Raw genomic sequence first — 52,294 nt, forward strand, 5'->3', positions numbered from 1 at the left:
TGCGCCCGTGAGTCCGGATAACCAAGGCTTTGCCTTGGTTATCCAATAATCAGCGACTGAAAAGCGGGCTTTTCGGCATCCCTAAGCCGCCCATTTCCGACTGATGAGCAACTTGTTCGGAGTTTCCCTAGATGTTCCGAGCCAGACAGATTCTGCTTTGCTTCCAGCATTGCTATCTGCGTGCGGCATCCAGCGCCCATATACCCGCGCAATCATCGTCCAGTCGCTGTGTCCCATTTGCTTCGCAACCCACATCGGATGCTCGCCGGCCGAAAGCATCATCGACGCGTAGGTATGCCGGGTCTGGTATGGCCGCCTGTACCGAATACCGGCCTTCTTCATTGCAGGATGCCACATGGTTTTGCGGATCGGCTGGTCTCCGGCCCAGCGCTCAAGCGTCCGCGGGTTCTGGAACACCTCTGCATCAGCCAGGAACGTATGCACCTTCTGCGCTGTTAGCGCATCAAGAGCGGGGCGCAGCAGCTTCACCGATCGCCGGCCGGCAGCAGTCTTCGTCACCTCAGCCTCTCCACCTGCAGCCTGGGTCATTGCCCGGCTGATCATCACTTCCCCTCGGACCCAGTCCACATCTCCCCAATCCAGCGCGACCAGCTCACTTGTCCGGAGTCCTGTCCACAGCGCGAACTGGACCATATTCCTAGCCTGTCCGCTCAAGGCGGCCAGAATCGCCTGCTGTTCTTCAGGCGTGAACGGATCCACGTCATCCTCTTTCGGCGGTGCTTCCTTCCGGGCGTATGTCCAGCCTGCCAGCGGATTCGTATCCAGCAGCTCCTCGTCGACCGCATCGTTCAGGGCCGACCGCAGGCAACTCTGGATGTTGCTCAGCGTCTTGTTGCCGACCTGCACCTTGTCCAGCCACTCCTTTATCATCTTCCGCTTGAGATCTAGTACAAGATGGTGGCCCAGGGCAGGAACGAGTCGCAGCTCGACAATCTTTCGATAGCCTTCGAAGGTGCTGCTGGAAATATGCTTCTTCTTGGCATCCAGCCACCTGGTCAGGTAGCCGCCAACCGTCTCTTGGCTGGTTTCCGGTGCGAACTTGGCGGCCCGGGGAGAGCCAGGGAACGTGACGGCATAGTCGAACGTCCCCTGGGCTATGGCATGCTCAATCGCCGCCTTGTGCTGCTGGGCCTTTTTCAGATTAGTGGCGGTGGGCTTGAGCGAGACGCGCTCGCGGCACCTAACACCCCGGAACATGAACGTGATCTCGATGCTCGAGTCTGAGACTGCCCTGACCCCGCTCCCGCCTCTACCCATGATTCATATCCTTCCATGTCAATAAGCGTCCGGCCATCCGGCGCTTTTAGCCAAATTTCACCCAGCCGCCAGATCCCGTCGCGGATCTTTGAGCGGATCGCGTCCTCGGTGTAGCCAGACTCGCTGGCGAACTTTCTGACGGTCATGTAGCGCATTGTCTTACCCCGCCTGACGCGTCAGGTTTTGGTTTTCACGCTGATCTATCACGACAACCCCCGAAAGTGGTCGGCCAGCACGCGCCGCCCGTCCAGGCCGCAAGCGGCAGACAGGTCCAGCACTTGCCCGAAGGTGGTGTCGCGCTGCTGCAGGGCATCCCACAGCATCAGGAGCAGGCAGGCCTGGCTCATGGCTGCTGCTCCCGAGGCTTTTCCGTTTGCTCTGCCTGGTCGCGATCACGGAGCTTGTCGATGCGGGCAAGCAGTGTGTCGCGGTATTCGACGTTGACCAGGTCGTCGTTGATGTAGGCGATCGCTTCCCGCAACAGCGTATCGGCCTCTTGCAGCTGATCCTCCCGCTCGGCCAGCTTGGCCTGCAGATCGCCCTCGCTGATACTTACGATCATGGCCAGGCCGCGCCCAGCCGACGCCAGCTGTCCAGGCTTGGCGAAGGTTAGGATGCTCGACAGAGGCGCTACCTCGCTGGCGCCCAGCACGAGGGTGATGCGATCAGGCGACAGCATGCTGACCACCTTGCGCGGCTTTGAAACCGGCGAGAAACACCTTGTAATGGGCGCGGGTGCAGGCATCTTCGAAGCTGTCGCCGCACTTGATCAGGTGCTCCTCGGCCAGGCCGGACGGGTTCAGCTTGATGAACAAATCCACGGGGTCGGTGATGGCGTCGGGCATGGTCGCCGGCAACTTGCCTCCCTCGGCCTGGATCTTGTCGAAGATTTCCTGGCGGTGGACCGGTACGCCGGCCGGGGCCTCGACGCCGATTCGCGCCTGCATTCCTTGAATGCCTAGCAGGGTGACGGTGATGTCCGCGTTGATGCGGAGGGACTCGCTTACGCGACGGGTCAGGATCAACATGTGCACACTCCTTGTTGGGGCGGCTTCTGCCGCCCCTGGTCTGGTTACTTGACGCCGATGAATGGGAGAGGGGCCTGGCCGCCGGTGTAGGTCGGCAATTTGCCGTCCCACTTCTCTACGGCGTTCAGAGTCACAACGTCGGGGTTGGAGCGAAGGGCCTGGGCGCGAACCTCGATGGCCTTGGCGTCAGCTTGTGCGATCAGCAGCTTTGCGTCGGCTTCGCCCTGGGCACGGGCTCGCTCCTTGTCTGCTTCAGCCTTGGCCTGGGCAACCTCGTTGCGGCGCTGCTCGGCCATCTGGGTGGCCTGGATTTTGGCGTTGAGGCTGGCCGTCACTTGTGGGGGCAGGGACAGGTCGGAGGCGTAGTAAATGCGTTCGAGGTTGATGCCGATCTGTTCAACCTGGGCGCGGACACGCTGCTCTACTGCAACCAGCAAGTCGGCCTTGCCGGCGCCGTACACGCTCTCCACTGGAAGCTTCGAGGCCACATCGTTGAAGGCATCGCGGACCATGTTGCGCAAGAACTTGTTGGTGATTTCGTCGATGCCGGCGCGGTACTTCTGGAACAAGGTGGTCACCTTGTCCGGCGCAACCGAGTAAGTTATCCCGACATCGCCGCCGACCTTCATGCCCTCAACCGTCTGGAACGAGATGGTCTCCTCGCCGGACCAGGTCTCGGTCTGGGTGAAGGTGGGGAAGAGGTACAGCTCCTCGTTGAGGCCGACCCAGTAGCGCCCGGTACCGACTTCCTTCAGTTCAACGCCCTTGTCCGAGCCGTACAGGTTGACGATAACTCCTACGTTGCCGGCGGGAACCTTGGAGCAGCCGCCGAGGGCGGCGAGAAGGCACAGCGATGCAGCAGCGATTACACGCTTCATGGATTTTCCTCCTGGGTAGTTGCCGCAGGGGCGCGGCGCTTGGTGATCAGGTAATGAGCAATGGTGATGGACGCTATCAGCCAGACGGCAATCAGGATGAAACCGAGCGCAACCAGGGCGTCCGACTCGCTGCTGACCATCGCTGGCGCAATGATGCGCAGGACCAACACGCTGGCCGCCAGGTAGAGGGCGGCGCTGGTGAGGTAGATCAACAGCGTCAGGGTGCGCATAGGGTGTAGATTCATCACTTTCTCCAGGGCGAGCGGTGGCCCGCCGCGTTTGTTGGCTTTCGCAAAGGTCAGGGGTGGATCAGGTCAGGCTGGCAGCGTTATGCCACCGCCAAGGCGCACTCGGCACGCCGGGTTGCCATACGGGTTTCAATCTTGCGTTCTCCACCGTTTCCGCCTCGGCGTACCCGAAGAAGGTGTTCATCGTCCATTGCTGACTGCCCGACAAGGGCTACGCACATGATCATGGAGAGCTTTCGCGCGATCCCCCGATAGAAAAGCTCGGTCGGAACCGCAGAACGGCTGCTAATGCCGAGCTTGTAGAAGATTCGCTCGATTGATTTCTTGATTGTCGCGGGGGAGCAGTCAAGTTCCCTGGCGATTTCTTTATTGCCAAGTCCGCAGCAGATGCCAAGCGCCGCCTTCAGTTCTTGGGTGGCGAGAATGCCGACATTGCCTTCCATGCCCCTGAAGCTGATTACGTTCTGCATTTGGCACCTCCGTGTGTAAGCTGATGAATCAAAATATAAGCAGATTGATATTCGAGCGCAAGCGTTTCACTTATATTTTTTATCAGTACGTTGATTTTTCGGATCGGCGGGCACAAAAAAGCCCGGGATCACCGGGCTTCAGAGTGTGATTTGTAGGCTAGTAAAACGAAGCGCCCCAGAAGACGCGACCGATGATCTCGATGGACTTCTCGGCCATCTCCTCGGCAGTGTAGGTTTCGTCAGGGTGCTCGCTTTGGTTGAAGCTTCGGAAGCGCACCCCACCTCCAGGCACGCGATACAAGACCTTCACCCGCAGCTGACCATCATGTTTGATGGCGTACATTTTCCCGTCGACAATTTGCGTTTGCCCGACGTTCACGCCAACCGTACTCCCATCGGGCAGAACCGGCTCCATGGAGTTTCCCGACACGACCACGCAGACGGCCTGGTCGAACTGGACGTTGTGTGCGCGCAGCGATCGTTTCCCGAATCTGAGCTTTGCAGTGGAGCTTCTTTCAATCACTGTGCGACCGCTTCCTGCAGACAATTCGACTTCTCGAAGAAATGGGATCTCTACCTCGTCATCGTCGAGAGGAGTGTCATCATCCCACAAGCTGATCGGGTCAAGACCTGCGGCAACGCCCGCGGAATTCACCTCATTGAATCCCTCCTCGTAGCCCTCTTTGAACTGGCGCTCCATATCAGCGTCGTGGGGCTGCGCATCTGAAATCAGCATCCCTCCCATGCCAGTCACCAGCCAGGTGGCTGAAACGCCACACGCTTCTGCGATCTGGAAGAGGTAGGTGGAGCGCTGGGTCTTACCGGATTCAAGCTGGCTGATCGCGGTCTGGGCTATCCCCACCTTCTCGGCGAGCTGGCTCTGGGTGAGGTTCGCGTGGCTTCTTGCAGCCTTGATTCGTAGTGAGAGATTCATCCGCTGATCCTATAAAGATACTTATCTGCTTGCAAAGAAGTTTGCTTCTGTGCAGCATATAAATTGACTTATCAGAGACCCCTTCGATGGCTCGTTCAATCAGCAAGCTGATAAACCATTTCGGTACACAGGCATTGACTGCGAAGGCGCTGGGCGTGTCCCAGGCCACCGTTTCGTATTGGCTGTCTGGGGCCGTGAAGATCAGCGCTGAAAAGGCATTTCTTGCCGAACTCGCCACCGGAGGCGCTGTGAGCGCCGCTTCCCTGTGCCCTCTGATTGCTCAAGTCGAAGCTCGCCACAAGGTAGGTGAATCATCTGCCAAAAACTCCGCCGGTGCACCTGGGCCAGTTGGCTCTGTATGCCCATCCAGCATCACACGTGGTGCTGCATGAATTTGCAGGTGGGTTTAGCACTGTCCAGCAATGCGCTGAATTTCAGCTCATTGCCTAATGCCATCTGGGCACCCGATGGGGTGTTTCCGCATGCGGAATTTCCGCGCATGCGCGGAATCGCGTGGAGGTTTGCAGTTTTGCGACAAAAAAATACAAAAGGTCGTCAGTTCGGCCTGTTTCACACTTTGAACTGTCCGGTTAATCGTTATTGGGCGCACCCCGCGGACACTATTTAGGAAATGGTTACATTTTCAGGAGTCGTGATATGCGCGTGCGTTCGTTAATTCAAATGCCCCGCCCGGGGTAGATCAGAACGCCCCAGGAGCCTGGGGTTGCACTTCTGGGCTTTGTGCGATGGTGATGAAAACACCGGGCACAAAAAAGCCCAGCCTTAGCTGAGCCTTTGAGTCGCTACCAGTTCGCACCTGGTGGCATGGGTACCACTTTGTCTACAGAAGGGACAAAACGATGAAAATGGAAAATACCACTGGACCATCACCGGCGCAACTGCCAAGCCTCCGTGAATTGGAGTTCGGCAACGCCGCATCAGATGGAAGCCCCCTGTTCAAGATCGGTGAGGGCGTAAAGGTCACCGATGGACTCTATTTGGCGGCTGACCTTGCTGATGGCATCAAGCAGCTCTGTGACCGCCTCTACGACGACATCAATGACGGGGAGCTCACATACTGCGCCGAGGTGAGGGCCTTGAGCTTCCTGGCGGAAACTATCGGCGCAATTGTACGCGCCGGGGAGTACAGCATGCGCCTTGATAAGGTGCAGCCATGACTTCTTCGCCGACGGTTGCAGACGTGGCTGCCGAGGCAGAGTTCCAGCTGCAGGCTGCCCGCGATCATCTCGTCTGGCTCGCCGGTCTGGCGAGCGCCATCCGCTTGAGCCATTTGCATGACGGCGGTCGCAACGTAGAGGCGCTCGCGGGCCTGGCCAAGTTCCTTGATGACACTGGGTTCAGCGGTGTTGATAGCGCAATTGAGGACTTCAGGAAAATCGCCAACGATCACGCCGCGCCACAAAAAGCTGCTTCCCGAGATCGTGGCGCGGGAGGTGCAGCATGAATCTGCCCCCTACCGTCTTCACCACCATGGACACCACTGAGCTGCTGGCGCTGGTCAACGAGGCCCGAGCCGAGTTTGGCGAAGGATCGGTCCGTCACAACGATTTCGTCGCTCGATGCAAGGATGAGCTCGACGGGGAATTTTACGAAACTTTCGTAATAAAGCTGGATGGTCCGGGGCGCCCGAGCGAAGGGCTTCGACTCACGGCCGATCAGTGCAAGCTGGTCGCCATGCGTGAGTCGAAGGGTGTTCGACGGCGTGTACTCGCTCGCCTGAATGAACTGGAAGGGCAGCAAGCCCGCCCATTGACGCCAGCTGAGCAAGCGCTTGCCCACGCCCAGGTGATGGTGGATCTGGAGCGTCGCCAGTCCCAGCAGCAGGTTGCCATCGAGCGGGTCGAGCGCCAGGTCGCCGACCTGAGCCAGACCATGGTCTGGGACCACTGCCCGCAGAACTGCCTGTCGCTGACCGGCATCAAGGCCGCGATGCTGGCGCGTCATGGGCTATCGGGCGCCGTCGTGGACTACGTGCTCAAGGAGTGGCCGCATCAGCCCAACTCCGCTGGCATGGTCCGCAATGGCCACGAGGACGCCAAGGGTTCGCAGTACCTGGTCTGGACGAAGAGCCTCGTCACCGCGGCGTTCAAGCGCTTCGTCGACGAGTGCGAGATGGTCAACGCAAGCCAGGCCAGCCACCCCTACTTCAACGGCCGGTTCCGCCTGACTGGGAAGATGCGCCCATGACCAATGTAATTGATCTGCCGATGGCGCCAGGCGTCGTGGTTATCGACGAGGACTATTTCGATAAGTTCGGAGACGCGGCCTTGCTCCTGATGTGCTTCGAGCGCGCGGCCGATGCCGTCGAGGTCGTGGAGGAAGGCGGTGAGATCCACCTTCGGGACGATATCCATACCAACCTGATGGAGGCGTGCATGGCTCTGGCTGTGCTGTTTCGTCGTCGTACCGGGCACACCGCGCAGGAGGTATCCGCTGATCATCTGGAGGAGCAGCGGCGGTGCCTTCTATCCGGCGAGCAGCCGCGCCTACTCATTCCCGTGCACGCGTCCCCAGTAAAGCCACTACCGACCACTGCGTTCAGCGGCCTGTCCGACCTGGCGCTGGCGCAAGTCGCCTTCAACTACGCGACCAGGGTCAGCGACAACATCAAGGGCAACTCCCCTCAGTTGGTCCAGCTCGATCTTGCACAAGCCCATTCGCTGGATGCCATGAATGCGCTCCGTACGCTCATCAGCCGGCTTTCCAGCCTTGCTGGATCGGAGCTGCAGGACAAGCTGGTAAGTGAGGTCATGATCAACGCCCCGAGTTCGGAGACGCTGCAATGACGACCACGCCAAGCCCAAACCGGGCACCGACACAGCGCGCAGGCGCGACGATCATCAACGGGCCATGGCCAAGCTATTCCGGCTTTCGGGGCCTTCCAGAGCGTGAGCGCTGGGTGCTTTATGGGAGCGCGAAGGCCTACCGGGCCGCACTGGAAGATCAGGGGCTGGTGATGAGCGAGAGCTACGACGAATTCATCAAGCGGGTAACCGCTGAGCTGGAGATCTGAACCCATGAGCATGGAATTGATGGTCAGGGCCATGAAGACCAAGGTCGGCAACCCGCTGCGCAAGCTGGTGCTGATCAAGCTGGCTGACAACGCCAGCGACCAAGGCGAGTGCTGGCCGTCGTATCAGCACATTGCCGATCAATGCGAGATCGCGCGCTCGACCGTGAAAACGCACATTCGTGAGCTGGAGAAAGTCGGCCTGGTACGCCGGGAGTTTCGACGCAATGGAGAGCTGAACCAGTCAAACCTGTTTCACCTGAATCTTTGGGGTGGGGCGGCAGCTGCCCTAGGGGGTGGGGCGGCAGAAAACCTAGGTGGGGCGGCAGAAAACCCAGGGGGTGGGGCGGCAGCTGCCCCCAGAACCAGTCACCTTTCTGAACCAGTCAAGGAACCTAAACCTTCGTGCACTTCGGTGGCGGAAGGATTCGAGCAGTTCTGGAAGCTGTTCCCGAAGAAGAAGAGTCGCAAGGACGCCCTCAAGGCCTGGAACAAGCTCAATCCGGACGCTGAACTGCAGGCTGTGATGATCGCCGCGCTGGGCCGCCATTGCGTTTCGCGTGACTGGACCAAGGACGCTGGCCAGTACATCCCGATGGCCTCCACCTGGATTAACGGCGAGCGCTGGCACGACGTTCTTCAGCCAGCCGGCGGTCCCGTACAGGGCGGCGCTTTCAACAACCTCCCGCACCACACCGATGACATGTACCAGGAGAGCCACGATGGCCGTTCGAATTTCTAGTCTGTTCCACCGTCGCCCCTTCATGCGCATCTTCTCCGGCGAGTGCGCCGTGCATGGCCAGGTCGACATGAGCGAAGTCGAGCAGCTGGACGGCTCGATGCTGGCGCGCGGCTGCAAGCGCTGCGCATGGGAGGCCATGCACATGGCTCCGCGCGAATCGGAGGCCAGCATTCTGGCCAATGCCCAGCACAAGGCCGAAAAGACCATGGCCGCGCTGATCGGTGCCGGTATCACGCCGCGATTCGCCGAGGCTACCTTCGACAGCTACCGCGCCGACAGCGACCCGCAGCGCAAGGCGCTGGCCAAATGCCAGGCCTATGCCGACCAATTCCCCGCCAACTTTCGAGTCGGCCGGTGCCTGCTGCTGACCGGCAATGTCGGTTGCGGCAAAACGCACCTGGGCAGCGCGATCGTCCGCACGGTTGTTGCTGACCGTGGCGAGGCGCTGATCATCCCAGCCGGGGACATCGTAAGCATTGCCCGTGCATCGATGACGCCGGGCTCCGGCTATACCGACCACGACGTGGTGTTGCACCTTGCTGGCCTCGACCTGCTGGTGATCGACGAGATCGGTTGCCAGAAGGGCAGCGAGTATGAGCTGGGGCTGCTGCACAACATCATCGACCGCCGGTACCAGGCCGTGCGACCTACCGTGCTGATCTCGAACCTCGGCCCAGACGGCCTGAAGACCTACATCGGCGACCGCGCGCTTGATCGTCTGCGGCAGAACGGCGGTGAGATGGTCGGCTTCACCTGGCCCTCGATGAGGGCTGTGGCATGAGGGAGCTCTTCAGCATCGAGGCGGAGCACGCGCTGCTGGGCGCGTTGCTGCTGGATGCCAGCCTCTTCGACGAGATCACCAGCAAGTTGACCACCGAAGACTTCAGCGATCTGGAAAACGCCGCCCTGTACCAGGCGATCCGCAACACGCATGACGCCGGCCACGCCGTCGACGCCGTAACCGTAGGCACGCGCTACCCGACGCTGCCGAGCGGCGAAGGCACGATCTTCTACGCCGGCACGATCGCCAAGAATACGCCTAGCACGGCGAACTGGAAGTCGTACCTCAATACCGTGCTTGAGCGCTCGACGCTCCGGCGGGTGGTGGAGGTGGCCGAGGTCATCCGTGGCAGCGCCCACGAGGACAAGCCCGTTGAGGAAATCATTGCGTTGGCCCAGCAGGCCACCGCCGACCTCCGCAACCTCGACAGCGGCGAACCGGAGTATTACCGCATCAGCGAGGTGCTACCGGCGGTAATTGACGGGATCGACGCTCGGTTCAACGGTGCTGTCTCCCGTGGGCTTACGACTGGCTTGGAGGATCTGGATGCAATCCTCTGTGGCCTGCGGCCTGGGCACATGATCGTGGTCGCCGGGTTACCAGGGTCCGGTAAAACCATTCTCGGCCTGCAGATCGCCCAGCATGTCACCACCCGCCACGGCCATTCTGGGCTGGTGTTTTCGATGGAGATGACCAAGGAAGAACTGACCGCCCGGGGCATTGCCTCCTTGGGCGGTGTCAGCCTTTCGCGCCTTGATGTCGGCACGACCCTGAAGGATGACGACTGGCCGAGGATCACCAGCGCAGTCGGCCTGCTTGGCAAGGCCAGGCTGTTCGTCAACGACCAGGCGGGGATGACCATGACGCGTATCCGGTCGATTGCCAGGCAGTGCCAGAAGCGCGAGGGCTTGGATGTGCTGGTGGTGGATTACCTGACCCTGATCGCTTCCGAAGGTGGCCAGAACCGCGCGCTGGAAGTCGGCAGGATCAGTACGGCACTGAAGAACCTGGCAAAGGAGCTCGGCGTGCCGGTTATCGTGCTGGCGCAGCTGAACCGCGGCCCAGCCAATCGACCCGGTAAGCGCCCGCGTCCGAGCGACCTGCGTGACTCGGGGCAGATTGAGCAAGACGCCGACGCCGTGATCCTGGTGCACCGCGACCCGGACAGCGAAGAGGGCCAGAACGGCGTCACCGAGCTGATCGTGGGCAAATGCCGCCACGGAAAGCCGGGCACCTGCCTGGTGCAGGCCATGGGCGAATACGTGCGTTTTGCGCCGTTCCAAGGCCGCCCACCAAGCGATGAGGAGGTAGAGATGGGGCGTGGCACCTATGCCCAGCGCTACAAGGGGGCTGACCTGTGACCGAGCCAATCAAGATGGCGCCCTGCCCATTCTGTGAAGGTCCGCCCTGCATCACCGCCAAGGACGAAGCCGGTACCGAGATTGCCGAGGGGCACACCTTCGACCCGGCTGACGAGTTCCCGATGGTCTCGGCGCACGTCTGGTGCCACGACTGCGGCGCACAGGGGCCGAATATCGACACGCTGACCCTGGGCACGTTCGAGCACCTGTACGACCTGCAGGTGGTGGATGTAATGCGGATCGCCGTGGAGAGCTGGAACAACCGGCACGCGAAGGCACGCGCCTGCTACGACGCTGGCGATCAGAAAGGCCTGAACCTGTGGCCAAGGAGGGATGCATGATCGGCACCAAGACCCTCACTGTCACCCTCAGTGATGCTGAGATCCGCCGGCACGCCGCCGGCGAAGTCTTCCAGCTGCGCGACACCCGGCACCGAGAGCTGCGGTTTCGTTTCTCGACTGTGGACCGATCCCGCGGCGCCTGGCACGTTGTGGTGCGCGGTCGCTGGGGCAAGGCTGGCGATTACCCCGGTATCAACACCAAGACCATGCTGGCCACGCTGCCGGCGATCCTGGCGCGCCGGGCCACCGATGCCGACGCCAAGTCCACGACCACCAGCTGGGCCACGGTGGGCGATGTGCTGGCGTGGTACCGCGACCGGATGAACCGTGACCGGGGCCTGTCTGCCAAGCGTAAGGCCAGTGCCAAGTCGGCGCTGGACCGCCACCTGGTGCCGCGCCTTGGTGACCTGCTGCTGACTGAGACCAACAAGCAGGCGATCGACCAGCGCCTGATGTGGCCGCTGCAGGAGCGCTATGCCCTGTCGTTCGTGCGCTCGGTCTACGGGGTGCTCTCGGCAGCGTTTCGCCAGGCCCTGCGTCTGGATCTGCTGCCGACCAATCCGATGGCCTCGCTGAAGTTCACGGACTTCGTGCGGACGCGGATAAGGCCCAAGCCGGCGCGCCTTCGCGGTGACGATGTGCCCGACCTGCTGGCGGCGGTGGCCGAGCGCTTCGAGGTGGAGCCGGCGGGGTGCATGCTGGCCCTGATGATGCTGTGCCATGGCTCGCGGCTGGGCGAAACCCGGCTGGCACGTTGGCGCAACGTCAACCTCGACGCGCGGCGCTGGTTCATCCCGGCCGCCGACACGAAGACGAAGGCCGAGCACACGCTGCCGTTGACCGACCAGGCCTGCGCCCTGCTGCGCCGCTACCAGAGCATACAGGCAGCCCAAGGCTACACCGGCCCGCTGCTGTTCCCGGGTAGCCACGGCGCCCCGCTGGGGCCGAGCAAGGCCAACACCCTGTTCATCGACCTGGCCCGGGGCGACTGGTCGAGCCACGACCTGCGCAAGGTGGCCCGCACAGCTTGGACCGACCTCGGTGTGGACTACATGGTGGGCGAGCTGCTGCTGAACCACGCCATGAAGGATCTGGATGCCACCTACATCCACACCACGGCCGAGGGCCTGAAGCGCCGCGCCCTGGAGGCCTGGCATCAGCAGCTCGATCAGCAGGGTTTCAGCGCGATCCACAGCGGGACATATGCGGGACAGGAAACCGGGTCTGTTACCCATGAGGCCAGTGATGGCGCGGGTTGCAGAACCTCTCAGCATCCATCCCAAGGGAGGATGCGCAATCAAGAATTCACGCCAGGAGATGGCCATGAGTAACGTCACAGCGGCCGTGCCGCGCAAAAGCCTGACCCCCGTTGAGCGGCAGTTTCTGAAGCAGGGCAACCGCATGTTGCTGGACCAAACCAACGGCCGGATCGCCTCGGCAGCCCTGATGGACATCGTGGCCGACTGGCACGGCTCCCGGGCCGCCCAGGGCTTCGAGCAGTTCGCCAAGGCCTGGATAATCCAGGGCGGCGCCAAGAACAAACACGCCTACAAGCTGCTGTGCGAGCTGTTCGGCCTAGATACCGACCCAACGCCCCGGAGGGCTGCATGAAGAAACGCACTTACGTGGACAAAGCATTGGGCGATACCGAGTACCTGCTGGAGCAGTGGGGCTGGTGGCGAATGAGTGAGATGGGTGTGCCCCGGTACGTGTCGCCGCTCTACGCCCTCATGCGTGACAACGTGCCCAGTGAAGGGGGGGCTCGGCAGCATGTGATCACTGACGACCTGGCCCTGATCATCGACGGCGCGGTTGCCAGGCTGACGAAGCGCAACCAGCAGATGGGTGATTTCGTATGGGCCTACTACGGGTCAAAGCACCCGGCCATGCGCGTAGGAAGGGACGCGGGTATGTCTGAGCGCAAGGCGCGGGAGATCATCAAAGCAGGCGTTGCCTGGATCGACTGCGCACTTGAGGAAATCCGAGAGGCTGCGTAAAAACCCCTATGCGGGCGGATAAACACCTGTTTTCATAGCAGCGTGTCCAGCTTGCAAGCAACGCGACACAGACGAACCCCGGCCATTGCGTCGGGGTTTTTTGTTTGCGTAGTTCCCCTTACTATTGGACCAATGATGGCGCTTTGCCTTCGTTCGTTGATTCAGTGGAGGAACACGTGAAAAGAAACATCGAATTCGCTGTGCGTTTGCTTGGGTTCATTGAGCGCAATGATCACGAAGGCATCGGGCTCTATCGTGAGGAACTGCGCCAACTGTTCGAAAACGATCCAATCAGCGAAGAGGTGCCAGAAGACCAAACTTGGGTTGTGGTTGACTACCATCTGCGTTTGCTTGAGACCGCTGGGTTTGTAGCGCGGGAAGCCGACATTGACGGCAAGATCGGTGAGGACAATTTCGAATTGACCTGGGCGGGTCATGAGTATTTCGAAAACAATGCTCCCTCAGGCCCTGTAGGTGACCTTAAGGTCAGGTTCCTCTGACCTTTCCAGCCCCTACATTTGATAGCCTCGGTCTTGCGCGTCAACTCTGTGTCGCCACTATATTGACATCGCGCAGTTGATCGGCAAGATTGAAGTCGATGACATTCTAGAGAGCTTCCGATGCGCAAGATTGTAGCTGTAGCCGCGTTTTTCCTGTCCACCACCGCAAGCGCTGACTGGCGAGTGGAAGTGTCTGACCTTCACACAGGGAAGGCGCCCGCTGGCTACCCTGCTGTCATGGGGCTTGCTCGAAACACCACGAATGGCACGCTTCCCCATGTTTTTGTGAAATTCAAGCTGTACGACGAAGCGGGTAATGTGGTGGGGAACACTATGGCCGCCGCGGAAGATATCGGCCCTGGTGAGACATGGAAGTTTGCAGCGCCAACAACAGTGCCGTTCAACGAGGCAAAGCTCGGTGAAGTGGAAGTTAAGTAGCCTGAGAATGTGATAGCCCCGCCAAGCGCGGGGCTTTCTGCTTCTAGCGCCCTAGCTTTTCCATGGCAGCATCAGCAAGGAAAGACGAGCGGCTTTTCACGTTGTGGTCTCGCACATACCGGTCGATCTGCTGGATCACGAACCCCGGCAGAGTGACGTTGACCTTTTCGGTCTTGCCCAGGTACGGAGTGATGTCGATCTCCAGCATGCCCCAGCCCATGTCAGCGAAGTCCGGATTGTTCCGATGTGCTGCCGCGCTGGTCGGCATGGGAATGGCCTGGCCGCTGCCGGCGATCTCTTCCAGCATGATGTGAGCCACTTCGACAGCCGCCGCGTAGGCCTCCTCGAAGGTGTCGCCAGCGGTTACAGCGCCTGGGATATCGGGGATCTGAATGCCGGTAGCAGTGTTCTCGTCTCCCCACTCGATGCAGATTGGGTATTGCATGGTTCTCTCCTACAGAGGTGCAAAGGGTGAAGCCGAGTTATTTCAACCCGGCTCGTTCCTTGATGCTCTTTACCGTACCGATCGGTAGGTCTTTCTTCGGGTGTGGCACTGGTATCGAGTTTGGGTTGTTAGGGTGTTTGAAGATGTGGTGGCTTCCGGTGACACGTTTTAGAACCCATCCAGCTGCTTCAAGCTCCTTGATCAACTGCCTGCTTTGCACCTCCGTCTCCTTGTGTGGTTGATGTGATAATTATACCTCTAGGCGCATAACTCGTACAGAGAAAAGATGCGCCTAGGGTTATCTTTTGTGTGTGCGGTTCGCATGCTTTCCAAGGCTCGCTATAACGGCGGGCCTTTTCATTTGCGCTCCCCGTAACGGGAGGAATCGAGATGGCCCATATGCCAGAGAAAGATCCCGGCCTGTGGGCCGCCCTGATTGCTTGGGTGCTTGCCCACCAACCGCAGCTGTATGCCGCTGGCCTGTCCGTTGCCATCGCCGTCCTTCGGGTGGTGTATGGCGGCGGCACCCGCCGACAGATGTTCTTGGAGGGAGCCCTGTGCGGCCTCATCACCCTGGCCCTGGTGCCGCTGCTCGAATGGATGGGCCTGCCCCAGGGCATGGCCACCTTCGCCGGCGGCATGGTCGGCTTCATGGGTGTGGAGAAGCTTCGCAACTACTCCGACCTGTTCCTGTCTCGCAAGGCGCAGGGCTGATGAGCTGCACCGGATGCGCCGCCCGGCGCGAATGGTTCAACAAATGGACAAAGGTGGCGTATGAGCGAGCCAAATCCCTCTTCGATGGTGACTCTGGCCGAGTGCAAGGTGACGCCAGAGCAGATGGCGATGATCCAGAAGAACGAGCAGGCGTTCCTGTCAATCTTCAAGCAGATCCTGGCCGAGCAGGCCAAGACGAATGAGCTGCTGGCCAGCTTCCTCCAGGCGCTGGCAGAAGACCAGGGCCTGGATCCTGATGCTGCGCCTCAAGCCTACCTGAGCGGCGCGCCCATTCGCGGTGGCAGCTGATGGCCAGGCTCACATCCCTCAAGCCACCGATGCAGGCGAAGCCATCAAGGCTGGCGACGGTCAACCCGGAGTCATGGCGAACGGCGAAGGAGACAGCTGCCCAGCGTGGCTATGGGTACAAATGGCAAGTGGCGCGGGCCGAATGGCTTCAGGCCAACCCGCTGTGCGTGTACTGCCAGCATGAAGAGCGGGTGACCGCAGGCACTGTCGTCGACCACATCGTCCCGCACAGGGGCGACATGAAGCTGTTCTGGAGCCGAGGCAACTGGCAGACCCTGTGCCGGCATTGTCACGACGTGGTGAAGGCCGCCGAGGAGGCCGCCGGCCAGATCGGTTGATGCACGTCAGTGGCGTGCTTCATTGGGTTGAGGCACGTCTTTACCCCGATCCCAAGGGGAGGGGTGTGTCGAGAGTTCATGGCTTTTCGCTTCCAGACCACCCGTCCCCGCACGCGTGAATTTTTTTCCCGTTTCAGAGGTTATTGTTAATGGCGTTAACATCGAAAAAGCGCCGTTTTGTCGAGTCAAAGGCTGCTGGTGCCTCGAATCGCGAAGCGGCGGAAGCCGCAGGCTATGCGGCGGGCAGCGCTTCGGCAGCAGGTTCTCGACTCGCCAAAGACCCTGACGTTGTTGCCGCCCTGGAAAAGTTAAAGGCGCCCCGAAATGTTAAGCCGGAGCCAGAGCGAGAGGCTTTCGAGCCCGACCCAGCGGGTGACGAGTCGGGCGACCTGGTCGACCTGCCCAACACCGACGATCCGCTCGTTTGGCTGCTGGCGCTGATGAACGATCCCCAGGCCAAGATCTTTGATCGGCGCAATGCTGCCCAGTCGGCGCTCCCGTACTTTCACGGCAAGAAGTCCGGCATGGGCAAAAAAGAACAGAAGCTCGAAGAAGCGGCGAAGGTGGGAGCCAGCGGCAACCGCTTCGGGCTGCGTGAGCGCCACTTGAAGGCCGTCAAATGAAGAAGTGGACTACCGCGTGCCCCGATTGGGAGAGCAGGATCGTTCGTGGCCAGGCACTCGTGCCGGTGGAGCCCATCTTCCCCGAGCAGGCAGAAGATGCTCTCGATGTGTTCTGCAACCTTCGAATGGTTGATGCCGACGGCAGCCCCCTGATGGGGGATACCTGCCGCAGCTGGGTGCTCGACGTTGTGGCCGCGCTCTTCGGCGCGTATGACGCCGACGCCGGCCGCAGGCTGATCACCAACTACTTCCTGATGGTCAGCAAGAAGAACGGCAAGTCGACGATCGCCGCGGGCATCATGCTCACGGCCCTGATCCTGAACACCCGACCCTCTGGCGAGTTCCTGATCCTGGCGCCGACGAAGGAAGCGGCTGACAACGCCTTCAAACCGATCCGAGACATGATCGATGCGGACGAAGACCTGCAGGCCAGGTTCCATGTGCAGGAATACAACCGGATCGTCACCGACAACCTGAACAAGGCAAACCTGAAGGTGGTGGCGGCCGACTCGGCCACTGTCACTGGCAAGAAAGCGACTGGTGTGTTCATCGACGAGCTCTGGGAGTTCGGTAAGCAGGCCAAGTCGGCGAAGATGCTGGTCGAGGCCACCGGCGGCCTAGCGTCACGCCCAGAGGGGTTCGTTTTCTACTGCACCACCCAGTCTGATGAGCCGCCCGCCGGCGCCTTCAAGGCCAAGCTGGACTACGCGCGCAAAGTGCGTGACGGGGAGATAGAGGACCGGCGCTTCCTGCCGGTGATCTACGAGTTCCCGAAAGAGATGATCGAGCGGAACGAGCATCGTGACCTGGCAAACGCCCATGTGACCAACCCCAACTGGGGGCTTTCTGTCGATCAGGAGGTGATCGAGCAGAAGTATCAGGAGGCGCAGGCAGAGGGCGAGGGGGCAATTCGCGGTTTCTTGGCGAAACACCTCAACGTCGAAATCGGGCTTGACCTGCGGTCTGACCGCTGGGCGGGTGCTGATCATTGGGAAGCTGGAGCCGAGGCTGGCCTGACTCTGGAGAGCCTGCTGCAGCGCTCTGAAGTGGTCACGGTGGGGATCGACGGAGGCGGCCTTGACGACTTGCTCGGCCTGACTGTGCTCGGTCGCGAGCCCTTCACTCGCCAATGGCTCCACTGGGCGCACGCCTGGGCGCACAACATCGTGTTCGAGCGGCGGAAGGATATCGCCAGTGCGCTGAGGGACTTCGAGAAGGCGGGCGATCTGACCGTCGTTGATCGACCAGGTGATGATGTCCAGCAGGTAGCCGACATCATCTGCGACATCAGGGACCGCAGCCTGCTGCCGGAGAAGCTGGCAATTGGTGTGGACTCGGCCGGTATCGGCGACATCGTCGACGAGCTCACCACCCAAGAGCGCGGGATCACCATGGAACAGATCGTGGCCATCTCGCAGGGCTGGAAGCTCAACGGCGCGATCAAGACGACCGAGCGCAAAGTGGCCGGGGGCGAGCTGGTCCACTGCGGCAGCGCGCTGATGAACTGGTGCGTCGGTAATGCCCGTGTCGTCCCGCAAGGCAATGCCATCACGATCACCAAGCAGGTCAGCGGCTCGGCGAAGATCGACCCGCTGATGTCGACCTTCGATGCTGTTTCGCTGATGGCGCTGAACCCGGAAGGCTCTGGTGATCTCCAGGGCTTCTTTGATAACCCGATCATGGTAGGAATCTGATGGCCGACAAGAAACCGGGCCGGGTGAAGGCTGCGCTGCAAAACTGGCTCGGGGTGCCCATCGGCCTGAAGGACGGCGCATTTTGGCAAGAGTGGTTCGGCAGTTCTGCATCTGGAAAGCACGTATCGGTCGACAAGGCCATGCAGTTGTCCACGGTATGGGCTTGCGTAAGGCTGCTGTCCGAGTCCGTCTCCACGCTGCCGCTCAAGCTGTACCGGCGCCTTCCCGACGGATCACGCGAGGTTGCCAAAGACCATCCGCTGTTCCGCGTGCTTTGTCGCATCCCGAACGCCGAGATGACCCCGCAGCGCTTCATGCTGCTGGTGGTGGCGAGCATCTGCCTTCGAGGCAATGCGTTCGTCGAGAAGAAGATGATCGGCAGCCGGATCATCGCGCTGGTGCCGCTTCTGCCCCAGTCCATGAGGGTGAAGCGGCAGGACAACGGGCGCTTAAAGTACACCTACAACGAGAATGGCGTGGACCGCGACATTCCCGAGAAGAGCCTGATGCACATCCGCGGCTTTGGCCTGGACGGGGTTTGCGGGATGCTTCCGGTCACCACCGGGCGCGAGATTTTCGGCTCGGCGATGGCGATCGAGGAGGCCGCGGCGAAGGTGTTCGCGCAGGGCATGCAGGCGTCCGGCATCCTTAGCAGCGATGCCAAGATCACGCCGCAGCAGCGCGAGCAGCTTCGTGCCAGCATGCAGGCGTTCATGGGTTCGAAGAACGCCGGCAAGATCATGGTGGCGGAGGCAGGATTCAAGTACCAGGGCATCACGATGAACCCTGAGGCCGCGCAGATGCTGGAATCCAGGTCTTTCGGGATCGAGGAAATGTGCCGTTGGTTCCGCGTGCCGCCCTTCATGGTCGGCCACATGGACAAGCAGTCCAGCTGGGCTGCGTCGGTTGAGGCGCAAAACCTGCACTTCCTCACCAACAGCCTGCGGCCGCTACTGGTTAACATCGAGCAGGAGATCACTCGCTGCCTGATTGGCGAGGCCGATGCCGAAGACTACTTCGCTGAGTTTGCGGTGGAAGGTCTGCTGCGAGCGGACAGCGCCGGCCGCGGGGCCTGGTACAACACGGCGCTGCAAAACGGTTGGATGTCCCGCAACGAGGTGCGCCGTTTGGAGAACCTGCCACCGATCCCGGGCGGCGATACGTACACGGTCCAATCCGCACTGGTGCCATTGGACCAGCTCGGGAAGCCGAGCGCAGGTGTCTCGCCGGCTGCCTCGGCATTCATGCTTCGGCTGGTCTCGGCACGCAACAACGACGACCAAGAGGCCATCAACAAGGCCGTCGAACTGGCTTCCCAGGCCCTGGAGTCCGGAAACCCGGACGGCCCCATGATGGCCCACGCGCTGATATCGATGCCGCTGCTCAAAGCGGCCTGACCTGGAGTAACCCATGACTCTCAAGACACTACCGGCAGCGCCGGCGGTGCGGCCGCACGCGCGCGTCGAATCCGATCTCCTGCCAAAGGCCATGGAGCGCTGGAATCCAGCGATCAAGGCTGCAGCCGGTGACGACTCCACCACCATCACCATGTACGACCCGATCGGCATGGACTGGTGGACGGGCGAGGGCGTTACCGCCAAGCGCGTCAGTGCCGCACTTCGCAGCATCGGCGACAAAGACATTACCGTGAAGATCAACAGCCCAGGCGGCGATGTCTTCGAGGGCCTGGCGATCTACAACCTGCTGCGCGAGCACAAGGGCAAGGTAACCGTCCAGGTGCTTGGCCTGGCTGCCTCGGCTGCGTCGTTCATTGCTATGGCCGGTGATGAAATCCAGATCGCCCGAGCCGGCTTCATGATGATCCACAACGCCTGGACCATCGCCGCTGGCGACCGAAACGACTTCACCGAAGTCGCTGACTTCCTCGACCAGATCGACGCCACCCTGGCGGACATCTACGCGGTCAGGACGGGCGATAAAGCCGCAGCAATGCGCGCCCTGATGGACGTAGAGACCTGGATGGGCGGCAGTTCGGCAGTCGAGGCCGGATTCGCGGACGGCCTGCTCCCATCGGATGCGGCACAGGAAGACCCGCAAGCCAGCGAGCCTCAGCAGGTCGCGGCACGACGCCTGGACACGATCCTGGCCAAACAGGGCATGCCTCGCTCCGAGCGCCGAGCCCTGATTCAAGAACTCAAAGGGGGTACGCCTGGCGCTGCCCCCTCCGGTACGCGCAGCGCTGCCGAAAACCCGGCCGACCTGGCCAACCACTTTGCTGATCTACAGGCCGCCATGTCGCGGTTCTCGGCAGCAGCCCTCAAGTAACCGGAGAACATCCCATGGCAGACAACACCGCTGACCTGCTCAAGCAGGTTTCCGCCGAACTCAAGCAGGCGACCAGCGACTTCAGCAAGCAGGCCGAAAACGCCCTGGCTGAGGCCAAGAAGGCCGGCAGCCTGTCCGAAGAAACCAAGGCCGCCGTCGATGAGATGGCCACCAAGTTCAACAGCCTGACCGAGGCAGAGAAGCAACTGAAAGCACAGCTGGGCGAGCTCGAGCAGGAGTTCGCGCGCCTGCCTTCGGCTGGCACCCCGCAGCCCCAGGACAGCCTCGGCGGCGTGGTGATCAAGAGCGAAGCGCTCAAACAGTTCGCGGCCAGCATCGAGGGCGGCAAGCGCGTCAACATTCCGGTCAGCGCCGCCTTGCTGTCCACCGATGTTCCCGCCGGCATCGTCGAGCCTCAGCGCCTGCCCGGCATCGACACCGCGCCGAAGCAGCGGCTGTTCATCCGCGACCTGATCGCCCCGGGTCGAACCACCGCCCCGGCGATCTTCTGGGTGCAGCAGACCGGTTTCACCAACGCCGCCAAAGTCGTGGCCGAGGGCACTCCCAAGCCGTACTCGAGCATCGAATTCGCGTCGAAGCTCACCGCGGTGTCGACCATTGCTCACATGTTCAAGGCCTCCAAGCAGATCTTGGACGACTTCGCCCAGCTGGGTTCGACCATCGACGTCGAAATGCGCTACGGCCTCAAGTACGTCGAGGAGCAGGAGATCCTGTTCGGTGACGGCACTGGCGTGCACCTGCACGGCATCGTCCCCCAGGCCTCGAAATACGTCCCGGCGTTCGATGTAGAGAATCGGTCGGGCATCGATGATCTCCGCCTGGCGATGCTGCAAGCCCAGCTGGCGCGTCTGCCGGCTTCCGGTCATGTCCTGCACTTCATGGACTGGGCCAAGATCGAGCTGACCAAGGACACGCTGGGCCGCTACATCCTCGCCAACCCGCTGGGCCTGGCCGGCCCCATGCTGTGGGGGCTGCCGGTGGTGGCCACCGAGGTCGCCGCCTTCCTGGGCAAGTTCCTGACTGGCGCATTCCAGACCGGCGCGCAGCTGTTCGATCGTGAGGACGCCAACGTGGTGATCTCGACCGAGAACGCCGACGACTTCGAGAAGAACCTGATCTCGATCCGCTGTGAAGAGCGTGCTGCGCTGGCGGTCAAGCGCCCGGAAGCGTTCATCTTCGGTGAGTTCGCCGCCCCGGTCACTCCGTAACCCAATGTGAGGGCCGCACAAGGTGCGGCCCCTGGAGGCATTCATGAAGTTGAAAACCCTGAAACCTCTGTACCTGGGCGGCCAAACGCTGGTGGAGGGCACGCCCTTCGAGACCATCGAGCAGCACGGGCGCCAGTTGATCCAGAAGGGCTATGCCGAACTGGACGACTCGGAAAGCGAGGCGGTGTTGACCATTTCGCAGGACGACGCAGTTGGCTCTGGCGTGCTGACCACCGGCAGCTTGGGCGCCGTCACCTTGCCGATTGCTCAGCCAATCACCTCCTTCAAGCCGAAGCACAAGGGCGCAGGCAAGTACGTCGTGGTTGACGCTGAAGGCAACCAGGTTGGCGATTTTTCCGGAACCCAGGAAGAGGCCGCCGCTGAAGCTGAGCGACTGATCGCTGGCGGCGAGCCAGAGCAGGCCGAGGAGTAAGCCATGTCTGTGATCGCCATCGACTTGGCAATGCATCACCTGCTGGCCGAGCCAGAGGACCAGGTGTTGGTGCAGGCACAGCTTGATGCGGCGGAAGAGGCGGCGATGATGTTCCTGAATCGCCGCTTTTACCTGGATCAGGTCGCGCTCGACACAGCCCGCGCGGGCGTGCACGGCGCGCTGCAGGCTGCCAAGAGCGCGAATGCTGCGGCGACAGGGGCTGCCGAGGCGGAGCAGGACCACACCCTGCGCTGCCGCCTGCTTGAGCACGCCCGCCAGGCGCTGGCCGACGCATACGACCAGGCAGACGCCATTGCCTACGGCATGGTGCTCAACCCCGCAATCCAGTCTGCCTGCCTGCTGAAGTTGGGCCATCTGTTCGCCAACCGTGAGGAGGTGGCCACCGGAACGACCGCTGTGGAGCTGCCGCTGGCGTCCCAGCACCTGCTGATGCCTTACCGCATCCGGATGGGTGTGTGATGCAGGCCGGAAAGCTCCGGCACCGCATCGACATCGAGGAGGTGACTATCCCCCGAGATCCGGTTACCGGTGAATACGGCGAACCTCAGTGGGTGGCGCGCTGGCCTAAGTGTCCGGCGCGTGTCGAACCGCTATCGGCCCGCGATCTGGTAGCTGCCCAGGCCGCCCAGTCCGAGGCCACGGCGAGAATGGTGATCAGGTACCGGCCCGGTGTCTTACCTGCCATGCGCATCGTTTATCGGGATGAGGTTTACAGCATCGAGGGTCCGCCGCTGGCTGACCCCAACTCCGGGCTGGAGTACTTGACGATCCTGGTTTCCAAGGGGGCGAAAGATGGCTGACCAGATCAGCGTGCGCCTACAGGGATTGAAGGCCGCCACCGATAAGATGACCGCCCTGGCGCCGAAGCTGCGCCGAGGCGCCTTGCGCAAGGCAACCCGCCAGGCTATGAACATCGTCAGGGATGACGCCAAGGCGCGGGCGCGGGCGCTGGATGATCCAGAAACCGCCGAGAAGGTCTGGAAGAACATCATCACCCAGGAATCGGCCCGCCAAGGGCGGCGCGAGGGCGGCGTGGTGATGAAGGTCGGTGTTCGCGGTGGCGCCAGTTCGAACCAGCACAGCCAGGACGCCAGCGGCAACCCGGGCGGCGACACCCGGCACTGGCGCTATCTGGAGTTCGGCACCAAACACAACCCGCCGGCCCCGTTCATGCGGCCGGCGTTCTGCACGAACGTCAACGCCGTGACCGAGCGCTTCGTGCAGGTGTTCGGGCAAGAAATCGACGCGGCATTGTGAGGAACCCATGGAGGCGCCAATTTTCGCCGTTTGTTCGGCTGACCCCAGAGTGGCTGCGCTGATCGGCTCTGGCATTGATTGCCGGCTCTACTCGTTCGGCCTGGCCCCCGAGAAGCCGACCAAGCCGTATGTCGTCTGGAGCGTGATTTCCGGCAGCCCCGAGAACTACCTGGCCGGTCGTCCCGACGCCGACAGCTTCACCCTGCAGCTGGACGTGTATGCCGCAACTGGCGCACCGGTGCTGGCCGTCACCAAGGCGCTGTGTGCGGCGATCGAGCCGCGCGCCTATGTCGTCCGCTGGGGAGCTACGGACCGCGACCCGGATACCAAGGACTTCCACCGAAGCTTCGACGTGGACTGGATAGTCCCCCGCTGAATCCATCAAGCCCGCCCAGTGCGGGCTTTCTTTTATCCGACAGGAGACCACCATGTCGATTTTGACCCAAGGCACCCAGGTCTTTGCCCTGGTACCGCCTACCTCTGGTACCGGCGCGATGACCGTGATGGAGGTGGAGTGCGCCACCGCCTTCAACCCCGGCGGCTCCCCCAAGGAGCAGATCGAGGATACCTGCCTCAGCTCCGACGAGCGCACCTACAAGCCGGGCCTTCGCACTCCGGGCCAGGCTTCGCTGACTATCAACGCCGATCCGAAAAGCCCAAGCCATGTCCGGCTGCATCAACTGTCAGAGGCGAATGGTGACACCACCTTGAAATGGGCGGTGGGCTGGTCCGACGGCCCGCGGGATGCTGAAGGAAAGCCGACCGCGCTGCCGACAGTGAACGCAGATGGCGATGACTTCGAGCTGCCAGCGAGTCGCACCTGGTTCTTGTTCCAGGGTTACGTCGCTGACTTCCCGTTCGACTTCGCCGCCAACACCGTGGTCAGCACCGCGGTTTCTATCCAGCGCTCGGGCGGCTCCGCCTGGGTACCGAAAACCGCCTAAGGGGTAGCCATGGATCTCGCGCAACTGAAGAAGAAAGGGGGCGTCATCGCCGACGCCCTGGTGCCGAAGGAAGTCGAGTGGAAGCACGCCGACAAGAACGGCAAGCCCATTACCGACAAGTTCACCGTGCACGTTCGCCGGCACGCCTTCGGCGTCATGGAGGCCATGTTCGCCGGCGGCGAGGCCGAGCGCTTCAAGAACGCCCGCTACCTGGCCGCCTCGATCATGCTGGGCAAGGACGGCACCGAGGAGCTGCCGTTCGATGATGCCGTCAACCTCGACTCGGCCCTGGGCATCGTCCTGCTCAATGCCGTCAATGAGGTAAATAACCCCCCAGCAAAGAGCTGACCCCGGCCGACGAGCTGTGGCATGAACTCGTGCTGAATGGGGTAGGGGGCGGCACAATCGCTGAGGCCAAGGCCACGCTTTCCTACGCGGAAGTGCTGGCTTGGGTTGCCTATCGCGATAAGCATGGGTCACTGAACCTGGTGCGACGAGTTGAGCTCGCTGCCGGGCTGATAGCCCTGCAGGTCAACCGAGGCGGGGGCGGCAAGGCCGATCTCTACGACTTCCTGCCACACCATTCCCGGCCGGGGAGCGATCTTGAGCACGCTATGGCTACGTGGAACTAATCTTTGGTAAGAGTGCTTTGTACTGGCATGTTAGATTAGCCCTCATCGTCACGTACGGTGACGATTACATCACTGAGAAGAGGACGGTTGATGAGGGCTATATGGATATTGGTTCTGGCGGCAGTTATTTCTGGCTGTGCTCAGCCTGCGGGGATTAGTAGATATCAACGGCCAGGTCCATCTGAGGCTTATGTCGATATTCGGCCTTACGTTTTTGATGGGCGATTTTCTTTCTATACGTCACCCAACGACTTAATCGCTAAGCTTAATTCCCTTGGTGGCGGTCAGGAGAAATACGAAACTGACTCTCAGTTCCAGGCCAGAATGGCCAAGCTAGGCCTTTCTGCAGTTATGTCTGAGATAAAGGACTATCAAATTGATTTCGATAAAACTAGCGGGGCTCTGACCTTCAAGCAAAATATGACGGACGCACAACTACTGGGTTTCAGAAGCGGGGCGGCGTCTATTTCAGATTATAAAAACAGTTACTACTGCATCATGCTGCCGGACACTGAGCACAAAACCGGCGAGTTCGTTGGGCAGAACGCTTATGGGGCAAAAGCGCTTGTCGATAAAGTCGAGATCGACAGAGTAAGCCTCGTAGGGCCGGCTGTACCTAAACAAGCAGTTGGTGTGGTTTTTGTAGACCTGATGGCGAAGCTTAATTTGTCGGTGGCGGAGTTTAATTCTCAAAGAAACGACTTAAGACTTGCTGTTGTATTTGAGCCTATCCCTAATTACCTTCAAAAAGAAACGCGCTACGGCACTGCAACGATAACTAACAAACGCGAGGCTAAAGTAAATAACTATTTCGTTAGCTCGAAGCTAGCAGCAGTCAGTATCGTAAACATAAAAACCAAACAAATCGTTTCCGAAGGTGCAAGAGTTAGATTCAAGTCCCTTTAACATGAGCCCGCATTGCGGGCTTTTTTTCGCCTGGAGGAAAGCATGGCGAGTCGCTCCCTGGGCACTCTGACCCTCGACCTAATCGCCAGGATAGGCGGTTTTCAGCAGGGCATGGATCAAGCGGCGAGATCAACTCAGCGCAGCATGGCTCAAGTTGAGAGGCACGCTGACCGAGCGTCTGCGGCGGTCATGGCATCCTTCAAGACTATTGCCGGTGCTGCTGCCGCATATCTCGGCGCCCAGCAGGTAGTCCAGTACTCGCAGGCGTGGGTTGGCGTCCAGAACCGAATCAAACAGGTTTCGGAGACTTTCGAGGATTTCTCCAGGCAGTCCCAGGCCGTCTTCTCGATCGCGCAGAACTCGCACTCGTCCCTAGACGCAACCGCAGAGCTCTATCAGCGTATTGCTGCGTCATCTGGGCAGCTTGGCGCAAGCCAAGAAAAAATTGCCCAAGTCACTCAGAACATCAGCAAGGCAATGTCTGCGAGCGGTGTATCTGCTGAGGCGGCTCAGGGCGCCTTGGTCCAACTGGGCCAGGCATTTGCTTCTGGGGTACTTCGTGGGGAAGAGTTGAATTCCGTCCTCGAGCAGGCCCCTGGGCTGGCCCAGGCGATTGCGGATGGTCTTGGTGTCGCGCGCGAGTCGCTTCGCTCGATGGGAGAGGCAGGTAAGCTGACTTCCAAGGAAGTTTTCGCCGCGATCCTGAACCAGACCAGAGCTATCGATGATTCGTTTGCACGATCGCAGACAACCATCTCTGGAGCTTTCCAGGTGATGGAGAACAGTGCAATCAAGGTCATCGGTACGCTTGACGAGTCGCTTGGCGTGACGAAGACCTTCGTCAGCGCAGTTCTTGAACTATCCAAGGCGTGGGACACCAATGGCGTTCAAACCTATACTCAGTTGCTGAAAACCGGGCTCTATGTGGCCCTCGGGCGCGTGGCCGCAGGGTTTGTAAATTCCAGTGCTGCGAAATGGGCAGACTTCCAGGCTACGAAACAGCAGACTTACATTACCTCGGTCGCCGCTGCCGGCGAGCTCCGCAGGGCCGAGGCAGTTCGTGCCGGGGCTGCCGCTGATGTGGAGGCCGCAGCGCGAGCTGTTGCCAGCGCTAAAGCCAGGGTCAACGCCGATCGCCAGGTCCTGGCCTCTGACGTTTCGAGGTTGCAGTCTGTTCAGGCGGCATTGGCTGCTGAGAAAGTGCTGGAAACCCAGAGGCTTCAGGCTCAGATCACTGATGTTGGCCGTCAGCAGGCAGTGGCCAGAATGGCTGAGTTGCGGTTGGCTGAGGTTGCGATTACCAATCAGCTTGCAGCGGCAGAGGCAAAGCTGGCAGCCACAACTCTGGCAACATCCGCCCAGGTCACTGCGGCGATCAACCAGCAAACGGTGGCCAAAGAAGCGCTAGCCGTGGCGACCGCGCAGGTTACTGTTGCCCAGACGGCGTCGACTGTAGCAATGGGAGCATGGTTCTCGGCCGCCACCACAATGGGTGCTGCTCTCGTGACGCTGCGGACGGCTGGCGCAGCTGTATTGCGCATGGCTGCCGGATGGCCGGGCTTGATCCTGACCGTTGGCGCGCTGGCGCTGTCCTTCATCGACTTCGGCGACAAGGCTGAGGAGGGTGCCGGAAAGGCTGCGAACGCTTTCGAGGATGCCTCGATGCGCATCCGCCAGGCTTCCCGGTCCATGCTGCCGGAGAACCTGAGTACCCAGTCCTACGATCAGTTGCAGGATCGATTGAGGGGGCTGCAGGCCGAGCTCAAGGAAACTGAGAAGCTGCAGGAGCGGTTCCAGAAGGGGGTCGACGACAAGAGCGACGTGCCGTTTGAAACATCGCTCGACGCCTCGAAAGAGAAGGCAGACGCGCTCAGGCTGGCCATCCAGTCGGTGCAGAAGGAGCTGAACAGCTCCCGCTTGGCGTCGGACAAGGAAGGCAGCACCTACCTCAAGAACCTCGAAAAGCAGGCCGTGGTTGCGGGCAAGCTGACCGAAGTGGAGAAGTTGCGAGCCCAGATCGCTGCCGGCGCAGTCAAGTTCTCGCCAGATGACGAAAAGAAGGCCCTGGCGGCCGCTGAGGCAATCGACAAGGCGAACAAGGTGCTGAAGGAGTCGAAGGCCGGCGACAAGGACAGCAAGGCGCTCAGTCGGCGCTTCGAGGAAATGGAGGAGGGGTATCAGCGGCAGATCGAGCTGATCAACACCTCGACCGACAAGCGCAAGAATGCGACCGAGGTCGAGAAGCTGGCCTTCGAGGTTTCCACCGGCAAGCTGGAGGGCGTCAATGCCCAGCAGCGTAAACGCCTGGAGGGCCTGGCGGCTGAACTTGACGCGCTGAAGAAGCTGAAGCAGGCCGAGGAAGATGCCAAGAAGCTGGCCTCCTTCCGGTCCAGCGTGAACGAGGACTACCAGACTGCGAAAAGCGGGTTCGATCAGGAGCTTGCTGGCGCCGGCCGCGGCGACAAGTACAAGGATCGACTGAAAGAGCGCCTGGCGATCGAGGAAGACTTCAACCGTCAGCAGCGTGAACTGGTCCTGCAGCGCAACAGTGGTGACATCAGCCAGGGTCTGTACGACCAGGAAACCCAGGTGCTCAGCGATGCCCTGTCCGAGCGTCTGGAGCTGCAGAATGACTACTACAGCCAGCTCGACGAGGCGCAGAGCAACTGGATGGACGGGGTCACCAGCGCCTGGGAGAACTTCGCCGACGCCGCGAACGACTACTCGGCCATGGCCGCCGATGCGACAACATCGACTCTGGGAAGCGCCAGAAGCGAGCTCAGCTCGTTCATGTCCGACGTTGCCACCGGCTCGGCTGACGCGGGCGACGCGCTGATGGACATGATCACCGGCTTCGCCAAGTCGATGATCGGCGCGCTGGCAGACATGGCAGCGCAGTGGTTGATTTATCAAGGTGTTCAGCTGTTGGTCGGCAAGAGCACTCAGTCGGTTGCAGCAATGGGCATGGTGGCCAACGCGCAGGCGACGGCATTCCAGGCACAGCTGGCCGCGTATGCCTCCACTGCCGCAATCCCGGTCGTTGGTCCGGCTCTGGCGCCTGGTGCAGCGGTTGCTGCCGCAATGGCAACGGCGCCGATGGTGGCCGGGGTGGCATCCACATCCCTTATGGGGATGGCGCATGGAGGTTATGAAAACATCCCGCGAGAAGGCACCTGGCTGCTCGATGGCGGTGAACGGGTTCTCGCTCCCAACCAGAACCGCGACCTGACCCAGTACCTGCGCAATGCGAACGATGCTGGCTCGGGCGGCGGCGGTGCTGGCGGAGTGACCATCAACGCACCGGTCACCGTCCAGGCCCAGCCGGGCATGAGCGATGAAGCCGCGCGGCGGCAGGGAGAAATGATGGGGCAGGCGTTCAGGCAAACCATCCGTGAGGTCGTTAACGAAGAGTTCGCCCAGGGCGGCTCGATGTGGAGGCGGTAATGCCCGAGACATTCAGCTTCTGTACCAGGGTCGGCGCCTCTGGCGAGATCAAGCACAGGGTTTGGGAAAACGAGTTTGGCGATGGTTACGTCCAGTCAGGCGGCACTGGCATCAACGGAAGATCGCAGGAATGGTCGCACCAGGCCACGGGGAGCCTGGAGGAGGGGCAGGAGCTTCGCCAGATGCGCGATTTCCTCGACCGCCACGAAGGCTACAAATCGTTTCTTTGGACCCCACCTGGCGGCGATCCAGGCCGGTACAAGGTCAACGGCTACAAGCTGGACCCGCAAGGCGCCGGGATATTCAAAATCAGCTTCATCATGAAGCAGGTGTTCACCCCCTACTGACCCCGCCTGTGCTGGGTTTCATTTTTCTGAGGCCCCCATGACTTTCGAGACCGATATCCAAAAACTCGAGCCGGGCAACCAGATCCGGCTGTACGAGGTGGACGCCACCCGCCTCGGCGGCAACCTCATGCGCTTCCACGGCCACGCCCAGGAAGGCGACATTATCTGGCAGGGCCAGCTGTACGAGCCAATCCAGATCGAGGCCAAGGGCTTCGACATTCGCGGCGACGGTCGGCCCGCCACACCAACCCTGCAACTGGCGAACGAAATCGCTGGCGTGCGCGGCGCGGTCACGGCGATGTGCCTGGCGCTCAAGGATCTAGCCGGTGCGCGGGTGAAGGTCATCGAGACCTTCCGGCACTTCCTGGACGCTGCCAACTTCCCGGACGGCAACCCCAATGCGGCGAACCAGGCACGTGAGAACCTATGGTTCATCGAGCAGAAGACCGAGGAAGACCGCGAGCAGGTGACGTTCCAATTGTCGAGCCCGCTCGACCTGGGTGGCGTGCAGCTTCCCAGCCAGCAGATCACCAAGCTGTGCCGCTGGGCCACGCGCAACGGGTACCGTGGCGAGGCCTGTGCGTACGCTGGCGCGGCGATGTTCACCAAGCAGAACGAGCCCACGGACAACCCTGCGCTCGATCGCTGCGGCGGCCGTTGGAGCAGCTGCAAGCTTCGCGGCAACACCTGTCGTTTCGGCGGCTCCATGGGCGCGAGCCTGATCGCAAGTTCGAGGTAACCATGCGCATCAACCAACAGCTCCAGGCCGCGATCCGCGAGCATGCCGAACGCGAGCATCCAGCAGAAGCCTGTGGCGTGCTGATCAAGACCGACGCCGGCCGCGAGTACGTGCCATGCCGCAACCTGGCACGGACCCCGCGCGACCAGTTCACGCTTCACCACGAAGACCTGGCCCAGGCCGAAGACCGCGGCACCCTGCTGGCGATCATCCACAGCCACCCGGACGCGAGCCCGCGCCCCAGTATGGCCGACAGAGTCAGTTGCGAGTTACACGAAGTGCCCTGGGGCATCGTGTCGTGGCCGGGCGGGGATATGGAGTGGTTCAAGCCCACCGGCTACGTCGCCCCGCTGCTGGGGAGGGATTTCTCGCATGGCCTGCTCGACTGCTGGGGCGCTTGCCGCGACTGGTATGCCCGAGAGGCCGGGCTGGTGCTGCCGAACTTCGAGCGCAAGGACTTGTGGTGGGAGGAGGCCGAGGGGCCGAGTCTGTACGAGGAGAACTTCAAGGGTGCTGGCTTCTACCAGGTCAACGAGCCGCGCCGTGGCGACATGCTGGTCTTCATGGTGCCATCGCCTGGTCGTCCGTGCTTCCACCCGAACCACGCTGCAATCTATCTCGATGACGAGCCGGCGCTGGTGAGCGAGGACGCCCCAGCCCTTGGCGGATCCGGCCCGTTCATCTACCACCACATGGCCGGCCGGGCCTCTACCCGCGACATTTACGGCTGGTCGATGGCCAACCGCTGCCGACTGATCCTCAGGCACAAGGACTACCAGCCATGAAGCGCACCGTGAAGCTGTACGGCGTGCTGCGCAAGCACTTCGGGCGCGAATACCTCCTCGACGTGCAAAGCCCGCGAGACGCGGTGCAGGCGCTGTGCATCATGCTGCCAGGCTTCGAGAAGTTTCTCGCAACAGGGGAGGAGCGCGGCCTGGTGTTCACCGTGTTCTCCGGCCGCCGCAACCTGGCGCCCGAGGAACTGGACCTGCAGGGCAGCGATGCCGAAGAGATCCGCATCGCGCCGATCATCCAGGGCAGCAAGCAAGGCGGCCTGTTCCAGGTGGTGCTCGGCGCCGTGCTGGTGGTCGCCGGGGTATTCACTGGCGGCCTGAGCTCCGGTGTCGGTATTGCCCTGATGGCTGGTGGTGCTGCGCTGGCGCTTGGCGGTGTCGTGCAGATGCTCTCGCCGACGGCCAAGACTGGCAGCCTGGACCGTAACGAAGACGGCAACAACCCTAGTTACGGGTTCGGCAGCGCCGTCACCACCATTGCCCAGGGCAACCCCTATCCGGTGCTCTATGGTGAACGGGAGATCGGCGGGGCTATCGAGTCCGGCGGGGTGTACCCACAAGACAAGCTGTAGCCACGACTCGATTACCTGACCTGCTTCGGCAGGTTTTTTTGTTTCTGGAGGAAGAATGGGCGCAGAAGTGAAGTGCAAGACCCCGGCCCCGCGTGCGCAGCGCCGCCAGATCACCGGGCACAAGGGCGGCAGCAAGAAGCCGAAGCAGCCCAGCATCGCTTCGAACAGCGTGCCGTCGATCTCCACGGCACGCCTGGTCTACCTGTGGAGCTGGGGGCCGATCGTTGGCCCGGTGAACGGGCTTCGGTCGGTCAAACTCGATGGGACACCGATCATGGCCGAAGACGGCACGGTGAACTACCCGGGAGTGAAGTGGCAGTTTCGCTCTGGTGAGCTGCATCAGGACCGCCTGGAGGGTGTGACCGAGTCAAGCAACGAGATCCAAGTGGCGCAGGAGCTGCGCACCACAGCGCCTTGGGTTTACTCGATCAACAACCCGGTGATCGATGCGGTGCGGGTGCGGTTCGGGTGGCCTGTGCTTCAGGCCCAGGACAGTGGCGGTAACATCAACGGCGTGCGCATCGACTATGCGATTGACGTGGCCACTGACGGAGGTCCCTACCAGCAGGTGCTGGAGTCCTACGTCGACCGCAAGAACGTCACCAAGTACGAGCGATCCCATCGCATCGACCTGCCGGAGGGCAGCAACTGGACGATCCGGGCGCGCCGCATCACGCCCGAGGCCAACAGTTCCTTGGTGCAAGACGCGATGGTCGTGGAGGCGATCGCCGAGGTTGTCGACAGCGACCAGGAGTACCCGCTGACGGCAGTTGGCTGCGTTGAGTACGACGCCCAGCAGTTCGGCGGGGATTTCCCGAAGATTGCCGTGCTGATGCGCGGCCGCATCGTCCGGGTGCCGATGAACTACGACCCGGAAACCCGCACCTACGCCACCGGCGGCCCCGGTACCAGCGGTGGCATCTGGGACGGCTCGTTCAAAGAGGCTTACACCAACAACCCGGCATGGGTGTTCTACGACCTAGCCCTGCACCCGTACTACGGCCTTGGCGACCGCATCGACGCGAGCATGATCAACCGCTGGTCGCTCTACCGCATCGCGCAGTGGTGCGACCAACTGGTGCCAGACGGGAAGGGCGGGCAGGAGCCACGCTTCACCTGCAACCTCTACCTGCAGAAGCAGGCCGAGGCCTGGGCGGTGCTGCAGGACTTGGCTGCAATCTTCCATGGCCTGGCCTACTGGGATGGCAACCAGATCGCCGTGAATGCTGACATGCCACAGGACCCGGTCTACACCTACACCGTGTCGCAGATCCTCGGTGACGGCGCGATCAAGTACACCGGCAGCAAGTGGCGCGACCGGCACAGCCTGGCCGTGGTGTCGTTCGACGACCCGGCCCAGGGCTTCGAGACCGATAAAGAGCCGGTATTCGACGAAGGCGCAATGGCGGAGTATGGGGTTCGCGACGTGTCTGTTGAGGCTGTTGGCTGCACAAGCCGTGGCCAGGCGCAGCGTGCTGGTCAGTGGGCGTTGCTGACAGAGCAGCTGCAGACCCGTGGCGCAACGATCAATGTCGGCCTGGATGGGTACATCCCGAAGCCCGGCACAGTAATCGCGTTGTCCGACCCGATGCTGGCCGGCCGTGCCAACGGCGGCCGGATAGCCGCTGTTACCGGGCGTGTAGTGACACTCGACCGTGACGTTGATGTGCCAACTGGTGCCCGCCTGCTGGTGAACCTGCCGAGCGGCAAGACTGAAACGCGGCAGGTACGGTCGGTCTCTGGCCGCCAGATCACCGTGATGGCCGACTTCAGCGAGCCACCGCAGCCGGAGTGTGCCTGGGCGATCGATTACGACGACCTGAAACTGATGCAGTTCTACGTCCGCAACGTGACCCGGCCGGAATGGACCAGGTTCCAGCTGGAGCTGATCCAGCACGAGCCGAGCAAGTTCGACGCCATCGATCACGGCACCATGATCGACGACCGGCCGATCAGCGTACTGCCACCAGGCGTGCAGGATGCGCCGGCGCGCGTGATAATCAGCAGCAGCTCGGCCATTGACCAGGGAATTGCGGTCACCACCATGACCATCGGGTGGGACGCCGCTCCGGGCGCGGTAGCTTACGATGTGGAATGGCGGTGGGGTTCACGCGACTGGATAAAAGTCCCCCGCACCGGTGAACTTTCCGTGGATGTGCGCGGCGTGTACGCCGGCCAGTACCTGGCCCGGGTGCGAGCCATAAACGCGATGGATGTAGCGTCCATCCCAACCACGTCGGTGCTCACTGACGTGGCCGGGAAGACCACGCCGCCGCCGGCGCTGGCTTTCCTGCGCACCAAGTCGGAGGTCTTTGGCATTCGTCTGGAATGGGGCTTCCCTCAAGGAGCGGAAGATACGGCCTACACCGAGCTGCAGATGTCGTCTACGTTCGGCGGAGAGAACCCAGAGGACTTGGGCCGGCAGGCTTACCCGACTTCCAGCTACCTGCACAGCGGGATGGCTGCTGGTGTTCTCAGGTACTTCCGCGGCCGGCTGGTCGACCGCACCGGCAACGTCGGGCCGTGGTCAGTCTGGGTAGACGGCCAATCCAGCGCCGACGCAGACGAAATTCTCGACTACATCACCGGGAAGATCACCGAAACCCAGCTGGGTCAGGATCTGCTCAAGGAAATCGAGAAGATCAGTGGCGACGGCCTGGGTTCCGTGAATGACCGGTTCAAAGCCGGTGACCAAGCCCTGCAGAGCCAGATCGACTCGCTGTCTGCCCAGATGGCGGACCTGGCCGGCGCCGAGGACTGGGCATCGGGCAAGCCATACTTGGCCGGCACATTGGCTAAGCATGATGGCAAGCTGTACCGGGCGAAGGTGGATGTACCCGCCGGAACACCCGTGACCGAGGCAGCCTACTGGGAATACTTGGGCGACTATGCGTCGCTGGGTGACCTGGTGACTGCGCTGGCGGTACGAGTGGATGGCGTCGAAACCAGCGTGGAGGAGATCAATGGCGAGCTGACCGCAATGGCAAGCCGGATCCTCGGTGTCGAGGCAGCTGTTGCACCGCGCATGGCTGGCGCAACCAGCTGGCGCGCAGGGGAGCAGGGTGCATATGCCGGCGCGTTCTCGATCTACTCGGCATTTGCCCAGGCCGACATGGCGATCGCCAAGCAGGTGACCGAGGTCAAGGCCCAAGTCGACACCAACCTAGCGCGAGTTGTGCGCAGCGTGGAAACACTCACGGATGACGTATCTGCCCTGGCCAACACTACTGACACCCTCACTGCTCGCGTCGGCGAGGCTGAGAGCGAAATTCAGAACGTGTCCCAAGCTGTTGTAGACGAGGCTGGCGCACGCGCCCAGCAGGTCGGCACGCTCACCACTGAGCTGAACGGTACCAAGTTGAGCGTGCAGCAGAATGCCCAGGCCATCGCAACGACCGACGGCAAGCTGCAGGCCATGTACAGCATCAAGGTAGGTATCGATGCGAACGGGCGGTATTACTCCGCCGGCATGGGCATTGGCGTAGAGAACACACCAGGAGGAATGCAGTCGCAGGTTAACTTCCTGGCTGATCGTTTTGCCGTGATGCAGAACATCAACGGTGTGCCTCAGGCCATGTTTGCCATCGAGAACGGGCAGACGGTAATTGCGTCGGCGTTCATCTCCAAGCTGGCGGTACAGAACGCGATGGTTGGTGGCTATGTCCAGTCGTCCGAACAGAGCAACTGGGGGACGCCGATCATGGCCCAGAACTTCGCCAATGGGACCATTGCCACCTATCACCCGACAATGGCCAATACCTACACGGTGATGAACCGCAACGGTATTACGGTGGTTATTAACGGCGTTGTTCGTGTACGCATGGGTACTTGGTAGAGAATATGCCTACAGGTTTTCAAACATTCGACGCGTCGGGCAGATTGTTGCTGGATACAACGTCGGGGCTTGCATTCTCATTGTACGAATATACGGCGGGTGGCCGGGAGGATCACACGTTCACTGTCCCAGGAATAGCCAACTTAATAGCGTTAAGGAAAGCATTCGTAGTGGTGGAGAATAGATGGAATGATGGTAGTCAGAAATATACTATTTCGGGCGACTCCATAACTGTGAAGCTGTACACGAACCAATACCAGCTAAGCACTGTTTCAGTGTGGAGGTGGGGTTAATGACGTTTGGGTTTCAATCGTTCGATGAACAAGGTGTACTGCTGTTTGATTCCAACTATAACGGGTTCAGGATGCTGGGTGAGGGTTCTGTTGCTGTTTCGATGAATGGGTCTAACAGCATGTATAGCATCCCTACCTCATTAAACGCATCTGGCAGGACATGGACGTTCATGCGCCCTCCGACTGGATGCTTTATCACCAAGATGAACGTGCAAAGGTCCGGCCTGACTGATTGCCAGTGTTTCAACGGCGAGACCCTGGCGCTTGGTTCTGGTTCGGGATTCGGCGCGTCTGCATGGCAAAATTTTGTTCGTGGTGCTGTCAGTGCCGGCAATTCAGGGATGCAAACTTTTGATGAGAATGGAGTTCTCACATATGACAGCAATTCCAGGCAGTTGGTGATGTCCAAAATTTGCTATCCAGACGCTTGGGCGCTTCATAGCTCTCGGCAGAATGCTGTCGATCCCGCATATACCGACTATTACTACTCCATACCAGTGCCAGTGGATAGCTTCTACATTCTGGAAGAGGCAGATGTCGATGGTTTCAACGTCACTCCGGTGAGGGTTGGATTCAGAACGTCGTTTGGCAGAAGCGTGTTGTTTGCAGCGTATTCAACTCGGAACGGAGCTTCAGCTCCAGCCCGGCCAACCGTTGCAATAGGGTTTTCAGCTGGCACTTATTCTTAATGTCCGCAGCCCGCAGCGACTACATATAACTAGTGGGAGACCCAATGGCTCTCGATCAAATCAGACTTGGTACGCCTCCCAGCGGCCAAGATGGCGATGATGCCCGCACGGCATTCAACCGTATCAACGCAAACTTTAAGTCCATGGATGATTGGGCCATTACCGGCCCGGTCAATCGGACAGTGACGAATCTCAACGATGCCGTGGCGCCTGGGTGGTACGCGGCGCTGTCGGGCTCGGCGGCCAACATCCCCCCGGGCATAACCTACCCGTTGGTCCAAGTAACCACTCACCCGAACGGATTCATCCTGCAGGAAGCCCGCGATGTCATCACCGGTAAACCTGCTTGGCGCTCCTACAACGCCAATGTCAGTGCGTGGGGAGCGTGGCGCCCGGGGTTGTCCACTCTAGATGTCGGCACAGCCGCCGCAGCCACGCTGACCACCTCAGCGCTTGACGATACTGTGGGCCGGGTGTTGAAAGTCGGCGACTTCGGGCTGGGCCGAAACCTTGTTGCCACAGAGACCAACCTCAACAACTATCTTGCCCCTGGCAGCTATGTCACCCCAGCCAGCGGGTTGACTAACCTGCCCCCGACCTGGGCGCAGGGGCGGGCAGTACTGACTGTTGTTGGTGGCGCGTCATATGCGCTCCAATCGATCGCAAGGAATGGTCTTACCGCTTCGCGGTGGTGGAACGGAACGACCTGGGAATCGTGGGTCCTGAACTACAACGAGAAGGGGGCGAACACCAACGGGCGCTATACGAAGTTCTCTGACGGCACGCAGATATGTGAAGGCTATGTGCAGCTGCCGGCTCAGGCTTTGTCAACGGCGGTGGGCGTTACCGGGACATTCGCTTCGCCTTTTTCGAGCACCCCTCGCGTGGTGTTCTGTCCTCTTGCTGCGGTCGGGACGGGCTCGCAGGCTGATGTCGGCGCCACTCTGCAGAACGGCCCCTACGCAATTGTCAGTGCTGCCAGTTGGAGCCTGAACAGTTACGCATACAGGAATGCGACCTCTTTCCCCGTGCAATTCAATTACATAGCCTTTGGGAGATGGTTCGAATGATCATCAGCTTCTCGCCGGTCCGTATGGAAGAACGGCTGACTCTTGAGGTAGATGGCGATGTCGTCGTTATCAACGGAGCACCTTTTGACTTTACACCGTTGCCGGAGGGCGCCACGTTGCCGCGCGAAGCCATTCTTTCCGACTGGTTCCCGGGTGATGTCGAGCGCGTCGATGGCGAATTATCGTTAACTGTCAGACTGCCCCACGGCGCCAATGCCCCGGAAGCGACCCGCTTCCCCTCGCAGGCGACGGTGACAGCCAACGGCATCGTCGACCTGCCGGCCTATGACGTCGAACTCAAGGCAGAGCCGGAGGTGCAGCAATGAGTAACATCGACTGGAGTATGGTGATCACCGCCGAGATGAAGGCCGCCCAAACGGAAGCCGTCCATTTGGCTCAGGTGCAGGCCGAGGTCGCCCGGCTTCGCGCCCAGGCTGATGCTGCAATCGCGCCGCTGCAGGATGCATTGGACCTTGACGAGGCAACCGCTGCCGAGACAGCCCTGCTGAAGGAATGGAAGCGATACCGCGTTGCGCTGAACCGCCTGCCCGAGCAGGAAGGTTACCCCACTGATATCGACTGGCCCGCGCCGCCGGCCTGATCCACACCGAATCCACCGACCGCCGCCTGGCGGTATTTTTTTGCCTGGAGAAAGCTCATGACTCAATCCCAGCCCCGGGGCGTGCGCAACCGCAACCCCGGCAACATCGATTTCAACCCTCGTAACGACTGGCAGGGCCAGATCGGCAAAGAACCTGACGGCCGTTTCGCCATCTTCGACACGCCCGAGAACGGCATCCGTGCCCTGGGCAAACTGCTAATCAACTACCGGGGCAAGGACGGCATGCCCGGTGTGGGCGGGAAGGGCATCGACACGGTGCTGGAGACCATCAACCGCTGGGCACCGAGCAACGAGAACGACACCCAGGCCTATGCAGCCGCCGTGGCAAAGCGCATTGGCGTGCGCACCACCGACCCGATCGACATCCGACACCCGGCCACACTGAAGGGGATGGTGGTCAGCATCATCATCCACGAGAACGGCGGCAACCCTTACACGCCGGCGATTATAGATGAGGGTGTGCGGAGGGCGCTGGCATGAAGTCGTGGGCGTTGCGCAGTATCGGCGCCGGCCTACTGATCCTCATGGGGATGCTGGTCGGCGTCTGGGCCGCCAGCGGGCACTTCCGCACTCTGCTCGATGCTGAAAAGGACCAGGTGGCCACCTGTAAGGCAGCACGCGACAACCTCGCCGGCCTGGCCACAGAGCAGGGCAAGGCCCTGGGCGACCTAGTTTTGGCGGCGAGTGCCCGCCAGGCCGCCGCCAAGCAGGCAGTGAGCGAAGCCAAGGCCAGTGCCGATCTCGACTACGCCGCGGCGAACCGGCTGCAGCAGGAGCGCACCGGCGGTGACCAGTGCGCTGCCGCCACCTCGATCATCGACAAGGACCTTCGGTTATGACGCTGGCGCTGGAATCGAAAACCTGTAGGAGCGGGCAGGGGCAATTTCCGGCTGCAGGCCGCGTAATCAGTGCCTTCGCCTGTAGGAGCGGGCTGGTGCTGGCCATGGGGCTTGCGGGGTGCGCCGGAAAGGTCGAGCGGCAGGTGCAGTACGTGCGTGTCGAGGTGCCGGTGCAGGTGCCCTGCCGGACGCCGGAAGTCGCGCTGCCGCCATGGGCGGCTGACGGCCTGCGCAAGGCCGACAGCCTGGAGGTGAAGGTGAGGGCCCTGCTGGCCGAACGCCGACAGCGGATCGGCTACGAGCGCGAACTGATTGCCGCCAACGTTGCTTGTCGCTGACCCGCCAGCATGGGCGGCTACCGCTCGGCCGAGCTCCGGGCAGGATCAGCCAAGCGGCTTATAATGGTCGGACTCACTGATCGGAGCGCAACGTGAAACGGACCTTGGAAGGAATGGCCCTCGCTGGCGAGCCGCTGCTGCGGCAGGCCCTCGAAGCGATCAGGGCGCACCGAGACGCTGAGGCAAGCGGCGCGCCGATGGATGAGGTGGCGCGCCTTCAAGTGCTGGCAGATTCACTTTATGAAGCGGTAGTGAATTACCAGTTACTGGTTTCCGGCGACTTGCCGGATGCCATTCACTGACCCGCGAGGCAAGAATGTCCAGGCCCCATGAGGTTCTGCTGCCCGATCACCTTGCCTACGCCCAGGCGGTCGAGGCGATGCGCAAATATCACGAAGCAAAGGATCACGGAGCGTCGGACGCTGAGGTAGAGCGCTTGAGGCTGATTGCGGAAGCGCAATTCCAGGCTGTCACCGAGTACCAGATGCGCGCATTCGGCAAAGACGACGGCACCGCTCACTGAGTATCCGCTGGCTGGCAGTTACACCTACACTCACACCGCAGCTATCGACCGAAGCCAGCCACCCGCGCCGCCATGGTGCTCTCCCACCTGCTCACGCATGCCGATGAACGAGCGGGAGAACTGGCGAAAGCTTATGACCGTGCCCGAATAGCTGGGCAGCTCTGCGAAGCGTCCTATAATGCGCTCATCAGATGAGAGAAGGTGGTCAATGGATAACCGCACCATCATTAGAGTAATAAAAAGTGAAAGGTGATAGGAAGCGGGGATTACAAACTTGTCAAAACCTAGGCCGAGAAGCGAAAACAGACCCGCAACACCTTAAATTATGGTGTTGCAGGCCTGATTGCTGGGGCTGATTAGAGCGCTACCGGATTCGGTAGGTCGCTTACGCTGTAACAGACTGAGGGATAATGGCTTGTTCAATTTTGAAAGCATCGTAAAAGACGCGTTGTATTGCCATCTTTAACGCTTTGTCTGGTTTGACGACAACGAAAATATCAGCGTGTTCTAGTTCAGGCTCTGGGGTAGAAAAAACACCAAAAAGCCGGCGACCGTCAGGCGCCGTGGCGCTTCTAAACATACTCACGATCCCTACAGTATAGCCGAGATATGTTCTCGGTTTTTCTGGGGATTTCTCATTGTGTGCTGATACTCGCGTTTCTCCGAATTCATGTATAGCACGCTCAGTTGTCATTCCTATACGCTGTGTAGAGATACCTCGGCGAGTCGCCTCCATAAACGCAGACGCCGTGTATTTCCCAGTGTCGGGTTCGACAGCGTTAGGAGATTCCAGAATCCTTGCCAGCCCTTCTGTATTAGCTATAGAAGAACTCTCAGAAAAAATCCTGAATTCCTCGGCCGCTTCCAGTATGGGGGAGGCATACTGGCATGCAGCTATTTTGGCATGCCTTTCCAAGCTAGGCGTTATTGCCAAATCAAAAATTTCAGTGAGCCTTTCAGGCATGATTCTTCCTTAAAGGCTCGAGAAGTACTCAACGAAATTCATGAGTTTATGAGTCTCTTCCATGTGGAACTCTGATGTAAAGCTTTCACCGGAAATTCGATTGAGATTGTATGTAACGACCTCAGAGTCTTCGTAGAAAGCAATGGAGCAATACAAATGATCTCGATCGAAAACAAGGCTCACGATGCCCTCGTGGTCCAACAATACATCAATCTCAGGGCATGTATCTAAAAGCCTGGTGAGAGTCACCAAAAAATCAGAGGCACCATCAATAGAAAACTGTTGAGGCGCCGGCATATCGTCACCGTCCCAACCCGCCTCGAGCGTCCGGTAGTGCGCGAGCCGCTCTGCCGCTTTGTGGCAATAAGCCCGAAGTGGTATATCAAGTTCTTCGATTGTAACGAGTTCCTCGAAATCTTCGAGCCAGCGCAAATGGTAGTCAGAAGGTGTCAGCTCGACGTGCTGATGATCCGTCCAAAGAAAATTGGGAGCAGGGAGCGCAGAAGCAGATACAAATGCCATGCAAGCATCAGCGGCTTTCATCGCCATAGTAGAAAATACGCTTGGCTGCTGCTCTATAAGATACTCGGAGAAATAATCTCTATGTACCGTTGTCAATAAACTGGATCTCATTGCCATTGACATAGCCTATCCCTCTGCTTTTTCTTTCTTGAGTCCTATCGCGCTGATCAAATCAGCAGAAAGTATTTCAAGAAGCATTTCTTTATGTGTGGATCGTAGGCGATTAGATGTGTCTTCAAAAGTATTTTCAAAATCTGAAACATCTTCGTCACTCATGCCCAGAACATGATGACACTCAACGATGAGCGCATGCGTAAGCTCGGTATCCTCATCATCAAAGTCGTTGTCCTTGACCAGGGAATGATGGATGCGAATATTGTGAAGTAACGTGGTTTCATCTCCAAAGTCTTGAGAGAAAAAACCTACATTAGAATGCCAGAAGTTATTCTGATTCAAGCACGCGCTAGCGATATAAGGGCAAGCAGGGTTGACGCCTTCGAGAACTTCTTCGCTATTTGTGGTGACAAATTGATCTTTATACGAAAGTATAATTTTCTCAAGACGTCTCCCGCTTTTAGAAAAGGCTTCATGCCCTATTTTTAAGCTAAAAGCTGCGTCTGCCAGAAACGTCTTAAAGTTTATGTAGTTCTTGCTTGTGTAAACGCAATTTGAATTTATTACTTCAAAACGGCTTTTTTCGCGGTCGCCATCTCGATTCAAAAACAAATAGCCCTTAACTTCAGGCTGAGATGAATGGTTCTCAGCATTTGGATTTGCTGATTTGCGTGCCACTCGACGGGCTGAATATTTAAGCTTCAGTCTGCTACCTTCATCCTTGATGACAGACAGGCCATGAGCGTCCACCGCGCCATCATACTCACATGTAAGCGAGATGGATTCTATTGAGTGGGCTTCGAAAATTGGCTTGAGCACGATATATCCTTTATAGGTTTAGTGATCGGCGATCACTGTTAAACCATTCGCTTGCTCAGCATAGCACGGACAGGGGGCAAGGATCTACAGCGTGCGCGAAGGGAGGCAATGAGCTTTCTAGGCTTCTGGAAAGCTGTCATAAAGCTGGCATTCCCCAGCCATAACAGCCCATTAAGGCACAAAAAAAGCACTAAGCTTTTTGCTAAGTGCCTGATTTGTTTGGATTATTTGGTGGAGCCGGGGGGATTTGAACCCCCGTCCGCCAGTACTCCGCTGTCGGTACTACATGCTTAGCCGTGTCTACTGATTTAATCCGCAGCCGCCCGACGGGCAGGGTGCTTTGGATGAGTTGGGTAAGTTTTAGTCGCTTTGCCCCCAACGTGCTACACGACGATCCTGTTCTGTATGACAATCATTTCGGGTTTACAGGCATCCCCTGATGATTGCTGGAGCCGAAGCTACCAGGAGAGCGGGCTCAGCTGCTTACGCAGCGAGAGCGTAGCCCTCGTAGTTTTCGTCATTGGCAACTATAGAAAGTTGCAACAGTGGATTTACGAGTTCTGTTACCAACTCGGCATGCACCTAGAGTTTCGCTACCGGCGTCGAATCCTGATCGGCCCCACACTAGCTCTTGGCTAACGCACCTTGCGGCACGTAAGGCGGAGTATACGCCATTGCGCGGGCGACGTCGACAGCCGGTCCTGTCGCCCACGCTGCGACGGCTCAAGCACCACTGCCGCCGGCCGAGCCGCTGCCTTTCTCGGTCTTTTCCAGGCGCTCCAGGACCTTGCTGGTGATGGCGATGCAGCCTTTGGTGTCACCTGAAGCCTGGGCGGCCTTGGCTTTGTCGACCTGCTCGGTCAGGGCCTTGTCCAGGCCTTCGGAGGTAGCGCCGGCGGTGGCCATGCTGTCGTCGATCTTCTGCAGGTTGGTCTTGCACAGGTCATCGGCGGCGAATACCGGCGAAGCCAGGAGGGTAGCGGCCGCGAAGAGGGCCGAAAGCGCGGTACCTTTCATGGGTGTCTCCTTTTATGGCCGCGGGAGGTGGGCCTGTAAGGGTGGACTGTCGGGATTTGGCGGGGGTTCAATCGGGGTGATGGCTTGGCGGCAGGGTGGTTTGTGGCGGGATGTTGCAGTCGACCGGGCAATGCGGTTCGGTGTGGGAGCGGCCTTGTGTCGCGAAAGGGCCGCGGAGCGGCCCCGGCAATTAAAGCGGCGAAGCTGAAATCGTGGGGCTGCTACGCAGCCCTTTCGCGACACAAGGCCGCTCCCACAGGGAATTGCGGCGGTTTTGAGGTCTGTGCAAGCGCTTGGATATCTCAGATTGCGCGTGGGCGGGTGACGCGGTCTACCAGGTAGACCAGGCCGTGGTAGTCGATGCCGCTGTGGCTGGACAGGCCGATTTCACAGGTGCGGCTTGTGGAGATCCCCTCGCTGCAATACTGCACCGCATCCTTCAGGCTACGCAGCGAGTGAGCGTTAAGCTCGGGGGTGGTGAAGCCCTTGTCGCCAGCGAATCCGCAACAGTGGATGCCTTCCGGAATCACCACCTGCTTGCTGCAACGGCGCGCCAGGTCAATCAATGCCTGGCTTTCGCCCAGATGCTGGGTGCTGCAGGTCACATGCACGGCCACGGGCTCGTCCTGGGGGCTGAACTCCAGTTTGTCGACCAGGTGGGTGCGGATGAAGCGCACCGGGTCATACAGGTCCAGCCGGGTTTCGCCCAGGTCCTGCACCAGGCGCAGGGTGCACGGGCTGGTGTCGCAGTAGATCGGGTCGAGCCCGCCGCGGGTGGCGTGGAGCAGGGCGTTGAGCAGTTCCTGGCGCTTGTGCTCGGCCTGCCCGGGGTAGCCCTTGGAGGCGAACGGCTGGCCGCAGCAGAGGCTGTCGGCGTTGTCCGGGAACACCACTTGGTAACCGGCCTTTTCCAGCAGGGCGCGGGTCTTTTCGAGCAGCGAGCTTTGCTCGCGGTCGGCATAGGCGGGGCCCATCACGCGTGAAACACAGGCGGCAAGGTAGACCACGCGGGGCCGGGCGTCGTTGCTCGCCGGGCCAAAGTCCTGCGTGCGCAGCGGTTGGGGCAGGGCCGGGGTCCACTGTGGCAGGCGGCCTTTGCTGGCCTTGCTCAGGGCTGCACTGAGGCGCCCGAGGCGTGGTGCGCCGAGCAGCTTGCGGGCGCTGTTGGCGGCGGTGAGGGTGAAGCGGGCGCCGCCCAGCGCTGTGTGGAAATGTTCGGCCAGCCAGTCTGCGGTCTTGGCATGGTCGGCGGCCTGGCTGCGCAGTTTCTTTATCAGCTCGCCGGTGTTGATGCCGACCGGGCAGCGCTGGGCGCACAGGCCGGTGGCGGCGCAGGTGTCGATGCCTTGGTACTGGTAGCTTTGCAGCAGCTCGCGGGTGTCGATGCCGGCGCGTTTCTTCGCCTGGATGTCGCGCCACATGACGATGCGCTGGCGCGGACTGAGGGTCAGGCCCTTGGAGGGGCAGACCGGTTCGCAGAAGCCGCACTCGATGCACTTGTCGACGATCTCGTCAGCGGCGGGCAGCGGTTTGAGATTTTTGAGGTGGATGTCCGGATCTTCGCTCAGCACCACATCGGGGTTGAGGATGCCGTTGGGGTCGAGCAGGCGCTTGAGTTTCCACATCAGCTGGTAGGCATCAGCGCCCCATTCCAGCGCCACGAACGGTGCCATGTTGCGGCCGGTGCCGTGCTCGGCCTTGAGCGAGCCGCCGAACTCTACGGCCACCAGCTGCGCCACGTCGTCCATGAAGGCCTGGTAACGGGCGACTTCCTCGGCGCTGTTGAAGCCCTGGGTGAAGACGAAGTGCAGGTTACCCTCCAGCGCATGGCCGAAGATGATCGCCTCGTCATACTGGTGCTTGTCGAACAGCTGGATCAGCCGGTTGACGCCTTCGGCCAGTTGCTCGACGGGGAAGGTGACGTCCTCGATGATCACCGTGGTGCCGGTCTGGCGCACGGCACCGACGGCGGGGAAGGTGTCTTTGCGGATTTTCCACAGCTGGTTGTACACGGCCGGGTCTTCGCTGAAGTCGACCTTTTGCTCCAGCGGGTAGTCGGCGATCGAGGCCATCACCCGCTGCAGTTGTTCGTGCAGCAGGCTCTGGCTGGCGGCGCGGGACTCGATCAGCAGGGCGCAGGCGTTGGCTGACAGGGCTTTGACCCACAGCGGCATGCCCGGCATGTTCTGCACCGAACGCAGGCTGCGGCGGTCGAGCAGTTCGACGGCGGACACCGGCTGGCGCTTGAGCACGGTGACGGCGCGGCAGCAGCTTTCCACGCTGGGGAACACCAGCAGGGCGCTGGCCTTGTGCGGATGGTCGGGCACGGTGTTGTAGGTAACGGCGCTGATGAAGCCCAGGGTGCCTTCGGAACCGACCAGCAGGTGCTGCAGGATATCCAGCGGTTGGTCGTAGTCCACCAGTGCGTTGAGTGACAGGCCGGTAGTGTTCTTCAGCCGGTATTTGTGCCGGATGCGGTCGGCCAGTTCGGTATTGGCGCGGGTTTCGCGGCCCAGGCGCGCCAGCGCTTCGAGCAGTTCGGCGTGGCTGCTTTCGAAGGCGGCGACACTGGCGGGGTCTTCGCTGTCCAGGCGGGTGCCATCAGCCAGCACCAGGCGCAGGCCGGCGAGGGTGTGGTAGGTGTTCTGCGCGGTACCGCAGCACATGCCGCTGGCGTTGTTGGCGACAATGCCGCCGATCTTGCAGGCGTTGATCGAAGCCGGGTCGGGGCCGATCTTGCGCCCGTAGGGGGCCAGCCAGGCGTTGGCCTGGGCGCCGATGACGCCGGGTTGCAGGCGGATCTGCTCGCCCTGGCCGCGGATCTCCTTGCCTCCCCAGTTGTCGCCCAGCACGATCAGTACCGAGTCGCTGATGGCCTGGCCGGACAAGCTGGTGCCCGCAGCGCGGAAGGTCACCGGCACGCGATCGCGCTGAGCCAGTTGAATCAGCCCGACCACTTCGTCCTCGGACTCGACGCGCACCACCAGCTTGGGGATCAGCCGATAGAAGCTGGCGTCGGTGCCGAAGGCCAGGGTAGAGGTCGGGTCGTCGAACCGGCGTTCGGCCGGGATAAGGCGCTCGGCATCGCGCAGGAACGCAGCGGGCAGGCTCATGCAATCTCCTCGCGGGGCCGCAGCGTCTGCTGCGCAGCGTGCCCCGGTCATTCAGGCGGTACGGTTTGCAGGCGCTCAGGCGCCCAGTTCGCGGACCAGCGATTCGCGGGTGATCTCGCTGATCGACTTGGCGCCAGTCAGCACCATGGCCACGCGCATTTCCTTCTCGAACAGTTCGAGCAGGTTCTTCACCCCGGCCTGGCCGTGCACGGCCAGGGCCCACAGGAAGGCGCGGCCAATCAGCACGGTGTCGGCGCCAAGGGCGATCATGCGCACCACATCGAGGCCGCTGCGGATGCCGGAGTCGGCGAGGATCTTCAGGTCGCCTTTGACCGCATCGGCAATTGCCGGCAGGGCGCGGGCGCTCGACAGCACGCCGTCGAGCTGGCGGCCGCCGTGGTTGGAGACAACGAGGCCGTCGGCGCCGAACTTGACCGCGTCACGGGCGTCATCCGCGTCGAGGATGCCCTTGATGATCATCGGGCCATCCCAGAATTCGCGGATCCACTCCAGGTCCTTCCACGAGATCGACGGATCGAAGTTGTTGCCGAGCCAGCCGATGTAGTCGGCCAGGCCCGTGGGGTTGCCACGGTACTTGGAGATGTTGCCCAGGTCGTGCGGGCGGCCCATCACGCCAACGTCCCACGCCCATTCGGGGTGGGTCATGGCCTGCAGCACGCGGCGCATCGGGCCGTTCGCACCGCTCATGCCGGAGTGGGCATCGCGGTAGCGGGCACCGGGCACGGGCATGTCGACGGTGAACACCAGGGTCTTCACGCCAGCGGCCTTGGCCCGCTCCAGGGCGTTGCGCATGAAGCCGCGGTCTTTGAGTACATACAGCTGGAACCACATCGGCCGGTCAATGGCGGGCGCCACTTCTTCGATCGGGCACACCGACACCGTCGACATGGTAAACGGAATGCCGTGGGCCGCTGCTGCACGCGCCGCCTGCACTTCACCACGGCGGGCGTACATGCCGGTGAGGCCGACCGGGGCCAAGGCCACGGGCATGCTCAGGGTCTCGTCGAACAGCTTGGTTTCCAGGCTCAGCTCGGACATGTTCTTCAGCACGCGCTGGCGCAGGGCGATGCTGGCCAGGTCCGAGACGTTGTGGCGCAGGGTGTGCTCGGCGTAGGCCCCGCCGTCGGCATAGTGGAAGAGGAAAGGAGGCAGCTTGCGTTGGGCCGCGGCGCGATAGTCGGTGGAGGCGGAAATGATCATGGATTCTCGCAGCGTGGGTTGAAGGAGATGCCGGGCGCGCAACGGCGCCCGGCCCCTTTCACTTTAGTGATGAACCAGCATGCCGGTCAGCCAGTAGGCCTGGATCAGGGTGATCAGGCCGACGATGGTGGCAAAGAACAGGCTGTGCTTGACGGTGAAGCGGAACAGGTCGGATTCCTTGCCGACCAGCCCGGTGGCAGCGCAGGCCACGGCGATCGACTGTGGCGAGATCATCTTGCCGGTCACGCCGCCGCTGGTATTGGCCGCCACCAGCAGGGTGTCGTTGACCCCGATCTGGTGGGCGGTGGTGGCCTGCAGCGAGCTGAACAGGGCGTTGGACGAGGTGTCGGAACCGGTCAGGAACACGCCCAGCCAGCCGAGGAACGGCGAGAAGAACGGGAACGCAGCACCGGTGCCGGCCAGGACCAGGGCCATGGTCGAGGACATGCCCGAATAGTTGGTGACGAAGGCGAAGGCCAGCACCATGCCGATCGACAGGATCGGCCAGCGCAGTTCCCAGAGGGTCTCTTTGAAAGTGGTCAGACCAGTTTTGAAGTTGATCTTCAACACCCACATGGACACCAGTGCGGAGAGGAAGATCGCGGTGCCGGTGGCGGAAATCGGATCGAGCTTGAACACCGCTGGCATGGCGGTTGGCGCGGTGACGATCGGCGCAGTCTTGATCACCAGCTGGTCAAGGTGCGGGATGGCGAAATTGAACACGAAGTTGTACATCGCGCCGCCGGGGGCGAAGGCCGCTTTGAATGGCTTCAGGGTCCAGAGGGTGACCAGCACGGTGAGAATCAGGAACGGCGACCAGGCCTTGAAGATCTCGCCGAAGCTGTACGGGGTCGGCTGGCTGCCGCTTGGCTGCACCACGGCGGCGCCGACGCTGCCTTTGGCTTCGGCGAACGAGCGCTTGGGCTGCCAGACTTTCAGGAACAGGGTCAGGCAAATCAGGCTGGCCAGGGCCGAGGTGATGTCCGGCAGCTCCGGGCCAATGAAGTTCGAGGTGAAGTACTGGGTCACGGCGAAGCTCAGGCCGGCGACCAGGGCGGCAGGCCAGGTTTCCTTCACGCCGCGCAGGCCGTCCATCATGAATACCAGCCAGAACGGTACGAACAGCGACAGCAGTGGCAGCTGGCGCCCCGTCATGGCGCCGATGTGGAAGGCATCGATACCGGTGACCTGGCCGGCCACGATGATCGGGATGCCCAGGGCGCCGAAGGCTACCGGTGCGGTGTTGGCAATCAGGCACAGGCCGGCGGCGTACAGCGGATTGAAGCCCAGGCCCACCAGCAATGCGGCGGTAATGGCTACCGGTGCGCCGAAGCCGGCCGCGCCTTCGAGGAAGGCACCGAAGCAGAAGCCGATCAGCAGCACTTGCAGGCGCTGGTCATCGGTAATCGACAGCACCGAGCTGCGGATCACTTCGAACTGGCCGCTCTTGACAGTGAGTTTGTACAGGAACACCGCGGCAACGATGATCCAGGCAATCGGCCAGAGGCCGTAGAGGAAGCCATACCCTGCGGCAGCGAGGGCCATGTCGACAGGCATCTGGAAGGCAAAGATCGCCACCAGGAGCGACAGGGCCAGGGTGATGCTGCCGGCCACGTGGCCTTTGAGGCGGAACACGGCCAGGGCCAGGAAGAAGAACACTATGGGGATGACCGCCGCCAGTGCGGACAGGCCGAGACTACCAAGCGGGGTATAGAGTTGTTGCCAGGTTTGCATATGGGGTGGCCCCTAATTGTTGTTGGTCAGGCACTGGCATTGGATAATTGGTAAGACCAATTTACAATGACTGGTCGCTAGGTTAAAAGCGCTGTCGTGGGTGTGTCAATTTGTCCTGTGCAAAACTTTGGTCGCGGGTCGATGAACGGGCAGCTGCTCACTGGCGAAAACCGTCGCCTGATGCGTGCTGGCGCAGCGCGGATCGGCGAGAATAGGCGCTCGGCGATAATTGGCCGGGGTTTGTGGAGAGCATGTGATGGTTTTTGATCAGGTCCGCCAACGGCGCCTGTCCGACGACATCGTCGATCGGCTGGAAGGGATGATTCTGGAAGGCACGCTGACCTCTGGGCAGCGGCTGCCAGCCGAGCGCGTCCTGGCCGAGCAGTTCGGTGTGTCGCGCCCGTCACTGCGTGAGGCGATCCAGAAGCTGGTGGCCAAGGGGCTGCTGGTGAGCCGCCAGGGTGGCGGCAATTACGTAGCCGAATCGCTCGGCTCGACCTTCAGCGACCCACTGCTGCAGTTGCTCGAGCATAGCGCCGAAGCGCAGCGCGACCTGCTTGAGTTTCGCCATACGCTGGAGGCGTCATGCGCTTACTACGCAGCCCTGCGTGCCACCGAACCTGATCGTGCGCGGTTGAAAGCGGCGTTCGATGCTCTGCAGGACTGCTATGCGCGGGCTGACGAGGTGACGCGGGCGGAGGAGGGCGCGGCTGATGCCCGCTTTCACCTGGCGATTGCCGAGGCCAGCCATAACGCGGTGTTGCTGCATACGATCCGTGGCTTGTTCGACCTGCTCAAGCGCAATGTGGTGACCAACATTGGTGGCATGTACCAGCAGCGCACGGAAACACGCGACATGCTGATCAGTCAGCACCGCGAGTTGTACCTGGCGATTGTCGAGGGCCGGGCAGAGGAGGCGCGGGAGGTGTCGAGCCGGCACATCCTGTATGTGCAGGAGGTGCTGGAAGAGGCGCAGGACGAGGCCCAGCGGGTAGCGCGGGCAGAGCGGCGCAGCGGGCGTTGAGATCGGTGCTGAATTCTTCGCGGGTAAACCCGCTCCCACAAGTACTGAGCAGGTTTAAGGCCCTGTGCAGTCCCTGTGGGAGCGGGTTTACCCGCGAAGAGGCCGGAACAGGCTAAAGGAGATTTACTCTTCCTTGCCCTTGTTCCGCACCGCACGCTGCAGCTCGCGGTTGGAGTCGCGTTCGCGCATGGTGTCGCGCTTGTCGAACTCCTTCTTGCCCTTGCCAAGCGCGATCTCGCACTTGATCAGGTGCTTGCTCCAGTACAGCGCCAAGGCCACACAGGTGTAGCCTTTTTGTGCCACGGCGGCTTCCACGCGCTCGAGCTCGCGCTTGTTCAGCAGCAGCTTGCGGGTGCGCGTGGGGTCGGCGATGACGTGGGTGCTGGCGGTGGTCAGCGGGGTGATGTGGCTGCCGAACAGCCAGGCTTCGCCATCCTTGAGCAGCACGTAGCTGTCGGTCAGGTGCGCCTTGCCGGCCCGCAGGCTCTTTACTTCCCAGCCGGACAGGACCAGCCCGGCCTCGAACTTGTGTTCGATGAAGTAATCGTGTCGCGCCTTTTTGTTCTGCGCGATGGTCCCGGTCGGATGTTTCTTTTGTTTAGCCATAGGGGCGGCATTATAGGCAAGACATCACGTGGTCGGCTATGGGATTTCGGTGTGCTTGAGCCACCGCAATGAATACCGGACAATACAAGGCCTGTTCTCTGCACAGAACCTGTTTTCGGCACGCTGCGAAGCGCCGCCAACCAGCCTTGGAAGTGACGCCTGGATGACTACCCATATTCAACGCTCCGCCCTGCTGCCGTACCCTGCCCAGGCGCTCTACGATCTGGTCAACGACGTGGCCAGCTACCCTGAATTCCTGCCCTGGTGCTCGGCCTCGACGGTGATCGAGGCCAGCGACACGCACATGCGGGCGAAGCTGGAAGTGGCCAAGGGCGGCATGAGCCAGCAGTTCGTCACCCGCAATATTCTGGTGCCGGGGCAGTCCATCGAAATGAACCTGGAAGAGGGGCCATTCACGCAGCTGCATGGCCTGTGGGTGTTCAAGCCGCTCGGCGAAAAGGCCTGCAAGATCAGCCTCGACCTGACCTTCGACTACGCCGGCGCGATCGTGCGCGCCACGCTCGGGCCGCTGTTCAACCAGGCGGCCAATACTCTGGTGGATGCGTTCTGCCAGCGTGCCAAGCAGCTCAATGGCTAAGATCGAAGTGGCCTACGCCACGGCCGAGCGCCAGTGGTTGTTGGCCTGTGAAGTGCCAGACGGGGTGAGTGTGCGTGAAGCGTTGCGCCTGTCCGGGATTGTCGGGCAAGTGAGTGGGCTGGATATCGCGCACTGTCCGGTGGGCATTTTCGGCAAGGTGGTGGCAGATGCGCACGCGCATGTAGTCGAGGAGGGGGACCGCCTGGAAATCTACCGGCCTCTGCTGCTCGACCCTGTCGAGGCGCGCAAGCAGCGCGCTGCGAAGGCGAAGGCCAAGCGCTAGCTGAGCTGACAGTAATAAAAAGCCCGGACCATGGTCCGGGCTTTTTCATCTGGCCGGCATTTACTGCGGCGAGGTTTCCAGCGGTGCCGGTGTCGGCACTGGGGTGGTCTCGATGGTGTCGATCTCACGCTGGATGGACTCTTCCGTCGAGCCTGGCTTGGCCGGTTTCTCTTCCGGCTGCGGCTTGGCCTGCTCTGGCTGGGTGGCCGGGCTGACCGTGGTGGTGTTGCTGCCGCCGAGGATTTCCTGGTCGCGGCTCACGCCTGGCATGAAGTCGCCGGACAGGCTGACCAGCTGGTCGCTGTCGTTGAAGAAG

At 61.0% G+C, this 52,294-nt stretch carries 69 protein-coding genes, 1 other RNA gene and 2 pseudogenes (1 of these 72 cut by a window edge); 52 read left to right on the top strand and 20 right to left on the bottom strand.

Features of this window, described 5'->3' with window-relative positions; translation table 11 throughout:
• Positions 1–81: 81 nt before the first annotated feature.
• The 8 genes and pseudogenes from CQW31_RS18185 to CQW31_RS18215 form a co-directional block, all read right to left on the bottom strand.
• A complete protein-coding gene (locus CQW31_RS18185; RefSeq protein ID WP_099815078.1) occupies positions 82–1,278 on the bottom strand; it encodes a site-specific integrase in 1,197 nt (398 codons plus the stop codon).
• A gap of 203 nt (positions 1,279–1,481) precedes the next feature.
• Positions 1,482–1,625 carry a hypothetical protein gene (locus CQW31_RS31340; protein WP_178075578.1) on the bottom strand — a complete coding sequence of 48 codons (144 nt, stop codon included), beginning with the start codon at positions 1,623–1,625 and terminating at the stop codon, positions 1,482–1,484.
• Complete coding sequence (locus CQW31_RS18190) at positions 1,622–1,957, bottom strand: hypothetical protein (protein WP_099815079.1); 336 nt, start codon at positions 1,955–1,957, stop codon at positions 1,622–1,624. Before CQW31_RS18190 ends, CQW31_RS31340 begins: the two co-directional genes overlap by 4 nt.
• A gap of 154 nt (positions 1,958–2,111) precedes the next feature.
• Positions 2,112–2,306 (bottom strand): annotated as a pseudogene (gene csrA / locus CQW31_RS31680) (carbon storage regulator CsrA); the annotation flags it as partial.
• A gap of 44 nt (positions 2,307–2,350) precedes the next feature.
• On the bottom strand, positions 2,351–3,184 hold the full coding sequence (locus CQW31_RS18200; RefSeq protein ID WP_099815081.1) for an SPFH domain-containing protein: 834 nt from the start codon (positions 3,182–3,184) through the stop codon (positions 2,351–2,353).
• Complete coding sequence (locus CQW31_RS18205) at positions 3,181–3,429, bottom strand: hypothetical protein (protein WP_143524231.1); 249 nt, start codon at positions 3,427–3,429, stop codon at positions 3,181–3,183. Before CQW31_RS18205 ends, CQW31_RS18200 begins: the two co-directional genes overlap by 4 nt.
• A gap of 83 nt (positions 3,430–3,512) precedes the next feature.
• Positions 3,513–3,902 carry a LuxR C-terminal-related transcriptional regulator gene (locus tag CQW31_RS18210; RefSeq protein WP_099815083.1) on the bottom strand — a complete coding sequence of 130 codons (390 nt, stop codon included), beginning with the start codon at positions 3,900–3,902 and terminating at the stop codon, positions 3,513–3,515.
• A gap of 157 nt (positions 3,903–4,059) precedes the next feature.
• Positions 4,060–4,836 (bottom strand): helix-turn-helix transcriptional regulator, encoded by a 777-nt coding sequence (locus tag CQW31_RS18215; RefSeq protein ID WP_099815084.1) that lies wholly within the window; start codon positions 4,834–4,836, stop codon positions 4,060–4,062.
• 86 nt (positions 4,837–4,922) lie between these two features.
• Between CQW31_RS18215 and CQW31_RS32185 the strand changes: the two genes are divergently transcribed.
• From CQW31_RS32185 to CQW31_RS18290, 16 genes are all read left to right on the top strand, one after another.
• Positions 4,923–5,228, top strand: coding sequence for a Cro/CI family transcriptional regulator (locus CQW31_RS32185; RefSeq protein WP_099815085.1), 306 nt, complete (start codon positions 4,923–4,925; stop codon positions 5,226–5,228).
• The gene (locus CQW31_RS30935; RefSeq protein WP_143524232.1) at positions 5,225–5,464 is read left to right on the top strand and encodes a hypothetical protein; all 240 of its coding nucleotides are present in this window, start codon (positions 5,225–5,227) and stop codon (positions 5,462–5,464) included. The genes CQW31_RS32185 and CQW31_RS30935 overlap by 4 nt, the downstream gene beginning before the upstream one ends.
• Positions 5,465–5,696: 232 nt before the next feature.
• Complete coding sequence (locus CQW31_RS18225) at positions 5,697–6,014, top strand: hypothetical protein (RefSeq protein WP_099815086.1); 318 nt, start codon at positions 5,697–5,699, stop codon at positions 6,012–6,014.
• Positions 6,011–6,301, top strand: a complete 291-nt coding sequence (locus tag CQW31_RS18230; protein WP_099815087.1) for a hypothetical protein — start codon at positions 6,011–6,013, stop codon at positions 6,299–6,301. Before CQW31_RS18225 ends, CQW31_RS18230 begins: the two co-directional genes overlap by 4 nt.
• Positions 6,298–7,044, top strand: a complete 747-nt coding sequence (locus CQW31_RS18235; protein ID WP_099815088.1) for a phage antirepressor — start codon at positions 6,298–6,300, stop codon at positions 7,042–7,044. The genes CQW31_RS18230 and CQW31_RS18235 overlap by 4 nt, the downstream gene beginning before the upstream one ends.
• Positions 7,041–7,643: a hypothetical protein gene (locus CQW31_RS18240; protein ID WP_099815089.1), complete on the top strand. Its 603-nt coding sequence runs from the start codon at positions 7,041–7,043 to the stop codon at positions 7,641–7,643. The genes CQW31_RS18235 and CQW31_RS18240 overlap by 4 nt, the downstream gene beginning before the upstream one ends.
• On the top strand, positions 7,640–7,870 hold the full coding sequence (locus tag CQW31_RS18245; protein WP_099815090.1) for a hypothetical protein: 231 nt from the start codon (positions 7,640–7,642) through the stop codon (positions 7,868–7,870). The genes CQW31_RS18240 and CQW31_RS18245 overlap by 4 nt, the downstream gene beginning before the upstream one ends.
• A gap of 4 nt (positions 7,871–7,874) precedes the next feature.
• Entirely contained in the window at positions 7,875–8,609 is a 735-nt protein-coding gene (locus tag CQW31_RS18250; RefSeq protein ID WP_099815091.1) for a helix-turn-helix domain-containing protein, read from the top strand.
• Positions 8,590–9,390 (top strand): ATP-binding protein, encoded by an 801-nt coding sequence (locus CQW31_RS18255; RefSeq protein ID WP_099815092.1) that lies wholly within the window; start codon positions 8,590–8,592, stop codon positions 9,388–9,390. The genes CQW31_RS18250 and CQW31_RS18255 overlap by 20 nt, the downstream gene beginning before the upstream one ends.
• Complete coding sequence (locus tag CQW31_RS18260) at positions 9,387–10,751, top strand: DnaB-like helicase C-terminal domain-containing protein (RefSeq protein WP_099815093.1); 1,365 nt, start codon at positions 9,387–9,389, stop codon at positions 10,749–10,751. The genes CQW31_RS18255 and CQW31_RS18260 overlap by 4 nt, the downstream gene beginning before the upstream one ends.
• On the top strand, positions 10,748–11,092 hold the full coding sequence (locus CQW31_RS18265) for a Lar family restriction alleviation protein (protein WP_099815094.1): 345 nt from the start codon (positions 10,748–10,750) through the stop codon (positions 11,090–11,092). Before CQW31_RS18260 ends, CQW31_RS18265 begins: the two co-directional genes overlap by 4 nt.
• The gene (locus CQW31_RS18270) at positions 11,089–12,423 is read left to right on the top strand and encodes a site-specific integrase (protein ID WP_099815095.1); all 1,335 of its coding nucleotides are present in this window, start codon (positions 11,089–11,091) and stop codon (positions 12,421–12,423) included. The genes CQW31_RS18265 and CQW31_RS18270 overlap by 4 nt, the downstream gene beginning before the upstream one ends.
• Entirely contained in the window at positions 12,416–12,703 is a 288-nt protein-coding gene (locus CQW31_RS18275) for a hypothetical protein (RefSeq protein ID WP_099815096.1), read from the top strand. Before CQW31_RS18270 ends, CQW31_RS18275 begins: the two co-directional genes overlap by 8 nt.
• Positions 12,700–13,089 carry an antiterminator Q family protein gene (locus CQW31_RS18280; protein WP_099815097.1) on the top strand — a complete coding sequence of 130 codons (390 nt, stop codon included), beginning with the start codon at positions 12,700–12,702 and terminating at the stop codon, positions 13,087–13,089. The genes CQW31_RS18275 and CQW31_RS18280 overlap by 4 nt, the downstream gene beginning before the upstream one ends.
• 176 nt (positions 13,090–13,265) lie before the next feature.
• Positions 13,266–13,589, top strand: a complete 324-nt coding sequence (locus tag CQW31_RS18285) for a hypothetical protein (protein WP_099815098.1) — start codon at positions 13,266–13,268, stop codon at positions 13,587–13,589.
• Positions 13,590–13,709: 120 nt separating this feature from the next.
• A complete protein-coding gene (locus CQW31_RS18290) occupies positions 13,710–14,027 on the top strand; it encodes an FxLYD domain-containing protein (RefSeq protein WP_099815099.1) in 318 nt (105 codons plus the stop codon).
• Between the two features lie 43 nt (positions 14,028–14,070).
• On the opposite strand, the gene CQW31_RS18295 is transcribed toward CQW31_RS18290, so the two are convergent.
• Together CQW31_RS18295 and CQW31_RS18300 are read right to left on the bottom strand one after the other, a co-directional pair.
• Positions 14,071–14,472 (bottom strand): type II toxin-antitoxin system HicB family antitoxin, encoded by a 402-nt coding sequence (locus tag CQW31_RS18295; RefSeq protein ID WP_099815100.1) that lies wholly within the window; start codon positions 14,470–14,472, stop codon positions 14,071–14,073.
• A 37-nt stretch (positions 14,473–14,509) separates the two neighbouring features.
• Positions 14,510–14,692 (bottom strand): type II toxin-antitoxin system HicA family toxin, encoded by a 183-nt coding sequence (locus tag CQW31_RS18300; RefSeq protein ID WP_016715573.1) that lies wholly within the window; start codon positions 14,690–14,692, stop codon positions 14,510–14,512.
• Positions 14,693–14,862: 170 nt separating this feature from the next.
• Between CQW31_RS18300 and CQW31_RS18305 the strand changes: the two genes are divergently transcribed.
• The 33 genes and pseudogenes from CQW31_RS18305 to CQW31_RS18465 form a co-directional block, all read left to right on the top strand.
• A complete protein-coding gene (locus CQW31_RS18305) occupies positions 14,863–15,186 on the top strand; it encodes a phage holin, lambda family (RefSeq protein ID WP_099815101.1) in 324 nt (107 codons plus the stop codon).
• Positions 15,187–15,246: 60 nt separating this feature from the next.
• Positions 15,247–15,495 (top strand): hypothetical protein, encoded by a 249-nt coding sequence (locus tag CQW31_RS18315; protein ID WP_256587415.1) that lies wholly within the window; start codon positions 15,247–15,249, stop codon positions 15,493–15,495.
• Entirely contained in the window at positions 15,495–15,833 is a 339-nt protein-coding gene (locus CQW31_RS18320; RefSeq protein WP_099815104.1) for an HNH endonuclease, read from the top strand. The genes CQW31_RS18315 and CQW31_RS18320 overlap by 1 nt, the downstream gene beginning before the upstream one ends.
• Positions 15,834–15,982: 149 nt before the next feature.
• On the top strand, positions 15,983–16,456 hold the full coding sequence (locus CQW31_RS18325; RefSeq protein WP_099815105.1) for a terminase small subunit: 474 nt from the start codon (positions 15,983–15,985) through the stop codon (positions 16,454–16,456).
• Positions 16,453–18,150, top strand: coding sequence for a terminase large subunit (locus tag CQW31_RS18330; protein WP_099815106.1), 1,698 nt, complete (start codon positions 16,453–16,455; stop codon positions 18,148–18,150). Before CQW31_RS18325 ends, CQW31_RS18330 begins: the two co-directional genes overlap by 4 nt.
• On the top strand, positions 18,150–19,547 hold the full coding sequence (locus CQW31_RS18335; RefSeq protein ID WP_256587416.1) for a phage portal protein: 1,398 nt from the start codon (positions 18,150–18,152) through the stop codon (positions 19,545–19,547). The genes CQW31_RS18330 and CQW31_RS18335 overlap by 1 nt, the downstream gene beginning before the upstream one ends.
• A gap of 13 nt (positions 19,548–19,560) precedes the next feature.
• Positions 19,561–20,436: a head maturation protease, ClpP-related gene (locus tag CQW31_RS18340; protein WP_099815108.1), complete on the top strand. Its 876-nt coding sequence runs from the start codon at positions 19,561–19,563 to the stop codon at positions 20,434–20,436.
• Between the two features lie 14 nt (positions 20,437–20,450).
• Positions 20,451–21,665, top strand: coding sequence for a phage major capsid protein (locus CQW31_RS18345; RefSeq protein ID WP_099815109.1), 1,215 nt, complete (start codon positions 20,451–20,453; stop codon positions 21,663–21,665).
• 43 nt (positions 21,666–21,708) lie between these two features.
• Complete coding sequence (locus CQW31_RS18350) at positions 21,709–22,098, top strand: hypothetical protein (protein ID WP_099815110.1); 390 nt, start codon at positions 21,709–21,711, stop codon at positions 22,096–22,098.
• 3 nt (positions 22,099–22,101) lie between these two features.
• Positions 22,102–22,578 carry a head-tail connector protein gene (locus CQW31_RS18355; protein WP_099815111.1) on the top strand — a complete coding sequence of 159 codons (477 nt, stop codon included), beginning with the start codon at positions 22,102–22,104 and terminating at the stop codon, positions 22,576–22,578.
• Positions 22,578–22,919 carry a phage head closure protein gene (locus CQW31_RS18360; protein ID WP_099815112.1) on the top strand — a complete coding sequence of 114 codons (342 nt, stop codon included), beginning with the start codon at positions 22,578–22,580 and terminating at the stop codon, positions 22,917–22,919. Before CQW31_RS18355 ends, CQW31_RS18360 begins: the two co-directional genes overlap by 1 nt.
• Positions 22,912–23,376, top strand: a complete 465-nt coding sequence (locus CQW31_RS18365; RefSeq protein WP_099815113.1) for an HK97-gp10 family putative phage morphogenesis protein — start codon at positions 22,912–22,914, stop codon at positions 23,374–23,376. Before CQW31_RS18360 ends, CQW31_RS18365 begins: the two co-directional genes overlap by 8 nt.
• Positions 23,377–23,383: 7 nt before the next feature.
• Positions 23,384–23,752, top strand: a complete 369-nt coding sequence (locus tag CQW31_RS18370) for a DUF3168 domain-containing protein (protein WP_099815114.1) — start codon at positions 23,384–23,386, stop codon at positions 23,750–23,752.
• A 52-nt stretch (positions 23,753–23,804) separates the two neighbouring features.
• The gene (locus CQW31_RS18375) at positions 23,805–24,320 is read left to right on the top strand and encodes a phage tail tube protein (protein WP_099815115.1); all 516 of its coding nucleotides are present in this window, start codon (positions 23,805–23,807) and stop codon (positions 24,318–24,320) included.
• A 9-nt stretch (positions 24,321–24,329) separates the two neighbouring features.
• Positions 24,330–24,668 (top strand): phage tail assembly chaperone family protein, TAC, encoded by a 339-nt coding sequence (locus CQW31_RS18380; RefSeq protein WP_054886651.1) that lies wholly within the window; start codon positions 24,330–24,332, stop codon positions 24,666–24,668.
• Between the two features lie 29 nt (positions 24,669–24,697).
• Complete coding sequence (locus CQW31_RS31690) at positions 24,698–24,952, top strand: hypothetical protein (RefSeq protein WP_099815116.1); 255 nt, start codon at positions 24,698–24,700, stop codon at positions 24,950–24,952.
• Positions 24,953–25,042: 90 nt separating this feature from the next.
• Complete coding sequence (locus CQW31_RS18390) at positions 25,043–25,858, top strand: hypothetical protein (RefSeq protein ID WP_143524233.1); 816 nt, start codon at positions 25,043–25,045, stop codon at positions 25,856–25,858.
• A 42-nt stretch (positions 25,859–25,900) separates the two neighbouring features.
• Positions 25,901–29,302 carry a phage tail tape measure protein gene (locus tag CQW31_RS18395; RefSeq protein WP_099815118.1) on the top strand — a complete coding sequence of 1,134 codons (3,402 nt, stop codon included), beginning with the start codon at positions 25,901–25,903 and terminating at the stop codon, positions 29,300–29,302.
• Positions 29,302–29,649, top strand: a complete 348-nt coding sequence (locus CQW31_RS18400; protein ID WP_099815119.1) for a phage tail protein — start codon at positions 29,302–29,304, stop codon at positions 29,647–29,649. Before CQW31_RS18395 ends, CQW31_RS18400 begins: the two co-directional genes overlap by 1 nt.
• A gap of 37 nt (positions 29,650–29,686) precedes the next feature.
• Positions 29,687–30,388, top strand: coding sequence for a phage minor tail protein L (locus tag CQW31_RS18405; RefSeq protein ID WP_099815120.1), 702 nt, complete (start codon positions 29,687–29,689; stop codon positions 30,386–30,388).
• Between the two features lie 2 nt (positions 30,389–30,390).
• Complete coding sequence (locus CQW31_RS18410; protein WP_099815121.1) at positions 30,391–31,173, top strand: C40 family peptidase; 783 nt, start codon at positions 30,391–30,393, stop codon at positions 31,171–31,173.
• Entirely contained in the window at positions 31,170–31,754 is a 585-nt protein-coding gene (locus tag CQW31_RS18415) for a tail assembly protein (protein WP_099815122.1), read from the top strand. Before CQW31_RS18410 ends, CQW31_RS18415 begins: the two co-directional genes overlap by 4 nt.
• 55 nt (positions 31,755–31,809) lie before the next feature.
• Positions 31,810–35,589, top strand: coding sequence for a phage tail protein (locus CQW31_RS18420; RefSeq protein ID WP_099815123.1), 3,780 nt, complete (start codon positions 31,810–31,812; stop codon positions 35,587–35,589).
• Between the two features lie 292 nt (positions 35,590–35,881).
• Entirely contained in the window at positions 35,882–36,571 is a 690-nt protein-coding gene (locus tag CQW31_RS30940) for a hypothetical protein (protein ID WP_143524234.1), read from the top strand.
• 44 nt (positions 36,572–36,615) lie between these two features.
• Entirely contained in the window at positions 36,616–37,641 is a 1,026-nt protein-coding gene (locus CQW31_RS31695; protein ID WP_256587420.1) for a pyocin knob domain-containing protein, read from the top strand.
• A complete protein-coding gene (locus CQW31_RS18430; protein ID WP_099815124.1) occupies positions 37,638–37,967 on the top strand; it encodes a hypothetical protein in 330 nt (109 codons plus the stop codon). The genes CQW31_RS31695 and CQW31_RS18430 overlap by 4 nt, the downstream gene beginning before the upstream one ends.
• Positions 37,964–38,242, top strand: a complete 279-nt coding sequence (locus CQW31_RS18435; protein ID WP_099815125.1) for a tail fiber assembly protein — start codon at positions 37,964–37,966, stop codon at positions 38,240–38,242. The genes CQW31_RS18430 and CQW31_RS18435 overlap by 4 nt, the downstream gene beginning before the upstream one ends.
• 57 nt (positions 38,243–38,299) lie before the next feature.
• Complete coding sequence (locus CQW31_RS18440) at positions 38,300–38,743, top strand: structural protein P5 (protein WP_099815126.1); 444 nt, start codon at positions 38,300–38,302, stop codon at positions 38,741–38,743.
• Positions 38,740–39,102: a hypothetical protein gene (locus CQW31_RS18445; protein ID WP_099815127.1), complete on the top strand. Its 363-nt coding sequence runs from the start codon at positions 38,740–38,742 to the stop codon at positions 39,100–39,102. The genes CQW31_RS18440 and CQW31_RS18445 overlap by 4 nt, the downstream gene beginning before the upstream one ends.
• Before the next feature lie 104 nt (positions 39,103–39,206).
• Positions 39,207–39,440, top strand: coding sequence for a hypothetical protein (locus CQW31_RS18450; RefSeq protein WP_099815155.1), 234 nt, complete (start codon positions 39,207–39,209; stop codon positions 39,438–39,440).
• A gap of 92 nt (positions 39,441–39,532) precedes the next feature.
• Positions 39,533–39,742 (top strand): hypothetical protein, encoded by a 210-nt coding sequence (locus CQW31_RS18455; RefSeq protein WP_099815128.1) that lies wholly within the window; start codon positions 39,533–39,535, stop codon positions 39,740–39,742.
• Between the two features lie 14 nt (positions 39,743–39,756).
• The gene (locus CQW31_RS18460; RefSeq protein ID WP_099815129.1) at positions 39,757–39,963 is read left to right on the top strand and encodes a hypothetical protein; all 207 of its coding nucleotides are present in this window, start codon (positions 39,757–39,759) and stop codon (positions 39,961–39,963) included.
• A 45-nt stretch (positions 39,964–40,008) separates the two neighbouring features.
• Positions 40,009–40,158, top strand: a pseudogene (locus CQW31_RS18465) (DUF2514 family protein); the annotation flags it as partial.
• A 190-nt stretch (positions 40,159–40,348) separates the two neighbouring features.
• On the opposite strand, the gene CQW31_RS30945 reads toward CQW31_RS18465, so the two are convergent.
• From CQW31_RS30945 to CQW31_RS18505, 8 genes are all read right to left on the bottom strand, one after another.
• Positions 40,349–40,927, bottom strand: a complete 579-nt coding sequence (locus CQW31_RS30945; protein WP_143524235.1) for a hypothetical protein — start codon at positions 40,925–40,927, stop codon at positions 40,349–40,351.
• Between the two features lie 9 nt (positions 40,928–40,936).
• Positions 40,937–41,566, bottom strand: a complete 630-nt coding sequence (locus CQW31_RS18470; RefSeq protein WP_143524236.1) for a hypothetical protein — start codon at positions 41,564–41,566, stop codon at positions 40,937–40,939.
• Positions 41,567–41,575: 9 nt separating this feature from the next.
• The gene (locus tag CQW31_RS18475) at positions 41,576–42,382 is read right to left on the bottom strand and encodes a TIGR04255 family protein (protein WP_158238182.1); all 807 of its coding nucleotides are present in this window, start codon (positions 42,380–42,382) and stop codon (positions 41,576–41,578) included.
• 229 nt (positions 42,383–42,611) lie between these two features.
• Positions 42,612–43,003: a transfer-messenger RNA gene (gene ssrA / locus CQW31_RS18480) on the bottom strand.
• A gap of 102 nt (positions 43,004–43,105) precedes the next feature.
• Positions 43,106–43,399, bottom strand: a complete 294-nt coding sequence (locus CQW31_RS18485) for a hypothetical protein (RefSeq protein WP_054885659.1) — start codon at positions 43,397–43,399, stop codon at positions 43,106–43,108.
• 302 nt (positions 43,400–43,701) lie between these two features.
• Positions 43,702–46,512, bottom strand: coding sequence for an FAD-binding and (Fe-S)-binding domain-containing protein (locus CQW31_RS18495; protein ID WP_099815133.1), 2,811 nt, complete (start codon positions 46,510–46,512; stop codon positions 43,702–43,704).
• Between the two features lie 75 nt (positions 46,513–46,587).
• Positions 46,588–47,733 (bottom strand): FMN-dependent L-lactate dehydrogenase LldD, encoded by a 1,146-nt coding sequence (gene lldD, locus CQW31_RS18500; protein WP_099815134.1) that lies wholly within the window; start codon positions 47,731–47,733, stop codon positions 46,588–46,590.
• A 63-nt stretch (positions 47,734–47,796) separates the two neighbouring features.
• Entirely contained in the window at positions 47,797–49,467 is a 1,671-nt protein-coding gene (locus CQW31_RS18505) for a lactate permease LctP family transporter (RefSeq protein WP_054885656.1), read from the bottom strand.
• Between the two features lie 256 nt (positions 49,468–49,723).
• Here CQW31_RS18505 and CQW31_RS18510 point away from each other — a divergent pair, with 256 nt between their 5' ends.
• Entirely contained in the window at positions 49,724–50,491 is a 768-nt protein-coding gene (locus tag CQW31_RS18510; RefSeq protein ID WP_054885655.1) for an FCD domain-containing protein, read from the top strand.
• 123 nt (positions 50,492–50,614) lie between these two features.
• On the opposite strand, the gene smpB is transcribed toward CQW31_RS18510, so the two are convergent.
• Positions 50,615–51,097: an SsrA-binding protein SmpB gene (gene smpB / locus CQW31_RS18515; RefSeq protein ID WP_003249914.1), complete on the bottom strand. Its 483-nt coding sequence runs from the start codon at positions 51,095–51,097 to the stop codon at positions 50,615–50,617.
• Between the two features lie 163 nt (positions 51,098–51,260).
• Here smpB and CQW31_RS18520 point away from each other — a divergent pair, with 163 nt between their 5' ends.
• Entirely contained in the window at positions 51,261–51,695 is a 435-nt protein-coding gene (locus CQW31_RS18520; protein ID WP_054885654.1) for a type II toxin-antitoxin system RatA family toxin, read from the top strand.
• Positions 51,688–51,978 (top strand): RnfH family protein, encoded by a 291-nt coding sequence (locus CQW31_RS18525; protein ID WP_099815135.1) that lies wholly within the window; start codon positions 51,688–51,690, stop codon positions 51,976–51,978. The genes CQW31_RS18520 and CQW31_RS18525 overlap by 8 nt, the downstream gene beginning before the upstream one ends.
• A 60-nt stretch (positions 51,979–52,038) precedes the next feature.
• On the opposite strand, the gene CQW31_RS18530 is transcribed toward CQW31_RS18525, so the two are convergent.
• A protein-coding gene (locus CQW31_RS18530) for an outer membrane protein assembly factor BamE (protein WP_054885652.1) crosses the window boundary here: on the bottom strand, positions 52,039–52,294 show its 3' end. The gene runs 278 nt beyond the window's last position; the window shows 256 of its 534 coding nt (coding positions 279–534); its start codon lies off the right edge, out of view; it ends in the stop codon at positions 52,039–52,041.

Source organism: Pseudomonas sp. 382, assembly GCF_002759075.1.
GTDB lineage: Bacteria > Pseudomonadota > Gammaproteobacteria > Pseudomonadales > Pseudomonadaceae > Aquipseudomonas > Aquipseudomonas vlassakiae.

Bases quoted from the DNA above. Each gene is read 5' to 3' on its own strand.
- CQW31_RS18355 (WP_099815111.1), top strand. From the start codon at position 22,102: ATGTCTGTGATCGCCATCGACTTGGCAATGCATCACCTGCTGGCCGAG.
- CQW31_RS18235 (WP_099815088.1), top strand. From the start codon at position 6,298: ATGAATCTGCCCCCTACCGTCTTCACCACCATGGACACCACTGAGCTG.
- CQW31_RS31695 (WP_256587420.1), top strand. From the start codon at position 36,616: ATGGCTCTCGATCAAATCAGACTTGGTACGCCTCCCAGCGGCCAAGAT.
- CQW31_RS18190 (WP_099815079.1), bottom strand. From the start codon at position 1,957: ATGCTGTCGCCTGATCGCATCACCCTCGTGCTGGGCGCCAGCGAGGTA.
- CQW31_RS18505 (WP_054885656.1), bottom strand. From the start codon at position 49,467: ATGCAAACCTGGCAACAACTCTATACCCCGCTTGGTAGTCTCGGCCTG.
- CQW31_RS18325 (WP_099815105.1), top strand. From the start codon at position 15,983: ATGGCGTTAACATCGAAAAAGCGCCGTTTTGTCGAGTCAAAGGCTGCT.
- CQW31_RS18215 (WP_099815084.1), bottom strand. From the start codon at position 4,836: ATGAATCTCTCACTACGAATCAAGGCTGCAAGAAGCCACGCGAACCTC.
- CQW31_RS18430 (WP_099815124.1), top strand. From the start codon at position 37,638: ATGATCATCAGCTTCTCGCCGGTCCGTATGGAAGAACGGCTGACTCTT.
- CQW31_RS18470 (WP_143524236.1), bottom strand. From the start codon at position 41,566: ATGGCAATGAGATCCAGTTTATTGACAACGGTACATAGAGATTATTTC.
- CQW31_RS18365 (WP_099815113.1), top strand. From the start codon at position 22,912: ATGGCTGACCAGATCAGCGTGCGCCTACAGGGATTGAAGGCCGCCACC.
- CQW31_RS18280 (WP_099815097.1), top strand. From the start codon at position 12,700: ATGAAGAAACGCACTTACGTGGACAAAGCATTGGGCGATACCGAGTAC.
- CQW31_RS18410 (WP_099815121.1), top strand. From the start codon at position 30,391: ATGCGCATCAACCAACAGCTCCAGGCCGCGATCCGCGAGCATGCCGAA.
- CQW31_RS18315 (WP_256587415.1), top strand. From the start codon at position 15,247: ATGAGCGAGCCAAATCCCTCTTCGATGGTGACTCTGGCCGAGTGCAAG.
- smpB (WP_003249914.1), bottom strand. From the start codon at position 51,097: ATGGCTAAACAAAAGAAACATCCGACCGGGACCATCGCGCAGAACAAA.
- CQW31_RS18295 (WP_099815100.1), bottom strand. From the start codon at position 14,472: ATGCAATACCCAATCTGCATCGAGTGGGGAGACGAGAACACTGCTACC.
- CQW31_RS18250 (WP_099815091.1), top strand. From the start codon at position 7,875: ATGAGCATGGAATTGATGGTCAGGGCCATGAAGACCAAGGTCGGCAAC.
- CQW31_RS18320 (WP_099815104.1), top strand. From the start codon at position 15,495: ATGGCCAGGCTCACATCCCTCAAGCCACCGATGCAGGCGAAGCCATCA.
- CQW31_RS18340 (WP_099815108.1), top strand. From the start codon at position 19,561: ATGACTCTCAAGACACTACCGGCAGCGCCGGCGGTGCGGCCGCACGCG.
- CQW31_RS18335 (WP_256587416.1), top strand. From the start codon at position 18,150: ATGGCCGACAAGAAACCGGGCCGGGTGAAGGCTGCGCTGCAAAACTGG.
- CQW31_RS18460 (WP_099815129.1), top strand. From the start codon at position 39,757: ATGTCCAGGCCCCATGAGGTTCTGCTGCCCGATCACCTTGCCTACGCC.
- CQW31_RS18330 (WP_099815106.1), top strand. From the start codon at position 16,453: ATGAAGAAGTGGACTACCGCGTGCCCCGATTGGGAGAGCAGGATCGTT.
- CQW31_RS18360 (WP_099815112.1), top strand. From the start codon at position 22,578: ATGCAGGCCGGAAAGCTCCGGCACCGCATCGACATCGAGGAGGTGACT.
- CQW31_RS18525 (WP_099815135.1), top strand. From the start codon at position 51,688: ATGGCTAAGATCGAAGTGGCCTACGCCACGGCCGAGCGCCAGTGGTTG.
- CQW31_RS18380 (WP_054886651.1), top strand. From the start codon at position 24,330: ATGGATCTCGCGCAACTGAAGAAGAAAGGGGGCGTCATCGCCGACGCC.
- CQW31_RS18375 (WP_099815115.1), top strand. From the start codon at position 23,805: ATGTCGATTTTGACCCAAGGCACCCAGGTCTTTGCCCTGGTACCGCCT.
- CQW31_RS30945 (WP_143524235.1), bottom strand. From the start codon at position 40,927: ATGCCTGAAAGGCTCACTGAAATTTTTGATTTGGCAATAACGCCTAGC.
- CQW31_RS18210 (WP_099815083.1), bottom strand. From the start codon at position 3,902: ATGCAGAACGTAATCAGCTTCAGGGGCATGGAAGGCAATGTCGGCATT.
- CQW31_RS18225 (WP_099815086.1), top strand. From the start codon at position 5,697: ATGAAAATGGAAAATACCACTGGACCATCACCGGCGCAACTGCCAAGC.
- CQW31_RS18495 (WP_099815133.1), bottom strand. From the start codon at position 46,512: ATGAGCCTGCCCGCTGCGTTCCTGCGCGATGCCGAGCGCCTTATCCCG.
- CQW31_RS18270 (WP_099815095.1), top strand. From the start codon at position 11,089: ATGATCGGCACCAAGACCCTCACTGTCACCCTCAGTGATGCTGAGATC.
- CQW31_RS18520 (WP_054885654.1), top strand. From the start codon at position 51,261: ATGACTACCCATATTCAACGCTCCGCCCTGCTGCCGTACCCTGCCCAG.
- CQW31_RS18415 (WP_099815122.1), top strand. From the start codon at position 31,170: ATGAAGCGCACCGTGAAGCTGTACGGCGTGCTGCGCAAGCACTTCGGG.
- CQW31_RS18435 (WP_099815125.1), top strand. From the start codon at position 37,964: ATGAGTAACATCGACTGGAGTATGGTGATCACCGCCGAGATGAAGGCC.
- CQW31_RS18370 (WP_099815114.1), top strand. From the start codon at position 23,384: ATGGAGGCGCCAATTTTCGCCGTTTGTTCGGCTGACCCCAGAGTGGCT.
- CQW31_RS18305 (WP_099815101.1), top strand. From the start codon at position 14,863: ATGGCCCATATGCCAGAGAAAGATCCCGGCCTGTGGGCCGCCCTGATT.
- CQW31_RS18230 (WP_099815087.1), top strand. From the start codon at position 6,011: ATGACTTCTTCGCCGACGGTTGCAGACGTGGCTGCCGAGGCAGAGTTC.
- CQW31_RS18400 (WP_099815119.1), top strand. From the start codon at position 29,302: ATGCCCGAGACATTCAGCTTCTGTACCAGGGTCGGCGCCTCTGGCGAG.
- CQW31_RS18350 (WP_099815110.1), top strand. From the start codon at position 21,709: ATGAAGTTGAAAACCCTGAAACCTCTGTACCTGGGCGGCCAAACGCTG.
- CQW31_RS18395 (WP_099815118.1), top strand. From the start codon at position 25,901: ATGGCGAGTCGCTCCCTGGGCACTCTGACCCTCGACCTAATCGCCAGG.
- CQW31_RS18445 (WP_099815127.1), top strand. From the start codon at position 38,740: ATGAAGTCGTGGGCGTTGCGCAGTATCGGCGCCGGCCTACTGATCCTC.
- CQW31_RS18510 (WP_054885655.1), top strand. From the start codon at position 49,724: ATGGTTTTTGATCAGGTCCGCCAACGGCGCCTGTCCGACGACATCGTC.
- CQW31_RS18245 (WP_099815090.1), top strand. From the start codon at position 7,640: ATGACGACCACGCCAAGCCCAAACCGGGCACCGACACAGCGCGCAGGC.
- CQW31_RS18440 (WP_099815126.1), top strand. From the start codon at position 38,300: ATGACTCAATCCCAGCCCCGGGGCGTGCGCAACCGCAACCCCGGCAAC.
- CQW31_RS31340 (WP_178075578.1), bottom strand. From the start codon at position 1,625: ATGAGCCAGGCCTGCCTGCTCCTGATGCTGTGGGATGCCCTGCAGCAG.
- CQW31_RS32185 (WP_099815085.1), top strand. From the start codon at position 4,923: ATGGCTCGTTCAATCAGCAAGCTGATAAACCATTTCGGTACACAGGCA.
- CQW31_RS18205 (WP_143524231.1), bottom strand. From the start codon at position 3,429: ATGAATCTACACCCTATGCGCACCCTGACGCTGTTGATCTACCTCACC.
- CQW31_RS18345 (WP_099815109.1), top strand. From the start codon at position 20,451: ATGGCAGACAACACCGCTGACCTGCTCAAGCAGGTTTCCGCCGAACTC.
- CQW31_RS30940 (WP_143524234.1), top strand. From the start codon at position 35,882: ATGACGTTTGGGTTTCAATCGTTCGATGAACAAGGTGTACTGCTGTTT.
- CQW31_RS18420 (WP_099815123.1), top strand. From the start codon at position 31,810: ATGGGCGCAGAAGTGAAGTGCAAGACCCCGGCCCCGCGTGCGCAGCGC.
- CQW31_RS30935 (WP_143524232.1), top strand. From the start codon at position 5,225: ATGAATTTGCAGGTGGGTTTAGCACTGTCCAGCAATGCGCTGAATTTC.
- CQW31_RS18240 (WP_099815089.1), top strand. From the start codon at position 7,041: ATGACCAATGTAATTGATCTGCCGATGGCGCCAGGCGTCGTGGTTATC.
- lldD (WP_099815134.1), bottom strand. From the start codon at position 47,733: ATGATCATTTCCGCCTCCACCGACTATCGCGCCGCGGCCCAACGCAAG.
- CQW31_RS18200 (WP_099815081.1), bottom strand. From the start codon at position 3,184: ATGAAGCGTGTAATCGCTGCTGCATCGCTGTGCCTTCTCGCCGCCCTC.
- CQW31_RS18290 (WP_099815099.1), top strand. From the start codon at position 13,710: ATGCGCAAGATTGTAGCTGTAGCCGCGTTTTTCCTGTCCACCACCGCA.
- CQW31_RS18255 (WP_099815092.1), top strand. From the start codon at position 8,590: ATGGCCGTTCGAATTTCTAGTCTGTTCCACCGTCGCCCCTTCATGCGC.
- CQW31_RS18485 (WP_054885659.1), bottom strand. From the start codon at position 43,399: ATGAAAGGTACCGCGCTTTCGGCCCTCTTCGCGGCCGCTACCCTCCTG.
- CQW31_RS18185 (WP_099815078.1), bottom strand. From the start codon at position 1,278: ATGGGTAGAGGCGGGAGCGGGGTCAGGGCAGTCTCAGACTCGAGCATC.
- CQW31_RS18450 (WP_099815155.1), top strand. From the start codon at position 39,207: ATGGGGCTTGCGGGGTGCGCCGGAAAGGTCGAGCGGCAGGTGCAGTAC.
- CQW31_RS18260 (WP_099815093.1), top strand. From the start codon at position 9,387: ATGAGGGAGCTCTTCAGCATCGAGGCGGAGCACGCGCTGCTGGGCGCG.
- CQW31_RS18390 (WP_143524233.1), top strand. From the start codon at position 25,043: ATGAGGGCTATATGGATATTGGTTCTGGCGGCAGTTATTTCTGGCTGT.
- CQW31_RS18405 (WP_099815120.1), top strand. From the start codon at position 29,687: ATGACTTTCGAGACCGATATCCAAAAACTCGAGCCGGGCAACCAGATC.
- CQW31_RS18275 (WP_099815096.1), top strand. From the start codon at position 12,416: ATGAGTAACGTCACAGCGGCCGTGCCGCGCAAAAGCCTGACCCCCGTT.